At 64.1% G+C, this 46,758-nt stretch carries 44 protein-coding genes (1 of these 44 only partly in view); 23 read left to right on the top strand and 21 right to left on the bottom strand.

The window, feature by feature from the left end:
* Positions 1–174 precede the first annotated feature (174 nt).
* The 4 genes from sucC to mdh all read right to left on the bottom strand — a co-directional run bounded on the left by sucC (position 175) and on the right by mdh (position 4,597).
* Positions 175–1,368: an ADP-forming succinate--CoA ligase subunit beta gene (sucC, locus tag ACTG4J_RS01635; protein ID WP_439136750.1), complete on the bottom strand. Its 1,194-nt coding sequence runs from the start codon at positions 1,366–1,368 to the stop codon at positions 175–177.
* Between the two features lie 182 nt (positions 1,369–1,550).
* The gene (gene pepT, locus ACTG4J_RS01630; protein WP_439136749.1) at positions 1,551–2,783 is read right to left on the bottom strand and encodes a peptidase T; all 1,233 of its coding nucleotides are present in this window, start codon (positions 2,781–2,783) and stop codon (positions 1,551–1,553) included.
* 136 nt (positions 2,784–2,919) lie between these two features.
* Entirely contained in the window at positions 2,920–3,579 is a 660-nt protein-coding gene (locus tag ACTG4J_RS01625; RefSeq protein ID WP_439136748.1) for a class I SAM-dependent methyltransferase, read from the bottom strand.
* A 55-nt stretch (positions 3,580–3,634) separates the two neighbouring features.
* A complete protein-coding gene (gene mdh, locus ACTG4J_RS01620) occupies positions 3,635–4,597 on the bottom strand; it encodes a malate dehydrogenase (RefSeq protein ID WP_439136747.1) in 963 nt (320 codons plus the stop codon).
* A 156-nt stretch (positions 4,598–4,753) separates the two neighbouring features.
* On the opposite strand from mdh, the gene ACTG4J_RS01615 reads away from it, so the two are divergent.
* The gene (locus ACTG4J_RS01615) at positions 4,754–5,506 is read left to right on the top strand and encodes a sulfite exporter TauE/SafE family protein (RefSeq protein WP_439136746.1); all 753 of its coding nucleotides are present in this window, start codon (positions 4,754–4,756) and stop codon (positions 5,504–5,506) included.
* 5 nt (positions 5,507–5,511) lie between these two features.
* Here ACTG4J_RS01615 and ACTG4J_RS01610 read toward each other — a convergent pair whose 3' ends face one another.
* Positions 5,512–5,781: a hypothetical protein gene (locus ACTG4J_RS01610; protein WP_439136745.1), complete on the bottom strand. Its 270-nt coding sequence runs from the start codon at positions 5,779–5,781 to the stop codon at positions 5,512–5,514.
* 325 nt (positions 5,782–6,106) lie between these two features.
* On the opposite strand from ACTG4J_RS01610, the gene ACTG4J_RS01605 reads away from it, so the two are divergent.
* The 9 genes from ACTG4J_RS01605 (at position 6,107) to ACTG4J_RS01565 (ending at position 12,666) form a co-directional block, all read left to right on the top strand.
* The gene (locus ACTG4J_RS01605; RefSeq protein ID WP_439136744.1) at positions 6,107–6,988 is read left to right on the top strand and encodes an HpcH/HpaI aldolase/citrate lyase family protein; all 882 of its coding nucleotides are present in this window, start codon (positions 6,107–6,109) and stop codon (positions 6,986–6,988) included.
* Positions 6,988–7,542, top strand: a complete 555-nt coding sequence (locus ACTG4J_RS01600) for an NnrU family protein (protein ID WP_439136743.1) — start codon at positions 6,988–6,990, stop codon at positions 7,540–7,542. Before ACTG4J_RS01605 ends, ACTG4J_RS01600 begins: the two co-directional genes overlap by 1 nt.
* 7 nt (positions 7,543–7,549) lie before the next feature.
* Positions 7,550–7,753: a DUF1737 domain-containing protein gene (locus ACTG4J_RS01595; RefSeq protein ID WP_439136742.1), complete on the top strand. Its 204-nt coding sequence runs from the start codon at positions 7,550–7,552 to the stop codon at positions 7,751–7,753.
* Position 7,754: 1 nt separating this feature from the next.
* On the top strand, positions 7,755–8,795 hold the full coding sequence (locus ACTG4J_RS01590; protein ID WP_439136741.1) for a MaoC family dehydratase: 1,041 nt from the start codon (positions 7,755–7,757) through the stop codon (positions 8,793–8,795).
* A 188-nt stretch (positions 8,796–8,983) separates the two neighbouring features.
* Positions 8,984–9,367, top strand: a complete 384-nt coding sequence (gene sdhC, locus ACTG4J_RS01585; protein WP_439136740.1) for a succinate dehydrogenase, cytochrome b556 subunit — start codon at positions 8,984–8,986, stop codon at positions 9,365–9,367.
* A gap of 11 nt (positions 9,368–9,378) precedes the next feature.
* On the top strand, positions 9,379–9,750 hold the full coding sequence (sdhD, locus tag ACTG4J_RS01580) for a succinate dehydrogenase, hydrophobic membrane anchor protein (RefSeq protein WP_439136739.1): 372 nt from the start codon (positions 9,379–9,381) through the stop codon (positions 9,748–9,750).
* A gap of 8 nt (positions 9,751–9,758) precedes the next feature.
* Complete coding sequence (sdhA, locus tag ACTG4J_RS01575) at positions 9,759–11,579, top strand: succinate dehydrogenase flavoprotein subunit (protein WP_439136738.1); 1,821 nt, start codon at positions 9,759–9,761, stop codon at positions 11,577–11,579.
* Complete coding sequence (locus ACTG4J_RS01570) at positions 11,576–11,857, top strand: hypothetical protein (RefSeq protein WP_439136737.1); 282 nt, start codon at positions 11,576–11,578, stop codon at positions 11,855–11,857. The genes sdhA and ACTG4J_RS01570 overlap by 4 nt, the downstream gene beginning before the upstream one ends.
* Positions 11,858–11,886: 29 nt before the next feature.
* Positions 11,887–12,666, top strand: a complete 780-nt coding sequence (locus tag ACTG4J_RS01565) for a succinate dehydrogenase iron-sulfur subunit (RefSeq protein WP_213685352.1) — start codon at positions 11,887–11,889, stop codon at positions 12,664–12,666.
* Between the two features lie 56 nt (positions 12,667–12,722).
* Here ACTG4J_RS01565 and trpS read toward each other — a convergent pair whose 3' ends face one another.
* Positions 12,723–13,748 carry a tryptophan--tRNA ligase gene (gene trpS / locus ACTG4J_RS01560; RefSeq protein ID WP_439136736.1) on the bottom strand — a complete coding sequence of 342 codons (1,026 nt, stop codon included), beginning with the start codon at positions 13,746–13,748 and terminating at the stop codon, positions 12,723–12,725.
* Between trpS and ACTG4J_RS01555 the strand changes: the two genes are divergently transcribed.
* Positions 13,747–14,532 carry a rhomboid family intramembrane serine protease gene (locus tag ACTG4J_RS01555; RefSeq protein ID WP_439136735.1) on the top strand — a complete coding sequence of 262 codons (786 nt, stop codon included), beginning with the start codon at positions 13,747–13,749 and terminating at the stop codon, positions 14,530–14,532. The two genes, trpS and ACTG4J_RS01555, sit on opposite strands and share 2 nt — an antisense overlap.
* Here ACTG4J_RS01555 and murJ read toward each other — a convergent pair.
* The 3 genes from murJ to ACTG4J_RS01540 are packed head-to-tail and all read right to left on the bottom strand — an operon-like array spanning position 14,529 to position 20,026.
* A complete protein-coding gene (gene murJ, locus ACTG4J_RS01550) occupies positions 14,529–16,136 on the bottom strand; it encodes a murein biosynthesis integral membrane protein MurJ (protein WP_439136734.1) in 1,608 nt (535 codons plus the stop codon). The two genes, ACTG4J_RS01555 and murJ, sit on opposite strands and share 4 nt — an antisense overlap.
* Before the next feature lies 1 nt (position 16,137).
* Entirely contained in the window at positions 16,138–18,963 is a 2,826-nt protein-coding gene (locus tag ACTG4J_RS01545; protein WP_439136733.1) for a [protein-PII] uridylyltransferase, read from the bottom strand.
* Complete coding sequence (locus ACTG4J_RS01540) at positions 18,923–20,026, bottom strand: penicillin-binding protein activator (RefSeq protein ID WP_439136732.1); 1,104 nt, start codon at positions 20,024–20,026, stop codon at positions 18,923–18,925. The genes ACTG4J_RS01545 and ACTG4J_RS01540 overlap by 41 nt, the downstream gene beginning before the upstream one ends.
* 174 nt (positions 20,027–20,200) lie before the next feature.
* On the opposite strand from ACTG4J_RS01540, the gene rsmI reads away from it, so the two are divergent.
* From rsmI to gshB, 3 genes are all read left to right on the top strand, one after another.
* Positions 20,201–21,097, top strand: coding sequence for a 16S rRNA (cytidine(1402)-2'-O)-methyltransferase (gene rsmI / locus ACTG4J_RS01535; RefSeq protein WP_439136731.1), 897 nt, complete (start codon positions 20,201–20,203; stop codon positions 21,095–21,097).
* On the top strand, positions 21,094–21,450 hold the full coding sequence (locus tag ACTG4J_RS01530) for a YraN family protein (RefSeq protein ID WP_439136730.1): 357 nt from the start codon (positions 21,094–21,096) through the stop codon (positions 21,448–21,450). The genes rsmI and ACTG4J_RS01530 overlap by 4 nt, the downstream gene beginning before the upstream one ends.
* 83 nt (positions 21,451–21,533) lie before the next feature.
* Entirely contained in the window at positions 21,534–22,469 is a 936-nt protein-coding gene (gene gshB / locus ACTG4J_RS01525) for a glutathione synthase (protein ID WP_439136729.1), read from the top strand.
* Positions 22,470–22,472: 3 nt separating this feature from the next.
* On the opposite strand, the gene ACTG4J_RS01520 is transcribed toward gshB, so the two are convergent.
* Both ACTG4J_RS01520 and ACTG4J_RS01515 read right to left on the bottom strand, forming a co-directional pair.
* A complete protein-coding gene (locus ACTG4J_RS01520) occupies positions 22,473–24,011 on the bottom strand; it encodes a YifB family Mg chelatase-like AAA ATPase (RefSeq protein ID WP_439136728.1) in 1,539 nt (512 codons plus the stop codon).
* A gap of 47 nt (positions 24,012–24,058) precedes the next feature.
* Positions 24,059–24,751 carry a glutathione S-transferase gene (locus ACTG4J_RS01515; protein WP_439136727.1) on the bottom strand — a complete coding sequence of 231 codons (693 nt, stop codon included), beginning with the start codon at positions 24,749–24,751 and terminating at the stop codon, positions 24,059–24,061.
* A gap of 178 nt (positions 24,752–24,929) precedes the next feature.
* Here ACTG4J_RS01515 and ACTG4J_RS01510 point away from each other — a divergent pair, with 178 nt between their 5' ends.
* From ACTG4J_RS01510 to ACTG4J_RS01485, 6 genes are all read left to right on the top strand, one after another.
* Positions 24,930–25,811 carry an RNA polymerase factor sigma-32 gene (locus ACTG4J_RS01510; RefSeq protein WP_439136726.1) on the top strand — a complete coding sequence of 294 codons (882 nt, stop codon included), beginning with the start codon at positions 24,930–24,932 and terminating at the stop codon, positions 25,809–25,811.
* Positions 25,808–25,939, top strand: a complete 132-nt coding sequence (locus ACTG4J_RS01505) for a hypothetical protein (RefSeq protein WP_439136725.1) — start codon at positions 25,808–25,810, stop codon at positions 25,937–25,939. Before ACTG4J_RS01510 ends, ACTG4J_RS01505 begins: the two co-directional genes overlap by 4 nt.
* A 130-nt stretch (positions 25,940–26,069) precedes the next feature.
* Complete coding sequence (coaBC, locus tag ACTG4J_RS01500; protein WP_439136724.1) at positions 26,070–27,266, top strand: bifunctional phosphopantothenoylcysteine decarboxylase/phosphopantothenate--cysteine ligase CoaBC; 1,197 nt, start codon at positions 26,070–26,072, stop codon at positions 27,264–27,266.
* A 45-nt stretch (positions 27,267–27,311) separates the two neighbouring features.
* Entirely contained in the window at positions 27,312–27,779 is a 468-nt protein-coding gene (gene dut, locus ACTG4J_RS01495) for a dUTP diphosphatase (protein WP_439136723.1), read from the top strand.
* The gene (locus ACTG4J_RS01490) at positions 27,780–28,826 is read left to right on the top strand and encodes a HesA/MoeB/ThiF family protein (RefSeq protein WP_439136722.1); all 1,047 of its coding nucleotides are present in this window, start codon (positions 27,780–27,782) and stop codon (positions 28,824–28,826) included.
* Positions 28,827–28,943: 117 nt separating this feature from the next.
* On the top strand, positions 28,944–30,962 hold the full coding sequence (locus tag ACTG4J_RS01485; protein ID WP_439136721.1) for a M3 family metallopeptidase: 2,019 nt from the start codon (positions 28,944–28,946) through the stop codon (positions 30,960–30,962).
* On the opposite strand, the gene ACTG4J_RS01480 is transcribed toward ACTG4J_RS01485, so the two are convergent.
* Both ACTG4J_RS01480 and ACTG4J_RS01475 read right to left on the bottom strand, forming a co-directional pair.
* A complete protein-coding gene (locus ACTG4J_RS01480) occupies positions 30,959–32,122 on the bottom strand; it encodes an MFS transporter (protein ID WP_439136720.1) in 1,164 nt (387 codons plus the stop codon). The two genes, ACTG4J_RS01485 and ACTG4J_RS01480, sit on opposite strands and share 4 nt — an antisense overlap.
* Positions 32,123–32,165: 43 nt before the next feature.
* Positions 32,166–32,786 (bottom strand): SH3 domain-containing protein, encoded by a 621-nt coding sequence (locus ACTG4J_RS01475; RefSeq protein ID WP_439136719.1) that lies wholly within the window; start codon positions 32,784–32,786, stop codon positions 32,166–32,168.
* A 170-nt stretch (positions 32,787–32,956) separates the two neighbouring features.
* Here ACTG4J_RS01475 and ACTG4J_RS01470 point away from each other — a divergent pair, with 170 nt between their 5' ends.
* From ACTG4J_RS01470 to ACTG4J_RS01460, 3 genes are all read left to right on the top strand, one after another.
* Positions 32,957–33,943: a 2-hydroxyacid dehydrogenase gene (locus tag ACTG4J_RS01470; protein ID WP_439136718.1), complete on the top strand. Its 987-nt coding sequence runs from the start codon at positions 32,957–32,959 to the stop codon at positions 33,941–33,943.
* A 290-nt stretch (positions 33,944–34,233) separates the two neighbouring features.
* Entirely contained in the window at positions 34,234–35,328 is a 1,095-nt protein-coding gene (locus ACTG4J_RS01465) for an NAD(P)/FAD-dependent oxidoreductase (protein WP_439136717.1), read from the top strand.
* A complete protein-coding gene (locus tag ACTG4J_RS01460; protein ID WP_439136716.1) occupies positions 35,325–35,975 on the top strand; it encodes a DUF938 domain-containing protein in 651 nt (216 codons plus the stop codon). The genes ACTG4J_RS01465 and ACTG4J_RS01460 overlap by 4 nt, the downstream gene beginning before the upstream one ends.
* Here the strand turns inward: ACTG4J_RS01460 and ACTG4J_RS01455 are convergent.
* The 8 genes from ACTG4J_RS01455 to xdhA all read right to left on the bottom strand — a co-directional run.
* Positions 35,972–38,470, bottom strand: coding sequence for a GcvT family protein (locus tag ACTG4J_RS01455; RefSeq protein WP_439136715.1), 2,499 nt, complete (start codon positions 38,468–38,470; stop codon positions 35,972–35,974). The genes ACTG4J_RS01460 and ACTG4J_RS01455 overlap by 4 nt on opposite strands.
* Before the next feature lie 279 nt (positions 38,471–38,749).
* A complete protein-coding gene (locus tag ACTG4J_RS01450; RefSeq protein WP_439136714.1) occupies positions 38,750–39,826 on the bottom strand; it encodes a BMP family ABC transporter substrate-binding protein in 1,077 nt (358 codons plus the stop codon).
* A 95-nt stretch (positions 39,827–39,921) separates the two neighbouring features.
* The gene (locus ACTG4J_RS01445; RefSeq protein ID WP_439136713.1) at positions 39,922–40,845 is read right to left on the bottom strand and encodes an ABC transporter permease; all 924 of its coding nucleotides are present in this window, start codon (positions 40,843–40,845) and stop codon (positions 39,922–39,924) included.
* The gene (locus ACTG4J_RS01440) at positions 40,842–41,927 is read right to left on the bottom strand and encodes an ABC transporter permease (protein ID WP_439136712.1); all 1,086 of its coding nucleotides are present in this window, start codon (positions 41,925–41,927) and stop codon (positions 40,842–40,844) included. Before ACTG4J_RS01440 ends, ACTG4J_RS01445 begins: the two co-directional genes overlap by 4 nt.
* Positions 41,924–43,438 (bottom strand): ABC transporter ATP-binding protein, encoded by a 1,515-nt coding sequence (locus ACTG4J_RS01435; protein ID WP_439136711.1) that lies wholly within the window; start codon positions 43,436–43,438, stop codon positions 41,924–41,926. Before ACTG4J_RS01435 ends, ACTG4J_RS01440 begins: the two co-directional genes overlap by 4 nt.
* Entirely contained in the window at positions 43,435–44,208 is a 774-nt protein-coding gene (gene xdhC / locus ACTG4J_RS01430) for a xanthine dehydrogenase accessory protein XdhC (RefSeq protein WP_439136710.1), read from the bottom strand. Before xdhC ends, ACTG4J_RS01435 begins: the two co-directional genes overlap by 4 nt.
* A complete protein-coding gene (gene xdhB / locus ACTG4J_RS01425) occupies positions 44,205–46,547 on the bottom strand; it encodes a xanthine dehydrogenase molybdopterin binding subunit (protein WP_439136709.1) in 2,343 nt (780 codons plus the stop codon). Before xdhB ends, xdhC begins: the two co-directional genes overlap by 4 nt.
* On the bottom strand, positions 46,544–46,758 hold the end of the coding sequence (gene xdhA, locus ACTG4J_RS01420; RefSeq protein WP_439136708.1) for a xanthine dehydrogenase small subunit. 1,231 nt of this gene lie beyond the right edge of the window; the window shows 215 of its 1,446 coding nt (coding positions 1,232–1,446); the start codon falls outside the window, past its right edge; its stop codon occupies positions 46,544–46,546. Before xdhA ends, xdhB begins: the two co-directional genes overlap by 4 nt.

The following is a 46,758-nucleotide window of genomic DNA, read 5'->3' as shown; positions in this document are numbered from 1 at the left end:
TCAGCATGGCCAGCACGAAAATGCCAGCCCCCAAGAGGTGCAGCGCCGACCAGATCGCGCGCCGCCGACCGATCCCCACTGCGGGGCGTGTCGGCATGGGCCGATGCGCCGCCAAGGCGGGTTGCGGAAATGTGGCGGTGATCCGGTTCAGCCGCATGCTGGGATGCCCCTCGTTCAGCCCTTGACCGCTTTCACGATCTTTTCGGCCGCATCCGACAGGTTGTCGGCGGCGATGACGTTGAGGCCGGAGGTGTTGATGATCTCCTTGCCCTTGTCGACATTCGTGCCTTCGAGCCGGACGACAAGCGGCACCTTCAGGCCCACTTCCTTGACGGCGGCGACAACGCCCTCGGCGATGATATCGCAACGCATGATGCCGCCGAAGATGTTGACCAAGATGCCTTTGACGTTGGGGTCGGAGGTGATGATCTTGAAGGCCTCGGTCACTTTCTCTTTCGTGGCCGAGCCGCCCACATCGAGGAAGTTGGCCGGTTCCGAGCCGTAGAGCTTGATGATGTCCATCGTGGCCATCGCAAGGCCCGCGCCGTTGACCATGCAACCGATCTCGCCATCCAGCGCGATGTAGTTGAGGTCGTATTTCGAAGCGGCGAGTTCCTTGGGGTCTTCCTCGGTCTCGTCGCGCAGCGCCATGATGTCGGGTTGGCGGTACATGGCATTGCCGTCAAAGCCCAGCTTGGCGTCCAGCACCTTGAGGCTGCCCTCATCGGTGACGATCAGCGGGTTGATCTCGAGCATTTCCATGTCGCGCTCGATGAAAGCCTTGTAGAGCAGGGCCATCAGCGCGACGCATTCCTTGACCTGCTTGCCCTGTAGGCCGAGCGAGTAGGCGATACGGCGGCCATGATAGGGCTGGTAGCCGGTGGCCGGATCGACCGAGAAGGACAGGATCTTTTCGGGGGTGTGGGCCGCGACCTCTTCGATATCCATGCCGCCTTCGGTCGAGCAGACGAAAGAAACGCGGCTGGTCTGACGATCGACGAGAAGGGCAAGGTAAAGCTCGCGCTCGATGCCCGAGCCGTCTTCGATGTAGATGCGGTTGACCTGTTTGCCCGCTGGGCCGGTCTGGTGGGTGACCAGTGTGCGGCCAAGCATTTTCTTGGCTTCCTCGGCGGCTTCCTCGACGGATTTGGCAAGGCGCACGCCGCCCTTTTCGCCGGCGTCGGCCTCTTTGAAGTGGCCCTTGCCGCGACCGCCAGCATGGATCTGAGCTTTGACGACCCAAAGCGGCCCGTCCATCTCTCCTGCTGCGGTCTTGGCGTCTTCCGCCTTGAGAACCACGCGGCCATCGCTGACCGGTGCGCCGTATTGCCGAAGAAGCGCCTTCGCCTGGTATTCATGAATGTTCATGAAACTGTCCCGTCCTTGGTGGTGTTTGATAGGGCATAAGCACAACCAAGGGGCGCAATGAAACGCATTTTTCGCCGAAAAGAGGCCATTTCGGGAAAAAACCGACATTTGTGATCACAGCCAGAAAAGCTGTGATCACAAGTTAACCGTGTTGATGGTATGCAATTGTATGCGGAACCGACTCACGCCACGGCGCGCGCCGCGATCTGCAGCATCAGCCGTGTCGCAAGCGCCATATCCTGCACCGAGACGAATTCGAGCGGGCCATGCACATTCTGCATGCCGGTAAACAGGTTGGGGCAAGGCACGCCCATTTCGGTCAGGCGCGAGCCATCGGTGCCGCCGCGGATCACCGCCTCGATCGGGGTGACGCCGATCTCGCTCAGGGCTGTGCGGGCGAGGTCGATGGGCGACATGTCATCTTCGAGCCAGTAGCGCATGTTGCGGTATTGCGGCGTGATCTGCACATCGATCCTGGCGCGTGGTTCGGTGGCGGCGATGGCGGCGCAGACTTGGCGGACAAGATCGCCCTTGGCCGCCAGGCCATCACGTTCGAAATCGCGCAAGATGAAGCGGACGACCATTTGATCGGCGCTGCCCTTCATGTCGACGGCGTGGATGAACCCCTCGCGATCCGCTGTGGTTTCAGGCGTCATTGTCGCCTGCGGCAAGGTTTGCACGATGCGGGAGGCGAGGTGGATCGCGTTGACCAGCTTGCCCGTCGCTTCGCCGGGGTGGATCGATACGCCGGTGACGGTGACGACTGCAAAATCGGCGCTGAAGGTCTCGTAAACGATCTCGCCCGCGTCGCCGCCATCGAAGGTGTAGGCGAAATCGACACCCAGATCGGCGGGGAGTTTCGGGTCGACGCCGCGGCCGATTTCCTCGTCGGGGGTGAAGGCGATGCGAATCGTGGGGCGCGGCAGCTCGGGGTTGGCGATCAGGTGGCGGGCGGCGGTCATGATGATGGCGATGCCCGCCTTGTCATCGGCACCCAAAAGCGTGGTGCCGGAGGCGGTCACGACATCCTCGCCGATCTTGGTTGCGAGATAGGGGAAATCATCGGGCGACAGCGTCAGATCGGGGGCATCGGGAAAGCTGATCGCGCCGCCGTTGTAGCCACGGATCACGCGAGGCTTCACGCCGGTGGCGTTGAACTGCGGCGCGGTATCGACATGGGCGAGAAAGCCGATGGTGGGGCCGGGGGCATTGCCGGGGATGGTGGCGATGACAGTGCCATAGGGGGTCTTGGTCACATCGGCCGCGCCGATGTCGTGTAGTTCGGCCACCATCAGGTCGAGCATCGCGTGCTGGATGCCGGTCGAGGGTTGCGCGGGGCTGTCCATGTCGGATTGGCTGTCGATGGCGGCGTAGCGGACCAGCCGCTGTTCCAATTCATTGTCGAAATCGCGCATCTTTTTCCCCCCGGTTCTCTCGTCCCCGCACTCTGCGCCCAAAGCCCGGCTTGTCAACGGGGGGCGGAAAACGCGCGTCTTCTGAATGGAAAAACTGCAGTTTTTCTTGACGTTTTCCTGAAGGAAAACGCCCCGCTCAGGCGCAGAACAAGACCTGTCCGCGGGGCAGGCGATCTGGCTGGCGGGTGATGGTTAGGCCTGCCGCATCCGCCATCGCCTGAAGCATGGTTTCGGTAAGGTGATAGGGCGGTCGGTCGGGGTGGGTGACGACGCCATCGGGCTGGCGCAGGCTTGCACCCTCTTGCCCCGCGGGGGCGAGAAAGACGGTGAACAAGAAGACGCGCGGGGCAGGCCAGCGGCGAGCGATCTTGGCCAGCGCATCTGCCGTCTGGTGGGTGGGCAGATGGGTGAAGACGCCGAAAGCGATCACGTAATCCATCCGATCAGGCAGGCCGGGAAAGGCGAAATCGGCGTCTTCCACAAGGTGATCCGCAGGCAGGCAGTCGGGGTCGGGCAGTTCCACTTCGCGGCCACGCAGCATCAAGGCGCGGCTTGCGTCGGTGCCCCAGTAATGGCCGGGGTCGAGGTAAGGCACCGCCTTGCAGCCCAGCCGCAGCGATCCGGCACCGACATCGAGAAGCTGGTGATGGGGTTTCAGCCCTTGGGCCGTGAGCAGCGCCATTTGCAGCCGACCCGTTTCGTCCCACCGCCCGCCGACGATGTCGCGGTGGCGACCATCGCGCAGCGCGCGGTCGTAAAAGCCGGGTTCGAGATAGGGGGAGGGGGGCCGCGTCATCTGGCGCGTCTGGGGGTGCGGCGGCCCCTTGGATCGGGGGCCGCCGCGAAAATCATCAGGCGAGGCTTTCGTCGATTGCCTTGCAGGCGTCGACAAGGCCTTTCACCGCGGCGACCGAATTGTCGAACATCGCCTGTTCGTCCTTGGTCAGCTTGATCTCGACGATACGCTCGATCCCGCCTTTGCCGATCACGGTGGGCACGCCGACATACATCTTTTTCAAGCCGAACTCGCCATCGCAATGGGCCGCACAGGGCAGGACGCGCTTTTGGTCCTTGAGGAAAGCCTCGGCCATTTCGATGGCCGATGTCGCGGGCGCGTAGAAGGCCGAGCCGGTCTTGAGCAAGCCTACGATTTCCGCGCCACCATCACGCGTGCGCTGCACGATGGCATCCATCTTTTCCTTGGTGGTCCAGCCCATCTCGATCAAATCGGGCAGCGGGATGCCAGCGACGGTGGAATAGCGCACCGAGGGGACCATCGTGTCGCCATGCCCGCCGAGAACGAAGGCGGTGACGTCTTTCATCGATACTTCGAACTCTTCGGCCAAGAAATGGCGGAAGCGCGCAGAGTCGAGAACGCCGGCCATGCCGCAAACCATGTGGGGGGGAAGGCCCGAGAATTTCTGCAGTGCCCAGACCATCGCATCAAGCGGGTTGGTGATGCAGATCACGAATGCCTTTGGGGCATGCTTGGCGATGCCTTCGCCCACCGATTTCATGACCTTGAGGTTGATGCCCAAGAGGTCATCGCGGCTCATGCCGGGTTTGCGCGGCACACCTGCGGTGACGATGCAGACATCGGCGCCTGCGATATCGGCGTAGTCGTTGGTGCCCTTGAGCTTGGCATCGAAGCGTTCCGACGGGCCGCTTTCGGCGATGTCGAGTGCTTTGCCCTGTGGTGTGCCCTCGGCGATGTCGAACAAGACGACATCCCCCAATTCCTTGAGCGCGACGAGGTGGGCAAGAGTGCCACCGATCTGACCGGCGCCGATCAGCGCGATCTTGGGTCTGGCCATGAGATTGATCTCCAAGTCCCTCATTGATATCGGCGATGGCGTAGCCCTGCGCCGTGTCTTGCGCAAGTCTGCTGCAGCGCGGCGGAAAGCCCCACTGCGCGGCCACAGGCCGCTGCATTTGGGCAAGCCCCTGAAACACTTGGGAAAGGATGAACCGTGCTGGAAGGGTGGATCTTTGGGCTGGCCGCGCTCGGGGCGCTGCTGGCGGGCATATCCAAGGGCGGTTTCGGCGGTTCGCTGGGATTTGCAGGGTCGGCGATTCTGGCCATCGTGATCGAGCCGGGCGTTGCGCTGGCCTTGATGCTGCCGGTCTTGATGGCGATCGATGTCGCAGCGGTGCGCGCCTATTGGGGCCGCTGGGACAAACCATCGGCGGGCGCGATCCTGACCGGGGCGGTGCCGGGGCTGGCGCTGGGGGCGGCGCTGTTCAGCATTGTCTCGGCCGATGCGATCCGGGTGCTGATCGGGGTGGTGGCGGTGGGGTTTCCGCTGTTTCGGATCGCCTTAGCGCGGGGGCTGATCGCGCCACGGCCTACGGGGTTCGACCGGCGCAAGGGCTGGGTCGCGGGTATCGGCGTGGGCTTCACCAGCTTTGTGGCCCATGCGGGCGGGCCGCCATTCGCGGTATTCATGCTGGGCCAAGGCGGTATCGACAAGACGCGCTATCACGCGACTTCGGTGATCGTGTTCTGGGTGGTCAATGCGATGAAGGCGGCACTTTATACCATGCTGGGGCTGTTCTCATGGCAGCTATTGGGGTGGAGTGCGGCGCTTATTCCCTTTGCACTCCTTGGCACGTTGATCGGGGTCAAGGCGCATAAGCTGATCCCCGAGCGGGCGTTTTTCATGGTGGCCTATACCGCCTTGATGCTGACGGGGCTCAAGCTGCTTTGGGATGGGTTGATGTGATGGGGCTAGAGGTTCTGACCGCGCGGGGTGGGGGCGAAGCTTTCGAAATGCTGCCCCGAAGCGATCAGGCAAGTGATCCCGTCGACGCCGGTGATGGTGATGGTCCAGCTGCCCGTGTTGTCGGAGACATAAAGCTCGATGATCCTGTTGCGGCCCGCCAACCCCATCGAGCGCCGCTCTTCGCCGAAGCGGGCCTGTAGCTGGGCGATGATCTGGTCGCGCTGGCCGCAGATCATCGCCTGCTGCGCCATGACGGGTGTATGAGGCCAAAGCATTGCGACCAGCGCGACTACGGCGGGAAGAAGACATATCCGAAACATCGGCAACCCTTTCACAAAGGGCGTGCGCGCGGGGCAAGGAGCATCGGCATCACGCCCGTCTCGCACAAGCGGCAGCTTCGCAGCGCCGCACCGATCCTGAAGATGCCTCATCTCGGTTAACATCGTGTGAAGGGGAGGGGCTTGGTGTTTTCTTGCGCCAAGCGCGCCCCTTGCGACATTATTTTGCTGCGATGCGGCATGCCAAGGCTTGCCTTCGCGGCCAAGCTGTGATCCCTCGGACGCCGAGAACTGCCCCAGCCTGCCGAGAAGGAGGTGGTCGATGGACCTTCGCGCACGCCCTTACCGTTCCGTTCTTTATATTCCCGGATCGCGCGACCGTGCGCTGGAAAAGGCGCGCGGCTTGGCCGTCGATGCGATCATCTTCGATTTGGAAGACGCGGTCAGCATCGAGGAAAAGGCCAATGCGCGCGCGCTGTTGGCCGCGACGCTGGCGCAAGGCGGCTACGGCGCGCGGGCGCAGATCGTACGGATCAACGGGATGGACACGATTTGGGGCGCCGACGATCTGGCCGCGATTGCCGCTGTCGGGCCGGAGGCGATTTTGTTGCCCAAGGTGGGATCGGCGGCCGATGTGGCGGCAGTGGCCGGAATGCTCGACGCGATCCCGGCGGCAAAGGACACGCAGCTTTGGGCGATGATGGAAACGCCCATCGGCATCTTGAACGCCGCCGAGATCGCGCGCGCGCCGCGCATGGCGGGGTTCGTGATGGGCACCAATGATCTGGCCAAGGATCTGGGATCGCGCACGCGCGGTGCCATGACCATGGCCTTGCAGCATTGCCTGTTGGCGGCACGCGCGGCGGGCATCATCTGTGTCGACGGGGTCTATAACGCGTTCAAGGACGAGGAAGGCTTGGCCGCCGAATGCGCCGAGGGGCGCGATTTCGGCTTTGATGGCAAGACACTGATCCACCCGGCGCAGGTGGCGATCGCGAATGCCGCCTTTGGCCCCAGTGCGGACGAGGTCGATCTGGCCCGGCGTCAGATCGCGGCCTATGAGGCGGCGCTGGCCCAAGGTCAGGGGGTTGCGGTCGTCGATGGCAAGATCGTGGAAAACCTGCATGTCGAAACGGCCCGTGCTACACTGGCCAAAGCCGATGCGATTGCAGCGGCAGAGCAAGCACAAGGGGATGTCGCGTGATGGGTTATCTGGTTTTGATCATCGGGATCGGTCTGTTCGCGGGGGGGCATTGGGTCAGACGGCTGGCGCCCGAGAAACGCGCGGCTTGGGGTGACAAGGGCAAGGGGATCTTGTCGCTGATCATGCTGTTGGGCGTGGTGGCGATGGTGATCGGCTACCGCAACGCGGGCTTCGCCGCCGTCTGGGTGCCGCCCGCCTTCATGACGCATATCGCCAACCTGTTGATCCTGATCGGATTTTGGTTTTTTGCCTTGTCGTCGATCAACGGCACGATGGCCGCGCGGGTGCGTCACAAGCAGTTGACGGGCGTCAAGGCTTGGGCGGTGGCGCATCTTTTGGTGAATGGCGATCTGGCCTCGATCATCTTGTTTGGCGGCATGCTGGCTTGGGCGGTCGTATCGGTCATCTTGATCAACCGCGCCAACCGCGCATGGGAGCGGCCCACTGATACCAGCGTGCTGAAGGATGCAATCGCCTTTGGCGTGGGTGCGGTGCTTTATGGCGTCGTCGCATGGGTCCACACATGGCTTGGCTATTACCCTTTCCCGATGTGAGGCTGGGATGAAGATCTATCGTTTGCTGACCGAGGATGACACCTCAACCTTTTGCCACAAGGTGTCCGAGGCGCTGTCGAAGGGCTGGGTGCTGCATGGCGACCCTGTGATGTCTTTCGATGCGGCGCGCGGCGTGATGCGCTGCGGGCAGGCCGTGACCAAGGAGATCGACGCGCCCTATAGCCCCGAGATGAAGCTGGGGGCGCAATAGGATGGCGGCGACCAAAACCAATGCCGGCCGTTTTTTCGAGGATTATCGGCTGGGCGAGGTGATCGCCCATGCCGTGCCGCGCACCGTATCGGGCGGTGAGCGCGCGCTTTATCACGCGCTTTACCCTGCGCGCGGGGCAATCCATTCCTCGGATGAATTCGCGCGGGCCTGCGGGCTCAAGGCCAGTCCGATGGATGATCTGATCGCCTTTCACACTGTCTTCGGCAAGACGGTGCCCGATATCTCGCTCAATGCGGTGGCCAATCTGGGCTATGCGGAGGGGCGCTTTCATGCGCCTGTCTGGCCCGGCGATACGCTGACCTCGCGCTCGACGGTGATCGGGCTGAAAGAGAACTCCAACGGCAAGACCGGGGTGGTCTATGTCCGCAGCGAGGGGCGCAACCAGCATGGTGATGTGGTGCTGGATTATGTGCGCTGGGTGATGGTGCGCAAACGTGATGCGGCGGCCCCGGCGCCCGATCCCGTGGTGCCGGAACTGGCATCGGTCGTCGATCCGGCGACATTGGTGATCCCGGCGGGGTTGGATTTCACGGGTTATGATTTTGTGCAGGCCGGCGAGCCGCACCGCATCGGCGATTATGCCGTGGGCGAGGTGATCGACCATGTCGACGGCGTCACCATCGAGGATGCCGAGCATATGATGGCGACACGGCTTTGGCAGAACACCGCCAAGACCCATTACGACGGCACGCTGCGCGAGGATGGGCGGCGGTTGATCTATGGCGGGCATGTCATCTCGCTGGCGCGTGCGCTGAGTTTCAACGGGCTGGCCAATGCGCAGATGATCGTAGCGATCAATGGCGGCGCCCATGCCAACCCATGTTTCGCGGGCGATACCGTTCGGGCATGGTCGGAGGTGCTGGATCTGGCCCCCACCACGGCCCCCGGTGTGGGGGCGATGCGCCTGCGGCTGGTGGCGGTGAATGCCGCGGGCCAAGCAGGCGCGCTGCGCGATGCAGCGGGGAAATACCTACCGCATGTCTTGCTCGATCTGGATTATTGGGTGTTGATTCCATCATGATAGGTGGTGAATGCCACTTCGTGATCACATGATTGAAAAGCGTGATCACAAAAGACAGATCTGCGGCGTTACGCCCCAAGGCTTGGCCCGATAAGCCCGATCGTTGCAGGTGACAGTGACGTAAAAGGCGCTATTGATTATCATGACAACCGCCAGACCTTGAGAGAATAGCCGGAAGGGGTTCAGCCATGGCCGATGTGAACCGGGGAAACAGACCGCTTTCCCCCCATTTGACGATTTATCGCCCACAGTTGAACTCGATCACCTCGATCTTCGTGCGTATCACCGGCAACGGTTTGATGGTCGGCGCGATCGCGGTGGTTTGGTGGTTAATGGCTGCCGCAAGCGGTGGCGCTTATTTCAGCGTGATCGACGGGCTGATCACATCGGTCTTGGGCGATATCGTGATGGCGCTGTCGGTTCTGGCGCTATGGTATCACGCGCTGGGCGGCGTGCGGCACCTGATCTGGGATACCGGGCGCGGGCTTGATGTGGCGATGTCCGACAAGCTGGGCTGGGCGATGATCATCGGTTCGGTCGTGCTGACCGCGCTGACCTTGATCGCGATCTGAGGGGGGGCATGATGGCCTATGTAACCGACCGCAAGCGCGTGACGGGTCTTGGTTCCGCCAAGTCGGGGACCGCGCATCATTGGACGATGACGGTCACCTCGGTGGCGCTTTTGCTGCTGACGCCGTTCTTCCTTTTCATCATTGGCGGCCTTTTGGGCCAGCCCCATGCCGATGTGGTGACCAGCCTGTCGCGGCCCATGCCCGCGCTGGTCGTATCGGCCTATCTGGTTGTGGGGATGCACCACATGCGTTTGGGCATGCAGGTGTTGATCGAAGATTATTTCCGTGGGTTGAGCCGCAAGGTCGGCCTGATCGTCACGACGATCCTATGCTACGGGCTTGCCGCAGGCGGGCTGGTGGCACTGGCGCAGATTGCACTGTGAGGACGTAGATGAAAGATACACTCTCCCCCGCCTATGAGCTGAACACCCATACCTATGACGTCGTCGTGGTGGGTGCGGGTGGCGCTGGCTTGCGCGCGACGCTGGGCATGGCCGAGCAGGGCCTCAAGACGGCCTGTGTGACCAAGGTTTTCCCGACACGTTCGCACACCGTTGCGGCCCAAGGCGGCATCGCGGCAAGCCTGAGCAACATGGGGCCGGACCATTGGCATTGGCACATGTATGACACAGTCAAAGGGTCCGATTGGCTGGGTGATACGGATGCGATGGAATACCTCGCCCGCGAAGCGCCCAAGGCGGTTTATGAGCTGGAACATTACGGCGTGCCCTTCTCGCGCACCGAGGATGGCAAGATCTATCAGCGCCCCTTCGGCGGCCACACCACCGAATTCGGCGAAGGCCCCCCGGTGCAGCGCACCTGTGCCGCCGCCGACCGGACGGGTCACGCGATCTTGCACACGCTTTACGGCCAATCGCTGAAGAACAATGCCGAATTCTATATCGAGTATTTCGCCACTGATTTGTTGATGGATGATGAAGGCAAATGTGTCGGCGTCGTGGCGTGGAAGCTCGATGATGGCACCATGCATGTCTTCCGCGCCAAGATGGTCGTCTTGGCGACAGGCGGCTATGGCCGCGCCTATTTCTCGGCGACTTCGGCCCATACCTGCACCGGCGATGGCGGCGGCATGGTCGCGCGTCAGGGCTTGCCCTTGCAGGATATGGAATTCGTGCAGTTCCACCCCACCGGCATTTATGGCGCGGGCTGCCTGATCACCGAAGGTGCGCGTGGCGAGGGCGGTTATCTGACCAATTCCGAAGGCGAGCGTTTCATGGAGCGTTACGCGCCGACCTACAAGGATCTGGCGTCGCGCGATGTGGTCTCGCGCTGCATGACGATGGAAATCCGCGAAGGGCGCGGTGTGGGCAAGGATGGCGATCACATCCATCTGCACCTGAACCATTTGCCGCCCGAAACGCTGGCGCTGCGCCTTCCCGGCATCTCGGAATCGGCGCGCATTTTCGCAGGTGTCGATGTGAACAAGGAACCGATCCCGGTTCTGCCGACGGTCCATTACAACATGGGCGGCATTCCCACGAACTACTGGGGTGAAGTGCTGCGCCCCACCGCCAAGAACCCCGACGCGATCGTGCCGGGCCTGATGGCCGTGGGCGAGGCGGGCTGTGCGAGCGTGCATGGTGCGAACCGCCTTGGATCGAACAGCTTGATCGATCTGGTCGTCTTTGGCCGGGCCGCCGCGATCAAGGCGGGCGAAGTCGTCGACCGCGACAGCGCGGTGCCTGATGTGCCGAAAGCCTCGCTCGATTTCGCATTGTCGCGTTTCGACGGAATCCGCCATGCTTCGGGCAATATCGCCACCGCCGAATTGCGCCTCGAGATGCAAAAAACGATGCAGGCCGACGCAGCGGTGTTCCGTACCGACAAGACCCTGGCCGAAGGCGTGGAAAAGATGACGGGCGTCGCTGCCAAGATGGATGACATCAAGGTCACGGATCGCTCGATGATCTGGAATTCGGACCTCATGGAAACGCTGGAGCTGACGAACCTGATGCCAAACGCGATGGCCACCATCGTTTCGGCAGAGGCGCGCAAGGAAAGCCGCGGCGCACATGCGCATGAGGATTATCCCGATCGCGACGACAAGACATGGCGCAAGCATTCGCTGGCCGTGGTCGATGGCGAAAAGGTCGATCTGGATTACCGCCCCGTGCATCTGAACCCGCTGATGGGCCATAACGAGGGCGGTATCGATCTGGAGAAGATCAAGCCCAAGGCGCGGGTCTATTGATCCGCGCGCTGCCCCTTTTGGTGCTGGTGCTGCCCTTGCTCGCGGCCTGTGGGCAGGTGAGCGAAGAGAATGCTTATGCGCAATGCAGCGAGCGTGCGCGTCTGGCCGTCCAACCCCGTGGCGAGATCGGCTTCGGGGTCGGGTCGGACGGGCCGGCGGCAAGGGGTAGCGTAACGATCAGCAGCGATTTCATCGCAGGGCGCGACCCGCAAGTCGTGTATGACAATTGTTTTCGACAACTCACAGGTGCGGGGCCGACGCGGCCCTTGATCTTGTGACCGCCGACCGGACCCGGAGGATATGATCCATGGTTGAACTGGCTCTTCCCAAGAACTCCCGTATGCGCACGGGCAAGACTTGGCCCAAGCCCGCAGGGGCGAATAATCTGCGCAAGTTCCAGATCTATCGCTGGAATCCCGATGATGGCGAAAACCCGCGCGTCGATACCTATTGGGTCGATATGGATAGCTGCGGCCCGATGGTTCTGGACGCGCTGATCAAGATCAAGAACGAGATCGACCCCACGCTGACCTTCCGCCGGTCGTGCCGCGAGGGGATTTGCGGTTCTTGCGCGATGAATATCGACGGGATCAACACGCTGGCCTGCATCTACGGCATGGACGAGATCAAGGGCGATGTGAAAATCTACCCGCTGCCGCATATGCCGGTGATCAAGGATCTGATCCCGGATCTCACGCATTTCTATGCCCAGCATGCTTCGATCATGCCATGGCTCGAGACCAAGACCCAGCGCCCCGAAAAGGAATGGCGCCAGTCGATCGAGGATCGCGACAAGCTTGATGGGCTGTATGAGTGCGTGATGTGCGCCTGCTGTTCGACCTCTTGCCCCAGCTATTGGTGGAACGGTGATCGCTACCTTGGGCCAGCCGCGCTTCTCCATGCTTATCGCTGGATCATCGATAGCCGCGACGAGGCGACGGGTGAGCGCTTGGATGATCTGGAAGATCCCTTCAAGCTGTATCGCTGCCATACGATCATGAACTGCGCCAAGACCTGCCCCAAGGGGCTGAACCCGGCCAAGGCGATCGCGTCGATCAAGAAGATGATGGTGGAACGCCAGCTGTAAGGCGCATTTTCAGCGCAAAAGCGAATGACCCCGCCCCCAAAAGGCGGGGTTTTTCGTTAGCTGCGCAGCATGCCGACGATGTCATAGGTGTGCGCAAGGATCGGCGCGGTGATCGCGCGCGCGCGCTCGGCCCCACGTCCCAAGATGCGGTCGATCTCGGCGGGGTCGGCCATCAGCCGCGTCATCTCGGTCGAGATGGGGGCGAGCTTGTCCACGGCCAGATCGGCCAAGGCCATCTTGAAATGGCCGAAAAGCGCGCCGGCATGCTGGTCCAGCACCGCTTGGGGGGTGGTATCGGCAAGGGCTGCGTAGATATTGATCAGATTGCGCGCCTCGGGCCGCGCCTCAAGCCCCGCCAGCGCTTCGGGCAGCGGGTCGGGGTCTGTCTTGGCCTTGCGGATCTTCTTGGCGATCTCATCGGCGCTATCGGTCAGGTTGATGCGTGTCTTGTCCGAGGGGTCGGATTTCGACATTTTCTTGGTGCCATCCTGCAGGTTCATCACCCGCGTCGCCGCCCCCTCGATCACCGGCTCGGCGATGGGGAAGAAATCGACGCCGTAGTCATGGTTGAACTTGGCCGCGATGTCGCGGGTCAGTTCGATATGCTGTTTCTGATCCTCGCCCACCGGCACATGGGTGGCGTGATAGACCAAGATATCGGCGGCCATGAGCGCGGGATAGGCGAAGAGCCCAAGGGAGGCGGCTTCGGCGTTCTTGCCTGCCTTGTCCTTCCACTGGGTCATGCGGCCCATCCAGCCCATGCGCGCGATGCAGTTGAAGATCCACGCCAGTTGCGCATGTTCGGGCACTTGGCTTTGGTTGAAGAGGATGGATTTTTCCGGGTCGATGCCGATGGCGAGAAATCCCGCGCACAGCTCGCGCGTGTTGTGGCGGAGTTGCCCGGGTGGGGGCAGGGTGGCGGTGATCGCGTGCAGATCGACCATGCAAAAGATCGTCTCATGGGTGCCGGCTTCCTGCATCTCGACGAAGCGTTTCATCGCGCCGAGGTAATTGCCCAGCGTCAAGCCGCCGGAAGGCTGGATGCCGGAAAACACGCGCGGTGTGAAAGCGGTCTGTGCCATGATCATTCCTTGGCTGGTCGATGACGCCGCCCCACTGGCCAAGCGCCGCGCCATCGCTTACCCACGGGGGCAGAGCGCGTCAACCGAGGGCAGGCCGGGCATGGAAGACTACAAGACATCACCGTTCAACGCCTTGCCGCCCGTGGTGATTGCATTGGCGGTCGTGATCATGGGGTTGGAGCTGATGTTCCAAGCGGCGAGCATGGGGCTATTGGGTGGCGCGGCCGGGGTCGGTTGGCGGCTTGATGCGATCCGCGACTGGGCCGTTTTCGATGAAATCGCGGCCTATATGCGGGCGCGTGGCGAGGTGTTGCCGGGGGAACTGGTGCGGCTTGTCAGCTATCCGCTGATCCATAGCGGGTTCGTGCATGCGGCATTCGTCGTGGTGTTCATTCTCGCCATCGGCAAGATGGTGGCCGAGGTGTTTTCGCCGCTTGCCTTCGTGGTGCTGTTCTGGGCTTCGGCGATCTGCGGGGCGGTGGGGTTTGTTGCGCTGATCGACAGCCCCTATCCGCTGATCGGGGGGTATCCCGGTGTCTATGGGCTGATCGGGGCCTTTACCTTCATCATGTGGACCGAGGCCCGTTTGCGCGGCGGCAACCGCTACCGCGCCTTTGGCCTCATCGGGATGCTTTTGGCGATCCAGCTGTTCTTTGGCCTGCTGGAAGGGCAGTTCGCCAATGTGGTGGCCGACCTGTCGGGCTTTGCTGCGGGGTTTGCGCTGTCCTTTGTGCTGCGTCCGGGGGGGATCGCGCGGCTTTTGGACAAGCTGCGGCAGCGCTAGCGCCGTCTGAGGGCGTTGGTGAATTCCGAAAGCCGGAAGGCACCCAAAAGTTGGCCCGCCGCCGCATAAAGCGCCATCCCGCCCAACACCAACACCAAAAGCGCGATATAGCGCCAGCCCGACGTTCCGAGCAGCGGTGCCAGCACGGTCGCGCCGATCACAAGGCCCAGCCCCATGATCAGTGCCGCCAAGATGATCCGGCCCATCCTGTCGCGATAGCGTTCGTCGAAGCGGGCGACCTCGCCCATGCTGCGCTTGCCGCGCAGAAGCAGCCAGACCATCGTCCAACCCGCCACGCTGGTGGCCAGTGCCGCGCCGACGAAGCCGATGACGAAGGACAGCCCGATCGCGACGACCGCATTGACCACCATCGCCACCAGCGCGAAGCGGAATGGGCTGCGCGTATCTTCGCGCGCGAAGTAAAGCGGTTGCAGCACCTTTTGCAGCACGAAGGCCGGTAGCCCCAGACCATAGGCCGCCAACGCGAGCGCCGTTTGCGCGGTGTCTTCGGGGCCAAAGGCGCCACGTTCGAACAAGACCGCGACCAAGGGCGCGGGGATCACGCAAAGCGCCACTGCGGCGGGCACGGTCAGGGCAAGGCTGATTTCGCCCGCCCGGCTGAGCGCATCGCGCCCGCCGATGGTATCGCCCGCCTGCAAACGGCGCGACAGGTCGGGCAAAAGCACGATGCCGATGGCAATCGCCACCACGCCCAGCGGCAATTGGTAAAGCCGGTCGGCCAGCGACATCCATGCGATGGCACCGTCGAAAAAGCTGCCGACTTGGCGGCCGACGAGCAAGTTCACCTGCACCACGCCAGCGGCCAGCATCGCGGGCAGCATGATGATGGCCAGACGCCGCATATCGGGGGTGATCTTGGGCATTTGCGGCACCAACCGAAAGCCGATCCGCGCGGCCACGATCCAGACCAAGGCAAGCTGCGCGATCCCCGCCAACACGCTGCCCCAGACCAGAAGCGTTCCGTGATGCAACCCGGTCAACGAAGCGGTGGTCGGGGTGTCGACGGCGATCGTGGCCCCGGCCACAAGCCCGCTTTCGGCCAAGATCAGCGCCGCGATCAAGATCAGGTTGAGCAAGATCGGCGCGGCTGCGGCGGCGGCGAAACGCCCCGTCGCATTGAGAAGACCCGACAAAAGGGCCGCAAGCGAGATGAAGATGATATAGCCAAAGGCCACCCGCCCCATATCGACGGCCAGCTCCAAACGGATATCGCCCGCGAAACCGCCCGCCATCGCCAGCACGAACCACGGCATCGCCAGTTGCGCCAAAAGCGTCAGCACGATCAACACGCTGGCCAGCCCCGAAAACGCATCACGCGCAAAGCCCAGCGGGTTTTCGCCCGCCTCGAGCTTTTTCGAGAACATCGGCACGAAGGCCGTGTTGAAGGCGCCTTCGGCGAAAAAGCGGCGGAACATGTTGGGCAGCGAAAAGGCGATGAAAAACGCCTCGGCCACCGGCCCCGTGCCCATATAGGCTGCAATCAGGATGTCGCGCACGAAGCCGAGGATGCGGCTGGCCAAGGTCCAGAAACCGACAGTGATAAAGCCCGCGATCAGGCGGATGGGACGCGCGACCGCCGCCATCTCAGGCGCCCGCCCGTTCAGCCACGCGCGCGATCGCGTCACGCAGCTTGCGCTCAAGCGCCTCTTGGCGGGATTTGGTGTGCAGCTTCAGGCCGAACATGTCCTTGACGTAGAAGGTATCGACCACCTGCGCGCCATAGGTCGCGATCACGGCAGAGGAAATATAGATGTTGGAGGCCGCCAGCGTCTTGGTCAGATCATAAAGCAGGCCGGGGCGGTCGCGGGTGTCGACCTCGATGATGGTGTAGATTTCCGAGCCGTCATTGTCGAAGGTGATATTGGTCGCCACCTTGAAGGGGCGCTCGCGCTTCTTGATCTTTTCGCGGCCTTCCAGCGCGCGCGAGGCCACGACCTCGCCCTTGAGCGTCTTGTCGATCATCTCGCGCAGGCGCGGCAGGCGGCGCGCCTCGTAGGGGTTGCCCTCGGCGTCTTGCACCCAGAAGACGGCGGTCGCATAGCCATCCTTGGAGGTATAGGTGCGCGCGTCCACCACATTGGCGCCGACCAGTGAGAGCGCACCGGCAAGCCGGCTGAAGATGCCGGGGTGATCGTTGAGCGCAAAGCATACGCGCGTCGCGTCGCGGTCAAGGTCTTCGCGGGTGTCGATGCGGATCTCGTCTGCGCCCAGATCGCGCAGCATTTCGGCGAAGGTGACTTGGGTGGCGAGATCGAGACCTTGCCAATAGGGGCCATAATGGCGGTCCATCTCGGCCTTGAGATCGGCCTTTGCCCAACCGCTCAGCGCGTCGCGCAGGGCGCGCTTGGCCTCACCCTCGAGCTTGTCGCGGTTGAGATCCTCAAGCCCGGTATCAAGCGCCATGGCGGTCGCGCGATGCAGACCGCGCAACAGCGTGGCCTTCCAATTGTTCCATGTATGCGGCCCGACGCCCCGAATGTCGCAAACCGTCAGCACTGTCAGCAGGTCGAGCCGTTCGCGGGTTTTCACCGCCTTGGCGAAATCGCGTACCGTGCGCGGGTCGGCGATGTCGCGCTTTTGCGCCATGTCCGACATCAGCAGATGGTAGCGCACCAGCCATTCCAGCGTTTCTGCCTCGGCCTGTTTGAGCCCCAAGCGCGGCCCGATACTGCGCGCGATGCGGGCCCCAAGGATCGAGTGATCCTCTTTCCGTCCCTTGCCGATATCGTGCAGCAGGCAAGCCAGATAAAGCACCTTGCGGTTGATCCCCTCCTTCAAGATGCCAGAGGCGACCGGAAGTTCCTCTTTCAACTCGCCGCGTTCGATCTGGGCCAAAGTCGAGATGACTTGGATCGTATGCTCATCGACCGTGTAGCTGTGATACATGTTGAACTGCATCATCGCGACGATGGGGGCGAATTCCGGCAGGAAGGCGGCCAGCACGCCAAGCTCGTTCATCCGGCGAAGCGCGCGTTCGGGATTGCCATGCTTGAGCAGCAGATCGAGGAAAATCCCCACCGCCTCGGGGTCGCGGCGCATCTCGTCGTCGATCAGCTTGAGATTGGAGGAGAGCGCGCGCATCACATCGGGATGCAACAGGTAGCCCGTGCGCAACGCCTCTTGAAACAGGCGTAGCATGTTGAGCTTGTCGGCGAAAAACACCGCCTCATTGGCCACGCTGATGCGATTTTGCTTCACCACGTAGCCGGGCTTGAGTTTCTTGCGCCGCGTGCGCCCGCGCAGAAAGCCCAAAAGTCCCGGCTCCTGCTTGACATGGCGCGCTTCGAGCTCGGTCAGGAAGATGCGCGTCAGCTCGCCCACGCGGGTGGCGTGGCGGAAATAATCTTGCATGAAGTGCTCGACCGCGCGCCGCCCAGAATGGTCACGGTAGCCCAAGCGCTCGGCCACGGCGACCTGATTGTCGAAGGTCAGTTGGTCCTGCGCGCGCTCGGCGATCAGATGCAGATGGCAGCGCACCGCCCATAGAAAGCGTTCGGCCGCGTCGAATGCCGCGAATTCCTCGGGCAAGAACACGCCAAGTGCCACCAACTCACCCGCCCGCGTCACACCATGTTCGTATTTCGCGATCCAGTAGAGGGTTTGCAGATCGCGCAGCCCGCCCTTGCCTTCCTTGACATTGGGCTCGACGACGTAGCGCTGGCCGCCTTGCTTGCGGTGTCGGGTGGCGCGTTCTGCAAGCTTGGCCTCGATGAAATCGCCCACCGTGCCGCGGAAAAGCTGGTTGCGCAGGGTTTTTTGCAACTCTTGTGCGATGGCGGCATCGCCGGTGATCTGACGCATCTCGAGCAAGCTGGTGCGGATCGTCACATCTTGTTTGCCGAGCTTGAGACACTCCTTGAGCGTTCGGCTGGCATGGCCGACTTTCAGATGCAGATCCCACAGCATGTAGAGGGCGAATTCGATCACCTTTTCCATCTGCGGCGTGATCTCGCGGGAGCTGACGAAAAGCAGATCGACATCGGAATGCGGGGCCATTTCGCCACGGCCATAGCCGCCCACGGCCATCACGGCCATCCGCTCGGTTTCGGCCGTGCCACTTGGTGCGACATGCGCATGGGCGGCATGCAACACCGCCCGCACCAGGCCATCGGTTAGATGGGTATAGGCGCGGGTGATGCGCCGCGCGGTCAGCGGCTGCGCGGCGATCCCCGCGGTGATGACCGCGCGGCCCTTGTCTTGTGCCGCCTGAAGGCATTGGGTCGCCGCCGCGCGCAATGCGCCCGCATCGGTCAGCCCTGCGATCGCGGCGTCAAGTTCGGCACAGAGCGCGGCTTCATCCAGAATCTCATGCGCCGGTGCGATCAGCTCGCCCGGTTCGGATGCGGTCGGTGGAAGGGTCGGGTTTCGGTCAGAAACCGAAACCGCCAAGGCGTCTTGGGGCGGGGTCAATCATGGCCACCTGATTTTGGGTTACCTGCGCGATCGCCATGGCCCGTTCGTTCGTGCCATCGCTGCGCAGCCGGAATACCCCGTTCGCGCCCTGAAAACCAGAGCTTGCCGTCAGATCGCCAGTGCCAATACGGCCCGTGGCGGCGGCGGTCTCGCCCACCGCGCGGATCGCGTCATAGCCCAAGGCGCCGAGGATATGCGGTGGTCCGCTGAAGGACGCCGCGTAGCGGGCGTTGAAATCGGCCGTGGCCTGTGGGTCGGGCACGGCGAACCAGCCCCCTTGCAGCCCCGAAAGCTCCAGCGTTTGCGGCGGCGTGTCCCAACGCGTCAGCCCCATCATCCGCACCGCGCCGACATCGAGGCCGTTCTCGGGCAACAACTGCGCCAAGAAGGGCAGGGCGCCGGCGCTGTCGGCGGTCATCATCAGCGCGTTCGCGCCGCTGTCATTCACCGCCCCCACGATGCGCGGCACGGCCTCGATCACGCCGGTTTGCGAGAATTCATATGGCACGACCGAGACGACAGTCGCGCTCGAAGCTTGCGCTGCACGCAAGACCGCGTCGCGCGCCACATCGCCGGCCAAGTTCTGCGCATGCGCCACCACGATGCGATTGCGCCCCTGCGATGCGGCATAGGAGACGACCCGCGCCGCGGTATTGGCGAAGGTATGGCCCAAGACGAAGACATTGCCGCCCGCGATCTCGGTGTTATTGGAGAAACTCAGCACCGCGACATTGGAGCTGGCGACCGCAACGCCGACGGCGGCGGCGGCATCCGAGCGCAAGGGGCCGACGATGACATCGGCACCGGCGGCGACCGCTTCGCGCGCGACATTGGCCGCGGTCGCGGCCTGGCCCGCTGTATCATAGACCGTGATCTCGATCGTGATCCCCTGCAGATCGGCGACCGCCATGCGCGCCGCATTCTCGAGGCTGCGCGCGATGACCGCGTCGCCGCCTTGTTGCGAACTCATGGGCAAAAGCATGGCTACCTGAACGGTCTGGCCGCCGACACGCGGACCCGCGCCCGTGCCGGTGCCTTGGCAGGCCGCAAGCAGGGCCATGGCTCCAAAAAGACCGACGAGCCGCAAGGGCTTGCGGAAAAGACGCAAAGCGGAAATCATCGCACACTCACCTCCGATGGACGCTGCCATTCCTACGGCCCTAGGCTAAGGCGTTCGCGGTGACAAGTAAACGATGCCGACACCATGTGCGGCGCGACGGGCGGGACCTCACCGATGCATGATGACGAACAGGCCGCCGATGCGGCGATCGCGCGGCAAAAGCCCTTGGTCGCCGGGCTTTACCTCGTCGCCACCCCGATCGGGGCGGCACGCGACATCACCTTGCGCGCGCTCGATATTCTGAGCAGCGCCGATGTATTGGCGGCCGAGGATACCCGCACGCTGCGCCATCTGATGGAAATTCATGGCATCAAGCTGGGTGGCAGACCGCTTTTGGCCTATCATGATCACAATGGGGCCGAGGTGCGCCCGCGCATCTTGCGTGCGCTGGCCGATGGCAAGAGCGTGGCCTATGCCTCGGAGGCGGGGACACCGGTCGTCGCTGATCCGGGCTATCAGCTGGCGCGTGCGGTGATCGAGGCGGGAATGCCCGTGACCGCCGCCCCCGGACCATCCGCCGCGATCATGGCATTGAGCATCTCGGGCCTGCCGTCGGATCGGTTCATGTTCGCAGGCTTTCCCCCGGCGCAGGCCGGTGCCCGGGCACGCTGGTGCGATGAGATCGGCACGGTGCCTGCGACGCTTGTCATCTATGAAAGCCCCAAACGCATTCACAGATTGTTAGGTGAATTGTGCGAAGCATGGGGTGAAGCGCGAGAGGCGGCGTTGTGCCGGGAGCTGACCAAACGCTTCGAAGAGGTGCGGCGCGGCACCTTGGGCAGCTTGCGCGACGCGCTGGCGGATGCCCCTGTGAAGGGGGAAATCGCCTTGGTCATCGGGCGGCCCTTGGCCGTGGTGGCCGATGCGGCCGATATCGACGCGGCCCTGCGCGACGCCTTGGGCCGTTTGCGCGTGAAGGAAGCGGCGGCAGAAGTGGCCGAGGCATTGGGTTTGCCCCGGCGGGATGTGTATCAGCGCGCCTTGGCGCTCAAGGATGAGGATGCGGGATGAGTGGTTTGAAGTCCTATCTGGCGGGCAAGGCGGCGGAGGATACGGTTTTGGCGGCCTACCGTGCATCGGGTTATCGGTTGTTGTGCCGCCGCTGGCGCGGTGCTGCCGGTGAGATTGATCTGGTCATGTCGAAGGCGGGCGAGATTGTTTTCGTCGAGGTGAAATCCTCTCGCAGCTTCGCGCAGGCCGTGGCGCATCTGACGCGGCACCAGGTCGGGCGGCTCTTGGCCAGCGCCGAGGCCGCGCTTGGGTTTTTCGGCACAGGCTCGCTGACACCAATGCGCTTCGATGTCGCCTTGGTCGATGGCAGGGGGCGTATCGATGTGATCCCCAATGCGCTGCAGGCAGGTTAAGGCGCGGCGTCACCGCCCGGTCTTGCGCCTTGGCCCGCGACGGGCCAAACAAGGGTGTCGCGCAAAGCCCGGGAGCTTGAAGCATGAAAGTCGCCTTTCAGATGGACCCGATCGGGTCGGTCAATATCGATGCCGATAGCAGCTTTCGCCTGGCCGAAGAGGCGCAGGCGCGCGGCCATGACCTTTTCTTCTATACCCCTGATCATCTGAGCTATCGCGAGGGGCGCATCATGGCGCGCGCGCACAGCCTTCGCGTGCAGCGGGTCAAGGGCGATCATGCGCATTTGGGGCCGATGATCGATTTGGATCTTGCCGATGCCGATGTGGTCTGGCTACGCCAAGATCCGCCTTTCGACATGGGGTATATCACCACCACGCATCTGCTCGACCGGCTCAAGGGCCAAACCTTGGTGGTCAATGACCCGTTTTGGGTGCGTAACAATCCCGAAAAGCTGCTGGTTCTCGATTTCCCCGATCTGACGCCGCCCACCACCATTGCGCGCGATCTGTCGGTTTTGCGCGCGTTCAAGGAAAAGCACGGCGATATCATCCTCAAGCCGCTTTACGGCAACGGCGGCGCAGGGGTGTTCCGGCTTCCCGAAAGCGACCGCAATCTCAATTCCTTGCATGAGCTGTTCACCGGCATGAACCGCGAACCGCTGATCGCGCAGAAATTCCTGCCCGATGTGGCCAAGGGCGATAAGCGGATCATCTTGGTCGACGGACATCCCGCGGGTGCGATCAACCGGGTGCCTGCGGTGGGCGAGACACGCTCGAACCTGCATGTGGGTGGGCGGGCCGAAAAGATCGGCCTGACCGCGCGCGAGCATGAGATTTGCGCCGCCATCGGCCCGCGCCTGCGCGAGATGGGGCAGATCTTCGTTGGCATCGATGTGATCGGCGGCTACCTGACCGAGATCAACGTGACATCGCCCACAGGAATTCAGGAATTGGAACGTTTCGATGGTGTTAATGTCGCCGGCCTGATCTGGGATGCGATCGCGGCGCGGCTTGGCTGAAGCTCAGCCTGCACCGCCCATCAAACGATAGCCGATGGCCTCGGCGATATGGGGATGGCCGATTGTGTGGTCCCCCTCCAGATCGGCGATGGTGCGTGCCAGACGCAAGATCCGGTGATAGCCGCGTGCGGTCAGCTTGAAGCGGTCGGCGGCCTGCAGCAAAAGCGCCTTTCCCGCCGCATCGGGGGTGGCGATCTGGTCAAGCAGCGCGCCCTCGGCATCCGCGTTCACCCGTGCCGACGCGCCAAGCGCGGAGAAACGGGCCGCCTGCACCGCACGCGCGGCCGCAACGCGCTTTGCCACGACGGCGCTACGTTCACCCGTCGCGGGCAGGTCGAGATCGGCATAGGCCACCGGCGGCACCTCGAGGCGCAGATCGAAGCGGTCCATCAAAGGCCCCGAAATGCGCCCCATGTAGTCCGATCCGCACAAGGGCGCGCGCCCGCAGGCCTGCGCCGCATCGTAAAGCTGGCCACAACGGCAGGGGTTGGCCGCCGCGATCAGCAAAAAGCGGCAGGGATAGGTGACATGGGCATTGGCGCGCGCCACCACCACATCGCCCGTTTCGATCGGCTGGCGCAGGGTTTCGAGGACCGCGCGAGGGTATTCCGGGAATTCGTCGAGGAACAGGACGCCGTTATGCGCAAGGCTGATCTCGCCCGGCTTCGCCCCGCGCCCACCGCCCACGATGGCCGCCATGGAGGCCGTGTGATGCGGCGCGCGAAAGGGTCGCGTGCGCGAGATGCCGCCATCGTCAAGCAGCCCTGCCAGCGAATGGATCATCGAGGTTTCCAAAGCCTCCGGCGCGGAAAGCTGCGGCAAGATGCCGGGCAGTCGCGCGGCCAGCATCGACTTGCCTGAACCCGGGCTGCCGACCATCAGCAAATGGTGGCGGCCGGCGGCGGCGATTTCCAGCGCGCGTTTGGCGCGTTCTTGGCCGCGCACTTCGGAGAGGCATTTGGGATGGGCTGTCGCCACGACTTCGCCGGGGCGGGCGGGTTCCAGCGGTGCGCGCTCGGTCAAATGGGCGATCAGCGCGGCCAGATCGCGGGCGGCAAAGACCGTGGTGGCGCCGACCCAAGCCGCCTCGGCCCCGCAGCCTTGGGGACAGTAGAGCACGCGACCATCCTCGCCTGCCGCAAGCGCCGTGGGCAGCGCGCCGATGACCGAGACCAAACTGCCGTCGAGCGACAATTCCCCCAGCGCCATCGCCTCTTCGACCTTTTCGCGCGGGATGATGTCGAGCGCCGCCAAGAGTGCCAGCGCGATGGGCAGGTCGAAATGAGACCCCTCCTTGGGCAGATCGGCGGGCGAGAGGTTCACGGTGATCCGCTTGGAGGGGAGCGCGATGGCCATCGCCGAAAGCGCGGTGCGCACCCGTTCGCGCGCCTCGGACACGGCCTTGTCGGGCAGGCCCACCACCGAAAAGGCCGGGATGCCGGGGGTGATGGCGCATTGCACCTCGACCCGGCGCGCCTCGAGCCCCTCGAAAGCGACGGTATTGATACGGGCGAGGCTTTCGGCGCGGGCTGTGTCGAACATGGTTAACGCTTAGCGGCGAAGCCTTAACCAATGGTAAATGCCGCCGGTCACATCTCCGGCGGCGCGATGGGAAAGGGCAGGCGCGGCAGGCCCATCTCGTAGGTCGGCTGTTCCGGGCCGTCGGATAATCCCAAAGCGCGCCAACTGCGCAGCGGCATATGGGCCAGATGTGCCGCGACATAGGCTTGCGCGTGGTCCGATACGGGCAGGCCATAACCCGCGATGCGCATGGCCACAGGGGCGTAGAACACATCGGCCAGCGTGTAGGCACCAAAGAGGAAGGGCCCCGCCGCGCGGGCACGCGCGGCGGCCCAAATCGCCTCGATCCGGGCGAGGTCGGCCAGCACCGCCTCGGACGGGGTGAAGCCCCCCCATGCCGTGCGCAGGTTCATCGGGCAGGCGCCGCGCAGGGCGGCAAAGCCCGAATGCATCTCGGCGATCAGGCTTTGGGCCATGGCGCGTTGTGTCGGCTCGAGTGGCAAAAGCCCACGCTCGGGAAAGGCCTCGGCCAGATGCCATGCGATGGCGATACTATCGGTCAAAAGCCCGCCTTGGGGCGTCTTGAGCGCGGGCACGCTGCGCAGGCCGGGGGCGAATGCCGCCAGATCGTCGGCAAATTCCGCGCGGTAGAGGATATTCGATTGCACCCGGACCGGGATGTCGAAGGCCGCGAAGGGAAGCCAGCCGCGCAGCGACCAGCTCGAGTAGGAGCGATCCCCGATCAAAAGCGTGTAGTCCATCGTAAAATCCTTGTGTGATCCGGGCCGAATCCCTGGTGTCGCTTGGCGTTTCGGCACGATGTCACCGAAGGCAAATTTTTTTCCATCCCAAAAGTGAACCGGAACGCGATTGGCTGCGTAACACTTAACAGAACGTGACTTGCCGATGCGTGATCAAGAGGAACCGGGGGGGTCCCAGATGGCACTAGACATGGGTAGCGATCAGAACCTCAGCCGCCGCGCGATGCGGGCGGAGCTTCTGGATGCGGAAACGGAATTGCGGCTGGCTTATGCCTGGCGCGACCAGCGCGATGAAGAGGCGCTGCACCGGCTGGTGACAGCCTATATGCGCCTTGCGATCTCGATGGCGGCCAAGTTCAAACGCTACGGCGCGCCGATGAACGACCTGATCCAAGAGGCGGGTCTGGGCCTGATGAAAGCTGCCGACAAGTTCGATCCCGATCGCGGCGTGCGCTTTTCGACCTATGCCGTGTGGTGGATCAAGGCATCGATTCAGGATTACGTCATGCGTAACTGGTCGATGGTGCGCACCGGGTCCACCTCGTCGCAAAAATCGCTGTTTTTCAATATGCGCCGTGTTCAGGCAAGGTTGGAACGCGAGGCACAGGCTGCGGGCCAAAGCCTTGATAAGCACCAGCTGCGCCAGATGATCGCCACCGAAGTGGGCGTGCCACTGCATGATGTCGAGATGATGGAAGGGCGTTTGGCCGGGTCCGATTACTCGCTCAACGCCACGCAATCGGTCGATGATGATGGGCGCGAATGGATCGATGCGCTGGAAGATGACAGCGCGCAGGCCGCCGAGATCGTCGAGGCAAGCCATGACACCGCCCAGCTGCGCGATTGGCTGATCATGGCGATGCAGGCGCTCAATGAGCGTGAACGCTTCATCGTGCGCGAACGCAAACTGCGTGACGAGCCGCGGACGCTGGAAAGCTTGGGCGATGAGCTGGGCCTGTCCAAGGAGCGTGTGCGCCAGCTTGAGGCGGCAGCATTCGCCAAGATGCGCAAAACGCTCGAGGCGCAATCCAAAGAGGTTCGGTCATTCTTCGCCGCGTGATCCTCCATGCGCCATTGGCGCTTTTGGCGGGGCTGTTCGTCCTGTCGATCTCTGTCGCCGCACCCGATGCGCGGATAGGGTCCGATGAGGCCGTGGTGCCGACCCAGATCATCGCCTTTCTGCGCTAGGCGTCGGGCCGCAGCGTTCGCGTGACGCAGCACCTATGGCGCGCGCCGCAGGGGCGGCCGAGGGAGATTGGCATTGCCCTTGGCATGGCGGGCCCCTAACCTTCCGCGCGGAGCAAAAGGGCGACCGGGGATGCTGGCGGATAAGCGGATTCTCTTGATCATCGGCGGCGGGATCGCGGCCTACAAGGCGCTCGACCTGATCCGGCGACTGCGCGAGCATGGCGCGCATGTGACCCCGGTGCTGACGCGGGCGGGCGAGGAATTCGTCACACCACTGTCAGTCTCGGCCCTGGCCGCGCAAAAGGTTTACCGCGATCTGTTCGATCTGACCGATGAGGCCGAGATGGGCCATATCGAGTTGAGCCGCGCCGCCGATCTGGTGGTGGTGGCCCCCGCCACGGCCGATCTGATGGGCAAGATGGCGGGGGGGCTGGCGGGTGACTTGGCCACGACGCTTTTGTTGGCGACCGACAAGCGGGTGCTGATCGCGCCCTCAATGAATGTGCGGATGTGGGAGCACCCTGCGACGCAGCGCAATCTGACGCAATTGCAGGCCGATGGCGTGCTGATGGTTGGGCCGGGCGAGGGGCCGATGGCCTGTGGCGAGTTCGGGCCGGGGCGCATGGCCGAGGTGCCCGAGATCGTGGCGGCCATTTCTGCCGCACTTGGCGATGGGCCGCTCAAGGGGCGGCATGTGCTGGTCACATCCGGCCCCACCCATGAGCCGATCGACCCGGTGCGCTACATCGCCAACCGCTCATCAGGGGCGCAAGGGGCGGCACTTGCGGCAGCGCTGCGCGATCTGGGGGCAAGGGTGAGTTTCATCACCGGTCCCGCCAGCGTGCCGCCGCCTTTCGGTGTCGATGTGTTCGCGGTGGAAACGGCGCAACAGATGGCCGATGCGGTGGCGGCGGCACTTCCGGCCGATGCGGCGGTCTTTGCCGCGGCGGTGGCCGATTGGCGGGTGGCCAATGCCGCCGGGCAGAAGATGAAGAAGGATGGCACGGGCAGGCCGCCCGCGCTGGCGTTCGCGGAAAACCCCGACATCTTGGCCCATGTCGCGCAGATGGGCGCGGGGCGTCCGCGGCTTGTGGTGGGCTTTGCCGCCGAGACCGAGACGGTCGTGGCCCATGCCGAGGCCAAGCGCGCGCGCAAGGGCTGCGATTGGATCGTGGCCAATGATGTCTCGCCCGAGACGGGGATCATGGGCGGGGCCGAGAATGCGGTCACGCTGATCACCGCCGAGGGCGCGGAAAGCTGGCCGCGCTTGGCCAAGGCCGAGGTCGCCCGGCGGCTGGCCCTGCGCATTGCCGATGCGCTGGCCTGAGCGGCAAGGACGCATGCGTATTTTTGGAAAGATGAAGGGGGCGTTATGGGCGTTGTGATCGAGACCTTGCGCGAGGCATGGGCCGATCCCGGCGTGGCGCTGCCCGATTATGCCACTGCGGGGGCGGCGGGGGCCGATCTGCGCGCCAATCTGATGCCCGAGGATCGGGCGGCAGGGTTGATCTTGGTCCCCGGTGCGCGGGTCTTGGTGCCGACGGGGCTGCGCGTGGCGATCCCGCAAGGCTATGAGATGCAGATCCGCCCGCGCTCGGGCCTCGCGCTGAAGCATGGGGTGGGGCTGCCCAACAGCCCCGGCACGATCGACAGCGATTATCGCGGGCCCTTGGGGGTGATCTTGGTGAATTTCGGGCAGGAGGATTTCGTGGTGGGCCACGGGGACCGCATCGCGCAAGCGGTGATCGCGCCGGTGATCCAGGCGCGCTTCGTCATTGTGGATGGCTTGGATCAGACCGCGCGCGGCGCAGGCGGTTTCGGCTCGACCGGGGTGGCTTGAATGGTGTTCGTGCTGGCGCTGGGCGCAATGCTTTGGGGCTTGGGGCATCTGATGAAGACCCCCTATCGGGCGCGCTTCGTCATGCTGGCTTTGCTCTATCTTGCGGTCGTCGCGGTGCAGATCGTGCTGCCCATTACGCATCCCTTGCGACAGGCGACGGGTGGCTCGCTGGGTGAATGGTTGTTCGTGGGCATCTTGGTTGGGGTGGTTCTGGTCTATCGCGGTGGGCTTGGATGGTTGCGCGCGCGGGCGGATCGCAGCGTGCAAGCCGCGCCTGTAGCCGCACCGAAGGGGCCGTTCTCGGATGAGGAGTTGGAGCGCTACGCCCGCCATATCACGCTGCGCGAGATCGGCGGGTCGGGCCAGCGCGCGCTGAAGGCGGCGCGGGTGCTGGTCGTGGGCGCGGGGGGGCTGGGGGCGCCTGCGCTTTTGTATCTTGCTGCCGCCGGTGTGGGGCGGGTGGGCGTGATCGACGCCGATACCGTCAGCCTGTCGAATTTGCAGCGGCAGGTGATCCACACGGATGCGCGCCAAGGCATGCCCAAGGTTTTTTCGGCGCAGAAGGCAATGGCGGATTTGAACCCCCATGTCGAGGTCAGGCCCTATAACCGGGCGCTGGAGGAGGGGATCGCGGCGGAGCTGTTCGCCGAATATGATCTGATCCTCGATGGCACCGACAGCTTCGCTGCCCGCGCGATGATCAACCGGGCCGCAGTGCGCGCAGGCAAGCCGGTCGTGGCGGGCGCGATCTCGGCTTGGGAGGGGCAGGTGACGGTCTATGACCCGGCGCGCGGCGCGCCCTGCATGGCGTGCATCTTTCCGCAAGCGCCCGCGCCCGGGCTGTCGGCCACCTGTGCCGAAACGGGCGTCGTCGGGGCCTTGCCGGGTGTGATCGGAGCGATGATGGCGATGGAGGCCGTCAAGCTGATCACCGGGGCGGGGGTGCCCTTGGCCGGGCGGATGGTGATCCATGATGCCTTGATGGCGGAAAGCCGCGAGATCAAGCTGGCGCGGCGGGGCGATTGCCCGGTCTGCGGCGGCGTTTAGGGGGGCGCTGCCCCCCACACCCGTGCCGGGTGTTCCCCCCGGGATATTTTTGAAACGAAGAAGGGGTGCAGGATCGGCCCCTTTGGCCTATCTCGTGATCTGAAGGAGATTTCGCATATGACAAATCCGCTGCTCGAGACATGGGATACGCCCTTTGGCCTGCCGCCTTTCGCGCGGATCGCGGATGGGGATTTCGCGCCCGCGATGGCGGCGGCTTTGGACGAGGGGCGGGCGGCCGTGGCGGCGATTGCCGAGAACCCCGCGCCGCCCAGCTTCGCCAATACCATCGCTGCTTTGGAATTGGCCGATCAGCTGCTCGACCGGGTGGCCGGCGTATTCTACAACCTGTCCGGCGCCGATGCGAACCCGGCGCGCGATGCGTTGCAGCGGGACTTCGCGCCGATGCTGTCGGCCTATGCATCGGAGATCACCAATAATGCCGCGCTCTTCGCGCGGGTCGACGATCTGTGGCAGCGGCGGGATGAACTGGGGCTTGGCGATGAAGAGATGCGCGTGCTGACCCTGACGCATCGGTCCTTTGTCCGGTCGGGCGCGGCGCTGGAGGGCGCGGCGCGGGATCGGTTGACGGCGGTCAAGTCGCGGTTGGCGGTGTTGGGCACGCAATTCACGCAGAACCTGTTGGCCGATGAGCGCGATTGGTTCATGGCGCTGTCTGAGGCCGATCTGGCGGGTCTGCCCGAGTTCGTGGTCGCGGCCGCGCGTGAGGCGGGGCGTGAAAAGGGGCAGGCGGGGCCGGTGGTGACGCTGTCGCGCTCGCTGATCGTGCCGTTCTTGCAATTCTCGCCCCGGCGCGATCTGCGTGAGCGGGCCTATCGGGCATGGGCTGCGCGGGGGGCGAATGGGGGCGAAAGCGATAACCGCGTGCTGAGTGCCGAGATTCTCGCGCTGCGCGCCGAGCGAGCGGCGTTGCTGGGATATGAGAGTTTCGCGGCCTACAAGCTTGAGACCGAGATGGCGGGCAATCCGGCAGCGGTGCGCGATCTGTTGATGGCGGTCTGGGCGCCCGCGCGCGCGCAGGCCGAGGTTGATGCGGAGCGGCTGACCGCGATGCTCCATGCCGATGGGATCAATGACGCGCTCGCGCCGTGGGATTGGCGCTATTATTCGGAAAAGCGGCGCTTGGCCGAGCATGATCTGAACGAGGCGGAGCTGAAGCCCTATTTCCAGCTCGATGCGATGATCGAAGCGGGTTTTGATAGCGCGACGCGGCTGTTCGGGTTGGAGTTTCGGCCGCTCGATGTCGATCTTTACCACCCGGATGCGCGGGCATGGGAAGTGACGCGCGGGGGGCGCCATGTGGCGGTGTTCGTGGGTGATTATTTCGCGCGCGGCTCGAAACGGTCGGGCGCGTGGTGTTCGGCGATGCGCAGCCAGAAGAAACTGGGCGGCGATGTACGCCCCATCGTGGTCAATGTGTGCAATTTCGCCAAGGGCGATCCGTGCCTGTTGTCCTATGACGATGCGCGCACGTTGTTTCACGAGTTCGGCCATGCGCTGCACCAGATGCTATCGGATGTGACCTATGGCTCGATCAGCGGCACAAGCGTGGCGCGCGATTTCGTGGAATTGCCCAGCCAGCTTTACGAGCATTGGCTGGAGGTGCCCGAGGTGCTGGATCGCCATGCCCGCCATGCCGTGACCGGCGCGCCGATCCCTGTGGCCTTGCGCGACCGGCTGCTTGCGGCGCGGACCTATGACATGGGGTTCCAGACAGTGGAATATGTCGCCTCGGCCCTTGTCGATCTGGATTTCCATGACGGCCCCGCGCCCGCCGACCCGATGGCGGCGGAGGCCGCGACGCTTGCGCGCATCGGCATGCCTGCGGCGATCGGAATGCGCCATGCGACGCCGCATTTTGCGCATGTGTTCTCGGGCGATGGCTATTCGGCGGGGTATTATTCCTACATGTGGTCCGAGGTGATGGATGCCGATGCCTTTGCCGCCTTCGAGGAGGTGGGCGATCCCTTCGATCCTGAAACGGCGGCGCGGCTGGAGCGGTTCATCTTGTCGGCGGGCGGCAGCCAAGAGGCCGATCAGCTTTACACCGCCTTTCGTGGCCGGATGCCGGGGGTGGAGGCGCTGTTGAAGGGGCGCGGCCTCGACCGGGTGGCCTAGGGTCGGCTGGCGCGGGCGGCGGCCAAGGGAAAGGCCGCCATCGCAACCACCAAGGCACCGAAGGCTATGGCAAGGCTGGTCGCGTCAGCCGCAAAGCCGATCAGGGCCGGGCCCAGCAAGATGCCCGCATAGCCCGTGGTGGTGACGGCGGCGACCGCCATGCCGGGGGCCATGTCGCGGCTTTGCGCGGCAAGGCTGAAGAGAACCGGCACAAGATTGGCGCAGCCCAGACCGATTAGGGCAAACCCCAAAAGCGCGGGCCAAAGCACGCCCGGCACAAGCGTCAGCGCGATGCCCGCCATGGCGATCAGACCGCCCGTGATCATCACCTGTTTGCGCCCGAGGGCTGCGACGACCCTGTCACCCGTCAGCCGCGCGATCGTCATGGCGATGGAAAACAGCATGTAGCCGATGCCCGCGCCCGTCGGCTCCATCAGCCCTTGGGCCACCATCAGGAGCGCGCCCCAATCCAGCACCGCCCCCTCGACGAGGAACGAGATCGCGGCAAGGATGGCCAAGAGCAGCACGACACCGCGCGGGCGGACGAATTCAGGCTTGGCCCCGCCCGATCGCCGCAAAAGGCGGGGCGCGGCCAAGATCATCGCGACGCCGGCCAGACCGCTTCCCAAAAGGGCCGCGCCAAGGGGCGACAGCCCGAGCGACAAGAGCGCCGTCAGCCCACCCGCGCCCAAGATGCCCCCCACGCTCCACATCGCGTGAAAGCCCGACATCATCGGGCGCGCGGCGCGGGTTTCGACCTCGGCGGCATGGATGTTCATCGCCACATCGATGGTGCCGAGTGCGGCGCCGAAAAGCGCCAAGGCAAGGCCAAGCGCCCAGACCGAAGGGGCCAGCACCAGCAAGGGCAAGATCGCGACCAGCCCGAAGCCGCCCAGCAAGATCATCGGTCGCGCCCCCGTGCGCGCACTCAGATATCCCGTCAGCGGCATGGCAAGGATCGCGCCAACCCCAAGGCAGAGCAGCAAGAGGCCGAAGACCCCCTCATCCGCGCCGACCTGTGCCTTGGCGAAGGGGATCAGCGGCGCCCAGCAGGCCATGACGAAACCCGCCGCGAGAAAGGACAGTCGCGTGGCCAGCATCGCGGCGCCAAGTCGCGCATCGGGAACCTCGGCACGTTGCGGGGTCGGATCGGGGATCATCGGGATGGCGGCCTTTCACGCAGGCGGAGGGCGGCTGCGGGGTTCAGTCGATCTGCTCGTCCGGATCGACACCCCACAGCCCCGAGACCGCGACCCAGCCGCGAAAGCCGCCGGCCTCGATCTCGCACCAGCCGGTTTGGCATTGGCGCAATTCGGCGATGACGTCGCGCTCGGCGCGCGCGCGGATCGTCGCGCCGGTGTCGGGGCGCGTGTAGATCGGCAGCATCTCGGCGGTCACGATGGCGGTCCGCTCGCCCGACAAAAGTGTGTAATGCACCCAGCCGCCCGCACCGTCGCGGTCGATGATGCGCCGCCAATGGCCATGTTCTGCGACCACCATCACCGGCATATTGCGGCGCTGAAAGACCCAGTCGATGCGGTGACTGCGCGATGGGCCGCGCCTGACATTGGCCTCGGAGGCCTTGATCGAGACGAAACGCGGTATGGGAAAGCCCGTCACCGAGCCGCGCTGCGGTCCCGTGATCTGTGGCGATGGGACGGCGCTTTCGGCTGTATCCTCGGCGGGTTGAACCGATTGCGGCGCAGGGACCAACGCGGCGGTGGCGCTTGTCGGCCGCGGTTGGGGTGCTTGCGTCGCCGTGGATGTCTCGGCCAGCGCTATGCCGGGCAGGGCGAAGATCAGCGCCGTGAGAGCGGTGGCCATACCCGGCCTGACCCATGCTTTGTTCATACTGCTCGTCTCTGTCCTTGGTCCCGCTGCCCGTGCCGGGTGCGGGGTGGTGCGGTCCGGCGCTCGCCGCGCGGCTTGCGTCGCCGGTTCGGATGCGAGAGTGTCAGAGGAAAGGCGGGATTGCCAGCAGGGGGATGCGACGAATGCCAGCGCAGCGATTGAGTGTTGTCGTGACGCGACGGTTGCCCGAGGTCGTCGAGACGCGGATGAGCGAGTTGTTCAACGTCGAACTTAGCGGCGCGGATGTACCGATGACCAAGGCGGAGCTTGTCGCAGCGATGGCGCGCGCCGATGTGATCGTGCCTTGTATCACCGACCGCATCGATGGCGCGATGCTGGCGCAGGCGGGTGAGCGGCTGAAGCTGATCGCCAATTACGGCGCAGGCGTCGATCATATCGATGTGGCGACGGCCCGCCAGCGCGGCGTTCTGGTGTCGAACACGCCGGGCGTGATGACCGATGACACCGCCGATATGGCGATGGCGCTGATCCTGGCCGTCTTGCGCCGCTTGCCCGAGGGGATGGCGGTGATGCAGGAAAGCCGCTGGGAGGGCTGGGCCCCCACGGCCTTCATGGGTGGGCGCGTCGGCGGCAAGCGCTTGGGCATCTTGGGCATGGGCCGCATCGGTCAGGCCGTGGCACGCCGCGCGCGTGCCTTTGGGATGCAGGTGCATTACCACAACCGCCGCCGCCTTCATGCCGATATCGAGACCGCGCTCGAGGCGACCTATTGGGACAGCCTTGACCAGATGTTGTCGCGGATGGATGTGATCTCGATCAATTGCCCGCACACGCCCTCGACCTTCCACCTGCTCAACGCGCGGCGGTTGAAGCTGATGAAACCCTCGGCGGTGATCGTGAACACCTCGCGCGGGGAAGTGATCGACGAGAACGCGCTGACCCGCATGCTGCGCGCAGGCGAGATCGGCGGCGCGGGCCTCGACGTCTTCGAGCGCGGCCGCGAGGTGAACCCCCGCCTGCGCGAACTGCCCAACGTGGTGCTCTTGCCCCATATGGGATCGGCTACGAAAGAGGGCCGCATCGAGATGGGCGAGAAGGTGCTGATCAACATCAAGACCTTCGCCGATGGCCATAGGCCGCCCGATCTGGTTGTGCCGAGTATGTTGTGAGGGGGGGGTGATGTTGATCTTGTATGCCAGAAGAATTTTCACTTTATGATTGAGCCACGCGGGGGGATATTCCAGTTAACGAAGTATCGTTGCCGCCATGAGTTTCCCTAGATTTTGGTTTCTTTTGGGGGCTCTGTTGATGGCATGGATGTCCTCTCCTTCTGTGATGACTTCAACACACATCACATTGGCACATTGCGATGCCGTCAGGAGGGGGCATCCATGCCATCAACAGAGCCTCAATCGCCCCCCCTTGCCACCACCCCTGCCGCCATGCCACCCATCCACCCATGACCCATGATTTCCTCATCATCGGCGGTGGCATTGCGGGGGTCTCCGCCGGGGCGCAGCTGGCCGAACTGGGCCGGGTGCTGCTGCTCGAGGGCGAGGCGGCGCTTGCCTATCACGCCTCGGGCCGGTCGGCTGCACTTTACGAGGCGCAGTATGGCAAGCCTGCGACTGTGGCGCTTAACCTTGCCTCGCGCGCCGATCATGACAGCCTTGATGGTGGCGTTCTCAGCCCGCGTGGCCTGATGGTCTTGGCCGGGCCGGGCGCGCAGGCGGCATTCGACCATGACGTCGCCGATATGCATCTGACCCCGATCCCGGTGGATGAAGCGGTGGCGCGTGTGCCGATCCTGAACCCCGCCGCGATCCATGCCGCCGCGATCCATACCGAGGCATGGGATATCGACACCGACCGGCTGATCCAGCATTTCGCAAGGCATATCCGCGCCCATGACGGGCAGGTGACAACAGGCGCGCCTGTGACCGCGATCACGCGCATCTCGGGCGGCTGGCGTGTCAGGACCACAAACGGCGATCATCAGGCCCGCATCCTTGTGAATGCCGCCGGTGCTTGGGCCGATCAGATCGCCGCAATGGCGGGGATCGCGCCCATCGGGATCACGCCCTTGCGCCGCTCGGTCGCGCGTATCCCCGCGCCGGGCGGCCATGACATTTCAGACTGGCCGATGCTGATGGGCGCAGGCGAGACATGGTATGCCAAGCCCGATGCCGGGCAACTCATCATCTCACCCGCCGAGGAAGACCCGGTGAGCGAACCCCATGACGCATGGCCCGATGACATGGTACTGGCCGAGGGGATCGCCCGCTATCAGGACTTCGTCACGCCCGAGGTCACGCGGCTGACAGCCTCTTGGGCAGGCTTGCGGAGTTTCGCGCCCGACCGGTTGCTGGTGCTTGGCCCCGACCCGGTCGATCCCGCCTTTGTCTGGGTCGCGGGGCAGGGCGGCTACGGGTTCCAGACCGCCCCCGCGGCCTCGCGGCTTGTGGCCGATCTGGTCGCAGGTCGCGTACCAGAGTTGGACGCCGATCTGGTTGCGGCGCTGTCGCCCGCGCGGTTTCGGGGTGGCGTGGCATGATCCGCAAGCTCGACCTGCCCGATGCGGCCGCGAAAACCGCCGATCCGCGCATCTCGGCCCCTTCGGCGCTCCGGAACCGCGAGGCCATCACCGCCGAATTGACCCGCATCGCACCCCAGCATGGCTGCGCCTTGGAAATCGCCTCGGGCACCGGCGAGCATGTGATCGCCTTCGCCGCCGCCATGCCGGGGATAGTCTGGCAGCCGACCGATCCCGAACCGACCCGCCGCGCCTCGATCACGGCATGGGTGGCCGATGCCGGTTTGCCCAATATCCTGCCCCCGCGCGATCTGGATGCCGCGCAACCGGGCTGGACCAAGGATCACGGCCCTGCCGATCTGATCGTGCTGATCAACCTGTTGCACCTGATTTCCATGCCTGAGGTCACGACCTTGCTGGCCGAGGTCGCCGCAGCGCTCGCCCCCGGCGGGCGCTTTGCCCTCTACGGCCCGTTCTTGCGCGATGGCTGCACGACCAGCCAAGGCGATGCAGATTTCGACGCCGCCCTGCGCGCCCAAGACCCCGCTATCGGCTACAAAGACATGGCCGATGTGATCGCGATGCTGCAACGCCATGGGCTGGCCCATGCCGAAACCATCCCCATGCCGGCCAACAACCTGCTCTTGGTGTTCGACCGCCCGGCCTAGCCATCCACCCGGATCACCGCGTTCTGCGGGTCATAGGGGCTGTCCTCGGTCACCACTGCATCCCACAACGCGCGGAACATCCGGACCTTGAGCTTGGTGCCCGGCTTGGCCAGATCGGGGCGCACATAGCCCATGCCGATCTGCTTGCCGAAAGCGACCGAATACCCGCCCGAGGTGAGCCGCCCGATCTTTTCCCCGTCATGGAGCAGCGCCTCGCGCCCCCACGGATCGGCATCCGCTGGCCCGTCGATCAGCAGCGTCACGCAAACCGACCGCAGGCCCTTGTTCAGCATCGCCTGCTTGCCGCGGAACTCTTTTCCAAGGTCCACAAAGCGGTCGAGCCCAGCCTCCAGCGGGGTGGCATCACGGCCCAGTTCCGTGCCGAAAGCGCGATAGGATTTCTCTTGCCGGAGCCAGTTCTGCGCCCGCGCGCCCACGGGCTTGAGCCCATGTTTGGCCCCGACCGTCATCAATCGATCCCACAAATAGCGGCCCATCTCGACCGGGTGGTGCAATTCCCAGCCCAGCTCGCCCGTATAGGCCACGCGCACGGCCACGACCGGGCACATCTCCAGCTCGATCTTGCGCAAGGACAGCCATGGGAACCGCTTGTTCGACAGCGCCGATCCCGGATCGGCATCGCGCACCAATTCGTTCAGGATCGCGCGCGAATTCGGCCCGGCCAAGGCGAAGACGCCGAAACGGGTGGTCCAATCCTCGACCTCGATCCGGCCGAACTCGGGCTCCTTGTCTGCCACGGCCTTGAGCAGGTAATCTTGGTCATAGGCATGCCACGCCCCGGCGGAAATCAGGACGAAGCGGTCCTCCTCCTCGCGCATGATCGTGTATTCGGTGCGCGTCGTGCCGGTGTCGGTCAGCGCATAGGTCAGGTTGATGCGCCCGACCTTGGGTAGCTTGTTGGTGGTGAACCAATCAAGGAAGGCCGCCGCGCCGGGGCCTTTGACCACATGCTTGGCGAATGCCGTGGCATCGATGATGCCCGCCGCGCTGCGGATCGCCGCGGCCTCGGCCTTGGCATACTCCCACCATGCGCCGCGTCGGAAGCTGCGGCTGTCATGATCGAAGCTTTCGGGCGCGCCGATCGGCCCGTAGTAATTCGGCCGCTCCCAGCCATTCACCTGGCCGAACTGCGCGCCGAGCGCCTTTTGCCGGTCATAGGCGGGTGCTGTGCGCAGGGGGCGGCAGGCTTCGCGCTCCTCGTCCGGATGATGCAGGATAAAGACGTTCTCGTAGCATTCCTCGTTCTTGCGCGCGGCGTATTCGGTCGTCATCCACGACCCGTAGCGCTTGGGGTCAAGGGCGGCCATGTCGATCTCGGCCTCGCCTTCGACCATCATCTGGGCGAGGTAGTAACCCGTGCCGCCCGCCGCCGTGATGCCGAAACTGAACCCTTCGGCCAGCCACATGTTGCGCAGGCCCGGCGCGGGGCCGACCAGCGGGTTGCCATCGGGGGTGTAGCAGATCGGGCCGTTGTAATCATCCTTGAGGCCCACCGTTTCGGACGAGGGCAGCCGATGGATCATGCTCATGTATTCTTCTTCGATCCGTTCCAGATCGAGCGGAAAGAGATCGGCGCGGAAACTGTCGGGCACGCTGTATTCGAAACAGGCGGGCGCGTTCCGCTCATAGGGGCCCAAGATCCAGCCGCCGCGTTCCTCGCGCACATACCATTTGGCATCCGCATCGCGCAAAACCGGATGCTCGCCATTGGTCTTGCGGTAGTCGACCAGCGCGGGGTCCGGCTCGGTCACGATATACTGATGCTCGACGGGAATGGCGGGGATCTTGATCCCCAAAAGCCGTGCCGTGCGCTGGGCGTGGTTGCCGGTCGCCGTCACCACATGCTCGGCGGTGATCACCACCTGCTCATCGGATGGCACAAGATTGCCGCCCTTTTCCACCATCTTGGTGCAGGTCACGCGCCAGTCCGACCCGGTCCATGCATAGCCATCGACCTGCCATTTCCGCTCGATCACCACACCCCGCTGGCGCGCGCCCTTGGCCATCGCCATGGTCACATCGGCGGGATTTATGTAGCCGTCCGTCGGGTGATAGATTGCGCCCTTCAGATCCTCGGTTCTGACGAGGGGCCAGCGCGCCTTGATCTCATCGGGCGTCAACCATTCGAAGGGAATGCCCACCGTCTCTGCGGTCGAGGCATAAAGCATGTATTCATCCATGCGCGCATCGGTCTGCGCCATGCGGAGATTGCCCACAACCGAGAAGCCTGCGTTCAGCCCGGTCTCGGCCTCGAGCGTCTTGTAGAACCTGACCGAGTAGTCATGGATATGGCTCGTCGCGAAGCCCATGTTGAACAAGGGCAACAGACCTGCCGCATGCCAGGTCGAGCCGCTGGTCAACTCGTCGCGCTCGAGCAGCATGACATCGTCCCAGCCCGCCCGGGCAAGGTGATAGGCGATCGAGGTGCCGACGGCACCGCCGCCGACGACAAGGGCTTTGACATGGGTCTTCATGGCCGGTCCTTCGGGCAAAGCGCGCAAACATGCTGACCCTACCTGCCCGAGCGGCGCAAGCCGTGCCTCGCCCACCCGACCGAATTCGACACGAAAGCGACACGCGTGCCGAATGGCACCCCGTCAGCGCCATCTTTGCTTCGAAAATACTCCGGGGGAGCCCGGCACGGGCGGGGGCAGCGCCCCCCGAGTTTTCGGATGAAAATTCGCGGTCTCGACCCCACCCAAACGAAACGGCCCGCCACAAGGGCGGGCCGATCCAAAAACCGATGTCGCGGATCAGTTCGGCACTTCGCCGGTGATGCCTTCGACGTAGAAGTTCATGCCCAAAAGCGTGCCATCATCGGCCACTTCGCCTTCGGCCAACCATGCGGTGCCGTCCTGACGATTGATCGGGCCGGTGAAGGGGTGATAGGTGCCCGCCTTCAGCGCGTCGATCATGTCTTGGGCCGAGGCACGGACTTCGGCGGGGATCGCCTCGCTCAATTCACCGATCAGGACTTTGCCCGTGGGCATGCCTTCCCAGGTGTCGGCCTGTTCCCAATTCCCTTCCATCGCTTCACCGACGCGGCGGATATAGTAGGGCGCCCAGTTGTCGATGATCGAGGCCACGCGCGGACGCGGTGCGAATTGGATCATGTCGGATGCTTGGCCAAAGGAGATGATGCCGGCATCGCGCGCGACAGTCTGTGGTGCAGTCGAGTCGGTATGCTGCATGATCACATCGGCGCCGGCATCGACCAGTGCTTGGGCGGCGTCGGCTTCGATCGCGGGATCGAACCAAGTATAGGCCCAAACCACCCGGAACTCGACATCGGGATTGACCGCACGTGCATGCAGATAGGCCGAGTTGATGCCGCGGATCACTTCGGGGATCGGGTAGGAGGCGATATAGCCCACGATGTTCGATTCCGTCATGTGGCCTGCGATATGGCCCAAGACGGCGCGGCCTTCGTAGAAGCGGGCCGAATAGTTGGACACATTGGGATGGTCGCGCATATAGCCCGTGGCATGCTCGAAATAGACATCGGGGAATTGGCCCGCGACGGCATTGGTCGCCTCGCCATAACCAAAGGAGGTGGTGAAGATCATGTCAGCACCGCCCAAGATCATTTGGCTGATCGCGCGCTCGGCATCCGCGCCTTCGGGAACATTCTCGAGAAACACGGTCTCGACCGCATCACCGAAATGCTCTTCGACGGCCAGACGGCCGACATCATGGGTAAAGGTCCAGCCCATGTCGCTGACAGCGCCGACATAGATGAAGCCGACCTTGAAGGGGTCTTGTGCCAGCGCGGGCAGCGCAAGGCCTACGGCGAGCGCCGCAGAGGTCAAAAATTTTGGCAGCATTTTCATTCAGATATCCTCCAGTTTGGATAGGGTGAAGAAGGTACGCGCTGGCGCGTGCGGGGTTGATCATGGTCTGGCGTCTTTGGCATGTCCCGACATCCTCAGCCAGATGTGTGAAAGATACGACCCAGCATCGCGGGCGCGTTCAGCGCCGCGCGGCTGCGGTCCGATGAGATGATGACAAGCACGATGATCGTGATGAGGTAGGGCGAGGCATCCAGTAGCGCCACGGGCACACCCACCTCGGCGGCCTGAAGGCGCAGTTGCAGCGCCGCGATGCCCCCGAACAGCCACGCGCCCAACAAAACGCGCCACGGCTTCCACGAGGCGAAGACCACCAGCGCCAGCGCGATCCAGCCTGCGCCTGCGGTCATCCCCTCGAGCCAATTCTGCACCCGCACCACGGACAGGAAAGCTCCGCCCAAACCCGCGCAAGCCCCGCCGAACAAGATCGCGGCGATGCGGATACGCACCACCTTGTAGCCAAGCGCATGGGCGGCGTCGTGGTTTTCGCCAACCGCCCGCAGGATCAGCCCGATCCGCGTGCGCGTCAGCACCACCCACACCGCCGCCACCAACATCAGCGCCACATAGACCAGCGCGGAATGCGAAAACATGATCGGCCCCACGACAGGGATATTGTGCAAGGCCTCGGGAAAGGGCCTGTAGACCGCAGGCAGGGCCAGCCCACCATAGCCCACCCCGATCAGCGCGGCGAGGCCAAGGCCGAACAGCGTCAGCGCCAATCCCGATGCCACCTGATTGGCCATCAAGAGCTGGGTCAAGATCGCGAAAAGCATGGCAAGCGCCGCCCCACCCGCCATGCCAGCGGCAAAGCCCAAAGCCGCAGAGCCGCTGTGATGGGCGACGACAAAGCCACAGACCGCGCCCATGATCATCATCCCCTCGACCCCGAGGTTCAAGACACCGGCCTTTTCCACGACCAATTCGCCGATGGCCGCCAAAAGCACGGGCGTGGCAACGGTGATCAAGGCCACGATCAGCGTGACGGGATCGACGATCATGCCATGGCCCCCCGCTTGAGCTTCACACGATAATTGGCCAGCACATCGAGCGCGAGCAAGAAAAACAACAGCATGCCTTGAAAGGCTTGGATCGCGGGCGCGGGAATACCCAACATCAGCTGCGCCAACTCGCCGCCGATGAAGGTCAGCGCCAACAAAAGCCCGGCCATCAAGATGCCGATCGGGTTCAGCCGGCCAAGGAAAGCCACGATGATGGCGGTAAAGCCGTAGCCGACGTTGAAATCGATCGAGATGCGCCCTGCGGGGCCGCTTACCTCGAACAGGCCCGCCATGCCTGCCAGCGCGCCCGAGACACCCATGCACAAAATCACCAGCCGCCCGGCATTCACGCCCCCAAAACGCGCCGCGCGCGGGGCTTGGCCCGCCAGCCGGATCTGGTAACCCAGCACATGGCGCGTCATCAGCACATAGGCCGCGATCACTGCCACGAAGGCGGCCAAAACCCCCCAATGCATCCCCGTTCCTGCGATCAGTTCGGGATTGTTGGTGCCCGCATGCCGCGCAAGGTTGCGCGATCCGGGAAAGCCCGCCCCATCGGGGTTGCGCAACCAACCCGTCGCAGCCGAGGCCAGCATCGCCTCGGCGACATAGACCAACAAAAGCGACACGAGAATTTCATTGGTACGCGCATAAACCCGTAAAAACGCCGGGATCATCGCCCAAAGAACACCGCCCAGCACACCGGCCAGCACCATGCCGGGAAAGATCAGCGGGTGTGTCGATGGCCAAAACGCCAAGCCGAAGGCCGCGCCGCACAGCGCCCCGACAATATATTGCCCCTCGGCCCCGATGTTCCAAATCCCTGCGCGAAACCCAAGGCTGAGGCCGATGGCGATCAAGATCAACGGCCCTGCCTTGACCAGCAATTGCGGCCGCGAATAGCCTGCGAACTGCTCGGAAAACAGCGGATCCCAAAAGATGATGCGGATCGCGCCGACCGGATCCTTGCCCAGCGCCGCGAACATGATCCCGCCTGCGACCATCGTCAGCACCACCGCCAAAAGCGGCGCGCCGATGACCCAACCGCGCGCGGGCTGCGGGCGTTTTTCCAGCGCGATCATGCCACCACCTCGGCCATGTCATGCGCCCCGCCCAGCATCAGGCCGATCTCTTCCATGCTCAGGCCGCGCGCCTCGCGTGCGGTCGAAAGCCGCCCCTCGTTGAGCGCGCAGAACCGGTCTGAAATCTCGAGCAACTCATCAAGGTCTTGGCTGATCACGACCACCGCAGCGCCGCCTTGGGCCAGATCCAAGAGCGCCTGCCGGATCGCGGCCGCTGCCGAGGCATCCACGCCCCAAGTGGGTTGGTTGACCACCAAAACGGTCGGATCTTGTAGAATTTCGCGCCCGATCACGAATTTTTGGAGATTGCCGCCCGAAAGGGCGCGTGCCGCGACCTCGGTTCCCGGGGTGCGGACATCGAAGCGGGTGATGATATCTTGGGCAAAGCCCCGCGCGCGGGCCCAATCGACAAAGCCGCCACGATCGAGCCCACGCCGGATACGCGCGGTCAGCAGCGCGTTCTCGGTCAATGTCATCTCTGGCGCAGCGGCATGGCCAAGCCGTTCTTCGGGTGCGCAAAGCACACCCTTCTGGCGGCGTGCATTGGGGCTCAGCGCGCCGATGGGCGCGCCGTTGAGCGTGATCGCATCGGCTGCGGCGCTGATTTCACCCGACAGGGCGGCCAGCAACTCGTCTTGGCCATTGCCCGCGACACCGCCGATGCCAAGGATCTCCCCTGCCCGCACCGAAAAGCTGACATCTTGCAAGCTTGTTCCAAAGGGTGAGGCCGCGCGCAGGTTGAGCCCCGCCACCGCAAGCAAGACCGCGCCCGGCGTATGGGTGTCGCGCGCCGGTTGGGCCAGCGATTTGCCAACCATCAATTCCGCCATATGCGCGGCCGTCACATCACGCGGGGTGCATTCTCCCACCTTGCGCCCCAACCGCAAGATCGTGGCCGCATCGCAAAGCGTGCGGATCTCCTCGAGCTTGTGACTGATATACAAGATCGCCGTCCCCTCGGCTGCCAGCTTGCGCAGGGTGTGAAACAAGATCTCCACCTCTTGCGGGGTCAAGACGCTGGTGGGCTCATCCATGATCAAGAGCTTGGGCTCTTGCAGCAGGCAGCGGATGATCTCGACCCGCTGACGCTCGCCCGCCGACAGATCGCCCACCAGCCGAAAAGGATCGAGCGGCAGGCCATAGGCTTGCGAGACATCGCGGATACGCGCAGCCAGATCGCGTGGTTTTGGCGGATCTTCCATGCCCAGCGCGATATTCTCGGCCACGCTCAATGCTTCGAACAGGCTGAAATGCTGAAACACCATCGCCACGCCCGCCGCGCGTGCCGCGCGTGGCTCTACCGGCGCATAAGGCGCCCCGCGCAAGCGCATCGCGCCCCGGTCGGGCTTGACCAGCCCATAGATCATCTTGACCAGCGTGGATTTGCCCGCGCCGTTCTCGCCCAGAAGTGCATGCACTTCGCCCGGCTGAATCGCGAATGACACATCGTCATTGGCCACGACACCCGGATAGGCTTTGCATAGCCCCTCGATTTCCAAGAGCGCCGTCACGTCGCGATCACTTTCCCCCGTTGGATCGGCTTGCCTGCCGATTCTTTGTGCAGATGCATTGTGAGTAGCCGCCCGGCCACCCCCACGGCAATGGCTTGCGGGTGTCGGCCCATCCGCGGGTCGCCGATCGGACAGGTGATGCGTGAAATTTCGGCATCTATATGCCCCAGTGCCTTCAGCCGCGCCTGAAACCGTGCCCATTTGGTATCTGAGCCGATCAGCCCGCAACTCGCAAAGCCGCGCATGAGCGCGCCGTGACATAGCGCCAGATCGATCTCGTGGCTGTAGCTCAGGATCAGGTGATGAGCGACAGGCGGTGCATGGGCCATCAAAAGCGCCATATCGGCGGCCACGACCGTTTCGACACCTTCGGCAACATCGCCGGGAAAGCGCGCGTCGGCATCGTCGATCCATGTGATCGCCACCTCCGGCAGCGGGGCCATCACCGCCACGACCGCGCGCCCGACATGGCCCGCGCCCCAGACCCAAAGCGGCGCGCCTTGGTGGCGATCCAGCGCCTCGGCTGCCTCGAAAGACAGGCTCACCGCGCCACCGCAGCATTGGCCCAAGGCCGGGCCGAGGGGCAGGCGATGTTCGGCCCGATCCCGCCCTTCAACCAGCATGGCGCGCGCGATGCGCATCGCCTCCCACTCCAGCGCGCCGCCGCCGATGGTGCCATCGATACCGTCGCCCCGGACCAGCATCGCTGCCCCCACCTCGCGCGGGGCCGAGCCTTGCACGGCGGTGATGGTGACGCGGATCGTGCTCATGGCCCACGCGCCCGGTCGATCGCCGCAAGTACCGCCTCGGGTGTCGCGGGGGCCTGCAGGTCGGGATAATGCGGCCCGCATGCCCCGCAGGCATCCGAGAGCGCCATCAAGACGCTGATCCCCAGCATGAAGGGCGGCTCACCCACGGCTTTGGACCGATAGATCGTCTCGGCCCGGTTGGGCTGGTCCCACAGGTCGACGTTGAACACCGGCGGCCGGTCCGAACAGGCGGGGATCTTGTAGGTCGAGGGCGCATGGGTGCGCAGCCGTCCGTGATCGTCCCAGACCAGCTCTTCCGAGGTCAACCATCCCGCACCTTGCACGAACCCGCCCTCGATCTGCCCGATATCGAGCGCGGGGTTCAGGCTTGCGCCCGCATCATGCAAGATATCGGTGCGCAGGATGCGGTTCTCGCCGGTCAAGCTGTCGATCACCACCTCCGAGCAGGCCGCGCCGTAGGCGAAGTAGAAGAACGGCTGCCCTTGGCCCGCGATGCGGTCCCATGCGATATCGGGTGTCTTGTAAAAGCCCGTGGCCGATAGGCTGACGCGCGCGGCATAGGCCGACTGTACCGCTTCCCGGAAGCTCAGCCTGTGATCTTGGCCGATATGGACGCAGCCATCGCCGAAATGGATATCGTCATTGCCATGGACCGCGGCCAGATGCGTGGCGATGCGCGCCCGGATCGTGTCACAGGCCGCTTGCACCGCCATCCCGTTCAGATCGGTGCCCGAACTGGCCGCCGTGGCGCTGGTATTGGGCACCTTGCCCGTATCTGTCGCGGTGATCTTGATTTGCTCTATGCCGACGCCGAAGCGGCTTGCCGCCACCTGCGCCACCTTTTGGAACAGGCCTTGGCCCATCTCGGTGCCGCCATGGTTTATCTGGATCGATCCATCTTGATAGACATGGACCAGCGCGCCCGCTTGGTTGAGATGGGTGAGCGTGAAAGAAATGCCGAATTTCACCGGGCTGAGCGCGATGCCGCGCTTAAGCACCGGCTGGTGCGCGTTCCACCGCGCAATCTCCGCGCGCCGCCCGGCATAATCGCAAGATTGCGCCAAGCGTTGGGTCAGGTCATGCAAGACGAAATCGCGCACCTCCATCCCATAGGGCGTGATCCCGATGCGGGGCGCATCTTTGGCCATCTTTGCTTCAAAAATACTCCCGCCGGAGGCCTCGGACCGGGCCACATGCGCCTCGGGATAGTAATTGAGGCGCCGGATCTCCAAGGGATCACGGCCCAAGTGATGGGCGATATGATCCATCACCCGCTCGATCCCCACCATGCCTTGCGGCCCGCCAAAGCCGCGAAAGGCCGTGGCGCTTTGGTGATTGGTCCGCAACCGATGCGAGGTGATGCGCGCGGCCGGCAGATCATAGGCATTGTCGGCATGCAACATCGCCCGATCGGCCACCGGCAGCGATAGATCCATCGACCAGCCGCAGCGCAGGTAATGGGTGAAATCAAGCCCCAAGACCCGCCCGGTCGCATCGACGCCCACCCGGTATGCGATCACGATATCATGGCGCTTGCCGGTGATGACGAAATCATCATCGCGGTCGTAGCGCATCTTGGCGGGCCGGCCGCTGCGCGCGGCCGCGATGGCGCAGGCGATGGCCAGCGCATTGCCTTGGCTTTCCTTGCCGCCGAAACCGCCACCCATGCGCCGCACCTCGACGCGCACGGCATGCATGGGCAAGCCCAGCGCATCGGCGACCTTGTGCTGGATCTCGGTCGGATGCTGGGTCGAGGCATGGATCACCATGTCGCCGTTGTCTTGCGGCAAGGCGAGGGCGGCTTGGCCTTCAAGATAGAAATGCTCTTGTCCGCCAAGGGTGATCTGTCCCGTGATCACATGATCGGCCGTTGCGATCGCGGCGGCGACATCGCCCTTGGCATAGATGCGTGGGCCGTCCTCGAAACGGGCATTGGCGGCGAGCGCCTCATCGACGCCGAGGATCGGTGTCTCTTCGATCAGATCGAGGCGCGCCATCCGTGCGGCGCGGCGCGCGGCCAGATGGCTTGTCGCGACCACCAAGAAAAGCGGCTGGCCCGCGTAATGGATCGTGCCGTCCGACAAGAGCGGCTCGTCATGGGCGGCCGGGGCGCAATCGGGCATCGGGTCGAGATCGGTCCCCGCCAGCACCTCGACCACGCCCGGTGCCGACCGGACAGCGGCAAGGTCCATGGCGCGGATCGTGCCGCGCGCGATTGGCGAGAGCCCAAAGGCCAGATGCAGGCAATCGGCAGGTGTGGGAATATCGTCGACATAGCGCGCCCGCCCGGTCACATGCAGGCAGGCCGCATCATGCGGCAGGCTGTCATGCGCGCTCATGGTTGCACCGCCAGCACGTTCACATCTTCGCCCCTGCTTTCGCGCAAGCAGCGCATCAGCATGGCTTTGGCGCTGCGCAGCCTGTAGTCGGCCGAGGCGCGCATATCCGAGAGCGGGGTGAAATCCGCGGCAAGCGCGTCTTGCGCGGCGGTGATGCTGGTGTCGGCCCATGGCTGGCCGATCAACGCGGCCTCGGCCGCATGGGCGCGTT

The sequence above is a fragment of the Roseicyclus sp. genome (assembly GCF_965662675.1).
Lineage (GTDB): Bacteria > Pseudomonadota > Alphaproteobacteria > Rhodobacterales > Rhodobacteraceae > Roseicyclus.
The sequence above is the reverse complement of the archived record's forward strand: the minus strand, read 5'-3'. Positions and strand labels throughout refer to the sequence as shown.

Coding starts and splice junctions, on each gene's coding strand:
- sucC (WP_439136750.1), bottom strand. CDS start 1,368: ATGAACATTCATGAATACCAGGCGAAGGCGCTTCTTCGGCAATACGGC.
- pepT (WP_439136749.1), bottom strand. CDS start 2,783: ATGCGCGATTTCGACAATGAATTGGAACAGCGGCTGGTCCGCTACGCC.
- ACTG4J_RS01625 (WP_439136748.1), bottom strand. CDS start 3,579: ATGACGCGGCCCCCCTCCCCCTATCTCGAACCCGGCTTTTACGACCGC.
- mdh (WP_439136747.1), bottom strand. CDS start 4,597: ATGGCCAGACCCAAGATCGCGCTGATCGGCGCCGGTCAGATCGGTGGC.
- ACTG4J_RS01610 (WP_439136745.1), bottom strand. CDS start 5,781: ATGCTTTGGCCTCATACACCCGTCATGGCGCAGCAGGCGATGATCTGC.
- ACTG4J_RS01605 (WP_439136744.1), top strand. CDS start 6,107: ATGGACCTTCGCGCACGCCCTTACCGTTCCGTTCTTTATATTCCCGGA.
- ACTG4J_RS01600 (WP_439136743.1), top strand. CDS start 6,988: ATGGGTTATCTGGTTTTGATCATCGGGATCGGTCTGTTCGCGGGGGGG.
- ACTG4J_RS01595 (WP_439136742.1), top strand. CDS start 7,550: ATGAAGATCTATCGTTTGCTGACCGAGGATGACACCTCAACCTTTTGC.
- ACTG4J_RS01590 (WP_439136741.1), top strand. CDS start 7,755: ATGGCGGCGACCAAAACCAATGCCGGCCGTTTTTTCGAGGATTATCGG.
- sdhC (WP_439136740.1), top strand. CDS start 8,984: ATGGCCGATGTGAACCGGGGAAACAGACCGCTTTCCCCCCATTTGACG.
- sdhD (WP_439136739.1), top strand. CDS start 9,379: ATGGCCTATGTAACCGACCGCAAGCGCGTGACGGGTCTTGGTTCCGCC.
- sdhA (WP_439136738.1), top strand. CDS start 9,759: ATGAAAGATACACTCTCCCCCGCCTATGAGCTGAACACCCATACCTAT.
- ACTG4J_RS01565 (WP_213685352.1), top strand. CDS start 11,887: ATGGTTGAACTGGCTCTTCCCAAGAACTCCCGTATGCGCACGGGCAAG.
- ACTG4J_RS01555 (WP_439136735.1), top strand. CDS start 13,747: ATGATCATTCCTTGGCTGGTCGATGACGCCGCCCCACTGGCCAAGCGC.
- trpS (WP_439136736.1), bottom strand. CDS start 13,748: ATGGCACAGACCGCTTTCACACCGCGCGTGTTTTCCGGCATCCAGCCT.
- murJ (WP_439136734.1), bottom strand. CDS start 16,136: ATGGCGGCGGTCGCGCGTCCCATCCGCCTGATCGCGGGCTTTATCACT.
- ACTG4J_RS01540 (WP_439136732.1), bottom strand. CDS start 20,026: ATGGCCCTGCTTGCGGCCTGCCAAGGCACCGGCACGGGCGCGGGTCCG.
- rsmI (WP_439136731.1), top strand. CDS start 20,201: ATGCATGATGACGAACAGGCCGCCGATGCGGCGATCGCGCGGCAAAAG.
- ACTG4J_RS01530 (WP_439136730.1), top strand. CDS start 21,094: ATGAGTGGTTTGAAGTCCTATCTGGCGGGCAAGGCGGCGGAGGATACG.
- gshB (WP_439136729.1), top strand. CDS start 21,534: ATGAAAGTCGCCTTTCAGATGGACCCGATCGGGTCGGTCAATATCGAT.
- ACTG4J_RS01520 (WP_439136728.1), bottom strand. CDS start 24,011: ATGTTCGACACAGCCCGCGCCGAAAGCCTCGCCCGTATCAATACCGTC.
- ACTG4J_RS01515 (WP_439136727.1), bottom strand. CDS start 24,751: ATGGACTACACGCTTTTGATCGGGGATCGCTCCTACTCGAGCTGGTCG.
- ACTG4J_RS01510 (WP_439136726.1), top strand. CDS start 24,930: ATGGCACTAGACATGGGTAGCGATCAGAACCTCAGCCGCCGCGCGATG.
- coaBC (WP_439136724.1), top strand. CDS start 26,070: ATGCTGGCGGATAAGCGGATTCTCTTGATCATCGGCGGCGGGATCGCG.
- dut (WP_439136723.1), top strand. CDS start 27,312: ATGGGCGTTGTGATCGAGACCTTGCGCGAGGCATGGGCCGATCCCGGC.
- ACTG4J_RS01490 (WP_439136722.1), top strand. CDS start 27,780: ATGGTGTTCGTGCTGGCGCTGGGCGCAATGCTTTGGGGCTTGGGGCAT.
- ACTG4J_RS01485 (WP_439136721.1), top strand. CDS start 28,944: ATGACAAATCCGCTGCTCGAGACATGGGATACGCCCTTTGGCCTGCCG.
- ACTG4J_RS01480 (WP_439136720.1), bottom strand. CDS start 32,122: ATGATCCCCGATCCGACCCCGCAACGTGCCGAGGTTCCCGATGCGCGA.
- ACTG4J_RS01475 (WP_439136719.1), bottom strand. CDS start 32,786: ATGGCCACCGCTCTCACGGCGCTGATCTTCGCCCTGCCCGGCATAGCG.
- ACTG4J_RS01470 (WP_439136718.1), top strand. CDS start 32,957: ATGCCAGCGCAGCGATTGAGTGTTGTCGTGACGCGACGGTTGCCCGAG.
- ACTG4J_RS01465 (WP_439136717.1), top strand. CDS start 34,234: ATGACCCATGATTTCCTCATCATCGGCGGTGGCATTGCGGGGGTCTCC.
- ACTG4J_RS01460 (WP_439136716.1), top strand. CDS start 35,325: ATGATCCGCAAGCTCGACCTGCCCGATGCGGCCGCGAAAACCGCCGAT.
- ACTG4J_RS01455 (WP_439136715.1), bottom strand. CDS start 38,470: ATGAAGACCCATGTCAAAGCCCTTGTCGTCGGCGGCGGTGCCGTCGGC.
- ACTG4J_RS01450 (WP_439136714.1), bottom strand. CDS start 39,826: ATGAAAATGCTGCCAAAATTTTTGACCTCTGCGGCGCTCGCCGTAGGC.
- ACTG4J_RS01445 (WP_439136713.1), bottom strand. CDS start 40,845: ATGATCGTCGATCCCGTCACGCTGATCGTGGCCTTGATCACCGTTGCC.
- ACTG4J_RS01440 (WP_439136712.1), bottom strand. CDS start 41,927: ATGATCGCGCTGGAAAAACGCCCGCAGCCCGCGCGCGGTTGGGTCATC.
- xdhC (WP_439136710.1), bottom strand. CDS start 44,208: ATGAGCACGATCCGCGTCACCATCACCGCCGTGCAAGGCTCGGCCCCG.
- xdhB (WP_439136709.1), bottom strand. CDS start 46,547: ATGAGCGCGCATGACAGCCTGCCGCATGATGCGGCCTGCCTGCATGTG.